The organism is Nocardia wallacei (assembly GCF_029869545.1).
Taxonomy (GTDB): domain Bacteria; phylum Actinomycetota; class Actinomycetes; order Mycobacteriales; family Mycobacteriaceae; genus Nocardia; species Nocardia wallacei_A.
In genome coordinates, this window is record NZ_JARWQD010000217.1 from 1 (window position 1) to 48,912 (window position 48,912).

Below are 48,912 nucleotides of genomic sequence, written 5' to 3' on the forward strand. Positions count from 1 at the left end.
GAAGCCTGCAATGGCAATGGCAATCAACCAGATCCGTGCCATGGCTGAGCCTTTCTCTGCACGGCCGGGGCCGACGGACGTGTTGGTGAATCGCGATGGTGTGGTGGCTGGGCGTGGACTGCGGGGGCCGGCCCTTCGCCGAAAAACCCGTGGCCGAGGGGGGCTATGTCGAAATCGTTCTTGTGGCCGCCCGGGGGGCGGGGGGGCGCTCGGGCGCCGCCGACTGGAGCGCCGAGCGCCGCGAGCAGTTCGCCAACGACCTGGACGATCCGCAGTTGATCGCGGTCACCGCGGCCTCGAATCGTGCCAAGGGTGACCAGGATCCGGCGCAGTGGCTGCCGCCCAACACCGCCTACCGCTGCACCTATGCGCGGATGTGGGTGGCGGTGAAATCGACATGGGCCCTCACGCTGCAGCAGTCGGAGAAGGACGCCGTCGCCGAGGCGCTGCGGAGCTGCTGAGGGCAGTCAGTCCGCGCCCGGCGAACTGGACACCAGCGGGCGGGCCTCGGGTTCGGTCGCGGGCACCGCCCGCGTGCTCTTGCCGACGGTATTCAGGTGCCCCAGCGCCTGCGCGTAGGAATCCAGCAGCCCGGTCTCGGCGTAGGGCAGCCCGCGCTCGGCGCAGAACTGCACCACCAGCGGTTGCGCCCGGCGCAGCGAGGGCCGCGGCATCGCGGGGAACAGATGATGCTCGATCTGATAGTTCAGCCCGCCCAGCGCGGCATCGACGAACCGGCCGCCGCGCACATTGCGGGAGGTGAGCACCTGGCGGCGCAGGAAGTCGGTGGACTCCGCGGCCGTCAGCACCGCCATCCCCTTGTGGTTGGGAGCGAACGTGCAGCCCATGTACAGCCCGAACAGACCCTGGTGCAGCAGGACGAAGGCGACGGCGGGAACCGGCGGCAGCACGGCGAACACCAAGGCCAGGTACCCGATCCCGTGCGCTGCCAGCAGCGCCGCCTCCCACCGGCGATGCCGAATATCCCAGCGCGCCACGCCCTTCACGCTCGCGCCGTGCAGGCTCCAGCCCTCCAGCAGCAGCATCGGGAAGAACAGCCACGCCTGATACCGGAATATCAAGCGCCGCAGGCCCTGTCCGCGCCGCGCGCGCTCGCCGGAGTGCGCCAGCACCCCCATGATGTCCGGGTCCTCCCCCTCGGTGTTGGGGTGGGCGTGGTGGCGATTGTGATTGCTGGTCCACCAGCCGATGCTGACCCCGATGCCGAGGTTCCCGGCGATCAGCCCGTACAGGTGGTTGGCCCACCGGGTGCGGAAGATCTGCCGATGCCCGGCGTCGTGACCGAGGAACGCGAGCTGCGCGAACACCGCGGCCTGCCACGCGGCGACCCCGATCTGCCACCACGAGTCGCCGACGAGGGCGAACGCCACCCATCCGGCCACCCACGCCACCGCCGTGATCGCGCTCTTCCAGGCGTAGTACCGCACCCGCCGGTCCAGCAGCCCGGCCTGGCGCACCCGGCGCAACAGCACCGCGTACTCACTGCCCCGCACCGGGTCCGAACTGGTGGGCGGGCGAGCCACCCACGCAGGCTCCGGCGATCCGGCTCGCAAAGCCACCGAGCCGGATAGGTTGTCGATCGTCACGCACGGCCTACCATTCTGCCCCGGTTGTCGTGTTCGAGGCTCACACTTCCGCACACCCGCAGCCATTCTGCGGCATCGGGCGCGCGGCACTGTCGGCGGCCGCACGATCGCGGCCCGCAGTCAGACTCCAGGGTGCCGCGAGGACATATCCGCCGAGTGAACGCGGATGTGGATCGGCGACACATCTGCGTGACGATCCGTGCACGACGGTCCGCCGCGGCCCCGAGAAACCCCTAGTACCACGGTATTACGGCCGAACAGCTCCACAGCGGGGTGTGGATCGGCACCGGCGATTCCTACCGTGCGAGGCATGCTCACCAACGAATCCGAGTTCTCCGCCTCGCCCGGGAGCCGACCCACCCGACCGCTGTGGCTGCGCGGGCTGGCCGGGGCCGTGGCCGCGGTCGCCACCGTCAGCTTTCTCGGTGCCGCCGTCGCGGCCGCGGCACCCGGTGCCGATACCGAATGCCTCTGGGCCGGAACCGGTTACGCGAATTCGGCCACGGTCGTCGCGGGCGGTTCCGCCTTCACCTGCGTGACCGATCGCGGCACACCGCACTGGATTCGGGGCGCGGCGGTCGGCACCCCGAGCACGGTCGCGAATCCGGGCGCGGCCATGCCACCGGCGGGCGTGTTCAGCGTCGGCGCGGTGCAACCGGGGACCGAATACACCGACTCCTGTGTCGGCACCCTGCTCGTCGACGGCAGCGAACACCGGTATCAGGTGGTCGAGGCGTCGGGCACGCTGTTCTGGAAGGCGGCGGGCCCGATCTCCGAGTGGGCATTCGACCCCGGCACCGGCCCGGTGCCGACCACCCGCTCGGCGAGCCTGTGCCCGGAGGACCCGGTGCTGTGGCCACAGAACTGAGCGCCGGTGACCAGGGTCACAATGCGCATCCGCTGCTCGCGGCATAAATTCGGATATTAGCGAAATGCCGAAGGAAGGTGAGTGTGCTCGACGAGTGCAAGGCGCTGGCGAACGAGACGCGGCTGCGCATCCTGGAGTGGCTGAAGGAACCGGCCGCGAACTTCCCCGGATGTGACGGCGAGACGGCGGAGTTCGGCGTCTGCGTCGGGCTCATTCAGCGCAAGGCCGGGACGTCGGCCTCGACGGTGTCGGCGCATCTGGCGATCCTGCAGCGGGCCGGATTCCTGACCGCCACCCGCCGCGGGCAGTGGACCTACTACCGCCGCGACGACGCCCGCATCCGCGCCTTCACCGAGCACCTGCACCGCACTCTGTGACCACGAAAGGCAGCGTCGAATGCCGCTAGCACTGTCCATCCTCGACCTCGCGTCGATCGCACCGGGCGCCTCGGCGCGCGACAGCTTCGACAACAGCGTCGCCCTGGCCCGCGCCGCCGAACGCAGCGGTTACCGGCGCGTCTGGTACGCCGAGCACCACAACATGGGCTCCATCGCCTCGAGCGCCACGAGTGTGCTGATCGGACATGTCGCGGCACAGACCGAAACCATCCGGCTCGGCTCCGGCGGCATCATGCTGCCCAATCATTCGCCGCTGGTGATCGCCGAGCAGTTCGGCACGCTGGAGACGCTGTACCCGGGGCGCATCGACCTCGGGCTGGGCCGGGCGCCGGGCAGCGATCAGAAGACGATGCTCGCCCTGCGGCGCAATCCGAGCTCCGCGGACAGCTTCCCGCAGGACGTGCTCGAACTGCAGGGCTATCTCACCGGGCATTCGCGGGTGCCCGGAGTGCAGGCCGTTCCGCGCGCGGAAGGCGTTGTGCCGCTGTACATTCTGGGGTCTTCGCTGTTCGGCGCCCAGCTCGCCGCGCAGCTCGGCCTGCCGTACGCGTTCGCCTCCCACTTCGCCCCCGACGCGCTGCACCAGGCCGTGGCCACCTACCGCGAGCACTTCCGGCCGTCGGATCAGCTCGCCGAGCCGTACGTGATGGCCGGTGTCAACGTGTTCGCCGCCGACGACCACGACGCCGCGGCCGAGCAGAAGACGGTCGCCTACCGGGCCCGGGCGCGGATGATGATCAAGCGCGGCGCGGCGGATGCCCGCTTCACCGACGAGGAGATCGACGCGTTCCTGGCCTCCCCCAACGGCGCCCAGCTCACCGCGATGACCCGCTACACCGCCGTGGGTACCCCCGCCGAGATCCGTACGTACCTCGACGATTTCGCCGCCGCCATCGACGCCGACGAGCTCATCCTCGCCCACCACGCCCACCGGATCGAGGACCGGGTGCGGTCGGTCGAGCTGACCGGGAGTGTCATGGGCGCCCTGGAAACGGCACGGCCCCACTGATATTCGGGCGTCGGGTCATTCCCCGGCGGGCTCGCGGCGCGGGCCGATCAGCGCGACCGCGGTGTCGATGATCGTGGTGATGTCGCCGCCCGCCTCGACGGTGGAGGCGATCAGTTCGCGGTAGCCGCCGTGGAGGGTCGTCGCCGTCTGCCGCGACGGCGGGTGCAGGTCGGCGGATTGGAATTCCGGTGTCGCCGTGAGGTTCCGGATCAGGGTGACGAATGCCTCCCCGGTGTCGCGATGCAGCTGCCGGGCATCCTCGCCGAGGGCGGGGATGTCGCGGATCCAGGCCAGCGTGATCGAGGTGTCGCGCTGGGAGGCGCCGATCCATGCCTCGATCGCCTGGCGCACCTGGGTGCGCCACGACGCCGCCCGGTGAACGCCGAGCCGTGGCGCTCGCGCAGGCGCCGCCACGCGCGGGTCCGTCCGGTCAGTATCTCCAACGCCTGCACGATGCCCGGCGTGCTCGGTCCGTCGGGCAGGTTCACGGGGGTCATGGGCCGCCTCGAGGGTCACCCGGAATCCGGTTCGGCTTAGGCTGATGCCGTGCAGGTGGTCATGGTCGTGGGAATCGTCGTCGTGGTATGCCTTGTCGCCCTGGCGATTTGCGGGCTGCACTGGTATCTGTGGCGGCGGCTCGTGCGGGATACGACGGCGCGCGGCTCGGCCGCCCGCTACCTCGGCACCGCGGTGCTGGTCGCGGGTCCCGTGCTGCTGATCGGTGCGTTCGTCGCCGAACGGGCCGGGCTGGCGTTCCTGCTCATCCAGCTCATCGCCTGGCCGGGATACATGTGGGGCGCGCTGCTGGTGTACCTCGTGCTGTGGCTGCTGGCGGCCGAGCCGGTCCGCCCGCTGCTGCGATGGTGGCTGTCCCGCGGGGACGACGCCGCCGAACGGGCCGAGCCGACGCCGGTCGCCGCGAACGCTGTGCCGGGGCCGTCCGCGCCAGCCGAGCCGCCCGCGCCGGTTTCGCGGCGGCTGTTCGTATCCCGGGTGGTGGGTGGGGCGGCGGGGCTGGCGGCGGTGACCACGGTCGGTTACGGCACCTATGGCGTGCTGGCCGGTCCGCGGGTGAAGCGACTGGCGGTGCCGCTGGCGAATCTGCCGCGCGCCGCGCACGGCTACCGGATCGCGGTGGTCAGCGATATTCATCTCGGCCCGATTCTGGGCCGCGGATTCGCCGAGCGGGTGGTCGAGACGATCAACGGCACGCAGCCGGATCTCATCGCGGTGGTGGGCGATCTGGTCGACGGCAGCGTCGAACACCTGCGCTCGGCGGTCGAACCGCTGTCGCGGCTGCGGGCGCGGCACGGCGCCTATTTCGTCACCGGCAATCACGAGTACTTCTCCGGCGCCGAGCAGTGGATCGACCACGTCCAGGAGCTCGGACTGCGCCTGCTGGCCAACAGCCGCACCGAACTCCCGCATTTCGATCTGGCAGGCGTCAACGATGTGCAGGGCGAACGCATCGGGCAGGGACCGGATTTCGCCGCCGCGCTCGCCGATCGCGATCTCGCGCGCACCGCGGTGCTGCTGGCGCATCAGCCGGTACAGATCCACGATGCCGTCGAATACGGCGTCGACCTGCAGCTGTCCGGGCACACCCACGGCGGCCAGATCTGGCCCGGGAATCTCGTTGCGGGACTCGCCAATCCGACGGTCGCGGGCCTGGAACGCTACGGCGACACGCAGCTGTATGTCACCCGCGGCGCGGGTGCCTGGGGACCCCCGGTCCGCGTCGGCGCTCCCTCCGATATCACCGTGATCGAGCTGGCGTCGGCCCGGGCATGACGAGGTTCACAGCGGCGAGCCGTCGGCGGCGGCGGTGATGATGTCGCTGGTGCGGTCGGGGCGAACCGCGTTGACGCACAGGCGGTCCCAGATCGCATGGTAGGTGTCGAGGTCGCTGGGCCGGTCCAGGAATCGCGCATCGGTGGCGTGATGGATGTGCACGATATCGCCCAGATCGGCGTCGGCGAGCCGCAGCAGGACGAAGGGAATGGTGCTGATGAGCGGGCCGCAGGCGTGGTCAGGCATGATCTGCACGGTGATGTTCGGCCGTTGGGCGGCGCCGGCGAGATGGTTGAGCTGATCGCGCCAGACCTGATGGCCGCCAGGTTGGCGGCGTAGCGCCGCCTGTTCGATCACCACCCATAATCGGGGCGGGTTGCGGCGGTCCAGTATTTCCTGACGCCGCCGGAGCAGGTCGACCTGCTGCTGGACATCATCGGCCGGGCGCGCGAGGGCGAGCGCCTCCCGCGCGTAGGCGGGCGTCTGGAGCAGGTCCGGAATCACGCCGGGCGCGTAACAGCGCAGCAGTGAGCACGAATCCTCGAGCGCGAGGTAGGTATCCATCCACAGCGGCGCGGCCTCGGCCTGCGGGTGACGGCCCCGGCTGGCGTCGGCGTGGCGCAGTTTCCGCAGGCGAGAGGCCAGGGCTCGCTGCTGCCTCGCCGAATCGTCCAGCGGCCCCGCACCGTCCGCGGCGGAGGCCGAGCCTTCGATCATCGATCGCCCCCTATCGCCCTCGTTCGTCCTGCTTTCCGAGTCTGCCACAGACCCCTGCCCGGCGCCGGACCACAGTCGGCCGGTCGCGGCGCGCCGGCAGTTACCGCGTGACAGGCGCATGGAGCGTGTGCAGGACCCAGTGACCCCTGCCGTTGGCCTTGGCGTAGTACAGGCTGGTGTCCGCGGCGTCGAGCAGCGACTCCGGTCTGGCACCGGCGACGGGGGTGACGACCGCACCGATGCTGGCGGAGATCTGCAGCCGGTGCCCGTCGGCGGTGATCGGTTCCGTCAGCGACGATTTCAGTCGATCCACCATGGCGGTGACGTGATCGGTGCTGGCCGGTGGCGGGATGAGGGCGACGAACTCGTCGCCACCGATGCGGGCGACGAGACAATCGTGGTCGCGCACGCTGTGGTTCAGGCGGGCGGCGACCGCGGCGAGAACCTGATCGCCGACGCCGTGGCCGTAGTGGTCGTTGACGTGCTTGAACCGATCGAGGTCGGCGAAGCACAGGCCGATGCGGTCGGTGGTGGCGGCGGTGGCGATCACCTCGTCGATCCGGTCGAGCAGGTGGCGGCGGTTGGGTAGCCCGGTGAGCGGATCGTGGCGGGCCTGGTGCCGCAGCTTCTCCTGGAGCCGGTGCCGCTCGGTGACGTCCTCCCCGAGGGCGAGCAGGTAGTCCGGTTGCCCGCCGGTGCCCTTGACGTAGGTGATCGTGAACGACGCCCAGCCGACACTGCTGTCGGCGCGTAGTAGCCGCCGCTCGATCCTGACGGTGCCCTCCTGCGCGGGCACGAGCTTGTCGTAGACGAGCTGGCGAATTTCGGCCTGATCGTCGGGATGGGCGAAATCGTAGACCGAGATTCCGCGCAGCTGCTCCATCGGAACACCGATCATGTCGGCGAGATGAGGATTGGCCTCCAGCAGCACACCGTCGATATCGCCGACCGCGATCGCGATGGCCGCGTTGTCGAACACGATCCGGAACCGCTGGTCGACGTCGCGGCGGACCCGATCGAGGATCCGAGTGTCCGACTGCACCCGCGACTGATGCCCCAGGCCGATCGCCACCAGCAGTGACGCCAGTCGCCGCGCGGCGTCGGGATGGCCGACGTCGTCGGCCAGACCGTGCAGGACCTGCGCCGACACGATCGGCACCGTCGGGTCGGTCAGCTGCGCCCGGGCCAGCGCCTCGCCCACCCGGATGCCGACGTCGGCATCGAACGGCTCGGCGGTCAGCCCCGCCAGCAGATCGCCGATCAGCTCGGACAGCAGCGCCCGCCGATCGTGCGCGCCGACGGTCTCGGCCAGGGCCCGGTCCCACGTCGACGCGAGCGCCAGGTACTCGGGTTCGTCCACCACAACCCCCTCGATGGTCCGCACCGCCCGGGTCGACCCCTCGTCCAGGGCGGCGTCATTGTCATCCCACGGTAGACGCATGTTCCGAAAAGCTATCGCACGGAATCTTTTCCGGGGATGGGAACAGTCAGCTCGGCAGGTTTTCAGTGAAGATCGACAACCCTTTGTACCGCTGGGTTGTGTGCTGCCACACCCAGGTCGCCTGCACGCAGCGTTCCAGGTCGTCGACGTGCGCGACCACCGACTCGGCCAGCGCCGCGTCCGGGAGTGTCGCGCAACGGCGGATCAGTGCCGCCCGGGTCCGGTGGAACCGGCCCAGCCGATCGCGCACGATCTGCGCGGCCCGGTCGATGGCGTCGGCGAGGGTGGCCCCGGGGCTGTTCAACAGGCGGATCGGGATCAGGTTGAAGTCGGCCCGGTCGGCGATGCATTCCTTCTCGAAGGAGAACATGTCGTTCATCAACGCGCCGAGTTCGGCGGTCGACAGCCGCAGCTGATGCAGCTGCTGGGCCAGCCCGGCGGCCCCGAGCCGATCCCACGGCAGATAGTCGTCGCGGGCGAACTCGCACAGCGCGATGGCCGGATACATGCCCGACACGTGGACCCGCAGGGCGATGTAGTCCTCGACGCCCAGCAGCCCGTCGCGGGCGCGCGCGTTCTGGTCCCGGATCGCCGGGCGGAGATGATCGATCGTCGCCGTCAGAAACCGATCGAACCAGGCCTCGTCGGCATCCTTGCGCAGCATCGTGAGCAGTTCGGCCGTCGCCGCTTCCACGGGAGTGAGATGCTCCGCCGCGTACTGCGTGTCGAGCAGCACGCATAATCGATCCACCAGGTCACGGGCCTGCTGCTGCTCGAGCGCGGACAGGTGGCCGAACTTCTCCCGGCCGACGCGATCGTTGAGCCAGAACAGGATCGCGTTGAAGATCCCGATGATCGTCATCCGCTCGGCGGTGATCGTATTGGGATGCAGATACGGGGTCATGCTGTTGTAGTGGTCGCCGCCGGGCTCCAGCCAGATGTCGTACCGGCGGCAGAAGCGCTCCGTCTCCGCGCGGGCCTGTGCCCCGAAACGGTTGGGCCGGAAGCTCCGGCAATAGTCGGCGATATCACCGTCCGACGTGCTGAACAGGCTGCGCAACGACCACCGCCTCCCGTCCCGCAACAACGATTCGTACTCTTCATGCATTGCTGCGAGGCCGACCTCGACCTCCGGCGTATACCGCTGCACCACAACAACTCTCCCGATCTCCGTCCCTCGCGCGTATCGGCGGACCGGATCGTTCCGACGTCCGCGGAGGATCGATTGTCGAATGGTAATCGACGCCGGTGATCATCTGTGCCCGCGAAACCCGCCCCTGTCGGGAGGACCGGCCGGTACCTCCATGGGCACCGACGCCGGGACCCCTCCCGGAGGTGCCGTCCGACACTGGCCATCCCCCCGCAGACGCATTTCGGAAAGGGTTCGGGATGGAGCAACCGGTGTCCGCCGCCTCCTCGGCCGATCGGTGGGCGATCGCGCTCGGCAACGCGTCGCTGCTCGGCATCGGGTATCTGCTGGCCGGGCGCCGCACCGCGGCCGTCGGGTCGGGATTCGTGACCGCCCTGCTCGTCGTCTTTCTCGCCGGAGCCGCGCGATCGGTGTGGGCGGAGGTCGTGGTGCTGCTGTGGTGGGTGACCGTCGTCACACACGGCTGGCTGCTCGCCGCGCGCCGCCCGGCCCCGTCCGCGCGGGTGTGGCGGCAGCGGATCATCGCGCTGGCCGCCGCGATTCCCGTGCTCGCCGCGGTCGTGCTGCTGCGTGTGGACGCCGCACGGGTCGGCACCCAGCTCGCGCGGGCGCGGGAGGCGGGCGACTGTGCGGCGGTGGCCGCGGGCGCCGACCGGGTCCACGCCGGTCACCGCCTGGCCGACGCCCCGCTGACGGACACCGTCGACCGGTCGGTCCGGGCGTGTGCCGATCTCGGGCCGCCGCCGCAGTTCTATGTGAGTTCGTCGGATGCCGACGTCCGCGCCGCGTTCGAGCCGTTGCTGAACCCGCGCTGATCGGCCCGGCGCACGAGAAACTCCACCGTGGCCTCGAATGCCTCGTCCACCCGGGCGCGGTCGCCGGTCGTGATCAGGTCCAGCTGCAGCCCCCGAACCTGGGCGAGGATGAACGTCGCTGTCTGCGACCGGGTTTCGGACGGCCAGTCGAATCGCGCGAGTTCGCGTTCGATCACCGTCAGCCAGTCCACGACCAGCCGCGACACCATGTGGTCGGGGGTGCGCGCGGCGGTGGCGACCAGCTCGAACAGCACCAGGAACTGACGCTGTTCGCGCGGTTGGCACAGATGCCGCCAGGTGGCGCGCAACAGGTCCGCGGGTGAGTCGGCGGCGCGCAGTTCCGCGCCGAGCACGTGCTGTTCGAAATCGGCGCGGATGTGCTCGAGCACCTCCGTGACCAGCGCCTCCTTGGTCGCGAAGTGCCGGATCAGGGTGGCGTGGCTGACGCCGAGCGCCCGGGCCACCGGACGCAGCGACAGATCGCGCACGCCGTTGTCGAGGACGTACTCGGTCGCGGCGGCGAGCAGTTCCGGGCGCCGGTGCTGGAACCGCAGCGCGCGGCCGTCCAGCTTGGTCTCACCCCTCCGCTCGGTCATCGCAGGAGCATAACGGGTCGTCACGACGCGGAAATGCGACTCGTTCCGAGCGGTTGCGTAACCGAGTGGTACGGCTATCCTCGGAGGCGGCCGGGTGTCCCGCGACGAGGAGCGACGATGAGGTACGACGAATACCGCGGGTACGACGCGGTCGGTCTGGCGGAGCTGGTCGCCCGGGGTGACGTGCACCCGACGCAGCTGCTGCGGCTCGCGCTGGACCGCTGCGCGAAGGTCGATCCGGCGCTCAACGCGGTGAGCCTGCTGATGGAGCGGGCCGGGGAGGACCTCGCCCGCCGTCCCGAACTCGGCGGCCCCTTCGCGGGCGTGCCGTTCCTGCTCAAGGACCTGGGCCAGGACTACGCCGGATACCCGACCTCCGGCGGCACCGGGCCGCTGCGCTCGATCCGCGCGACCCGCCACAGCACGGTCGTGCAGCGCTGGCTCGACGCCGGTCTGGTGATCTTCGGCAAGACCACCACCCCCGAATTCGGCAGCAAGGCGATCACCGAGACCAAGACCTTCGGGGCGACGCGCAATCCGTGGGACACCACCCGCACCCCGGGCGGCTCGTCGGGTGGTTCGGCCGCGGCCGTCGCCGCGGGCATCGTCCCCATGGCCGGGGCCAGCGACGGCGGCGGCTCCATTCGCATCCCCGCCGCCTGCACCGGCCTGTTCGGCCTGAAACCCGGGCGCGGCCTGGTCCCCAGCGGTCCCGATGTCGGCGATCCGCTCTTCGGCGCGGCCACGCCGGGCGTGCTGTCGCGCAGCGTCCGCGACACCGCGGCCATGCTGGATATCCTCGGCCGCCCCGATCCCGGTGCGCCCTACGCGGTGCCGCGTCCCGATCGCCCCTTCCGCGACGCCGTCACCGAACCGCCGCGCCGGCTGCGGATCGGTTTCACCAGCGATTCCCCGCAGGGCACGGCGGTCGATCCCGAGGCGGTCCGCGCGGTCGAGGATGCCGCCGCCCTGCTCGAATCCCTCGGCCACACAGCCGAACCCGCCACCCTGGGCATCGACGGCCGCCGACTGGCACTGGACTTCATGACCGTCTGGACCGCGGCGGCCGCGGCGGAACTGGACCGGACCTGCCGCCTGACCCGGTCGTCGCCCACGGATTTCGATATCGACACCCAGGTGCTGGCGGCGGTGGGCCGCGCGGTCCCGGCGCCCGAACTCGTTCTCGCCCATGCCCGATGGAACGACTACACCCGGGCGCTGGCGGAGTTCCACAGCACCTACGACCTCCTGCTCACCCCCACGCTCGCCGCGCCGCCGCTGCGCATCGGCCAGAACCGCACCCCCGCGCTGGCCGATACCGTGCTGCCGCCGTTCCTGCAGCTCGGCGCCGGAAAGGTGCTGGGCCGCACCGACTTCTACCGGAATCTGGTGACCGCCAACCTCTCCGCGGTCCCGTTCACGCAGCTGGCCAACATCACCGGCCGTCCCGCGATGAGCGTGCCGACGTACTGGACCGCCGCCGCGCTCCCCCTGGGTACCCAGTTCGTCGGCCCCTCCGGCAGCGAATACCTGCTGCTGCAGCTCGCGGCCGAAATCGAAACCGCCCGACCGTGGTTCGACCGGTGCCCGCCCGAATCCGGAATTCAGCAACCGATCGCGGCCGGGGTGGCGCAGAGCGTGTAGGCAGCCCGCAACCCGCACAGTCCGCCGCGCCGACCCCGGTTGGCAAACTTTCAGCATACGCTGTGGCACAATGGGCCGCACGGAGCCACCAGTGCACTCGAGCGACAGAGGGGCGGCATCGTGACCAGCAGCGGGTTTGCCTACACGGGGTGCTCCAACCTCGAAGCGATGGCCGAGGCCGTCAACTACAACAAATTCCTGGTCGACACCGTCGAGGAGCACATCACCTCGCCGGGCCTGCGGGTGCTCGACTTCGGCGCCGGGTCGGGAACCTACGCCGACCTGCTCGCCGCGCGGCACATAGTGCCCGAGTGCCTCGAACCGGATCCCACGCTGCGCACGGCGCTGCTGTCGAAGGGCTACCGGCTCGTGGACGAGACCGCATCCGCCGTCCCCGAACAGTACGAGGTCATCTACACGTTCAACGTCCTCGAGCACATCGAGAACGATCGGCAGGCGTCGCAGCGGCTGGCGTCGCTGCTGCGCCCGGGCGGCACGTTGATCGTCTACGTGCCCGCGCTCGAGGTGCTGTTCTCGGCCATGGACGTCAAGGTGGGACACTATCGGCGCTACCGCCGCGCCCAGCTCGAGCAGATGCTGCGCACGGCGGGTCTGGCGATCGCCGAATCGCGCTACTGCGACCCGATCGGCTTCTTCGCGACCCTGGCCTACAAGGTATTCGGCCGCGGCGACGGCACGATCAACCCCGCCGCCCTGAAGTTCTACGACCGCATGGTGTTCCCGCTGAGCAAGGCCCTGCAGTCGGTGACGAGCGGGCTCTTCGGCAAGAACGTCCTCATCGTCGCCACCAAGCCCTGAAAGGCTCTGCCGCGCTTTCCCCGCGGGCCCGCCGATGACGGATTTCCGGCGGCATTCGCCGGTTCGGTGGTCCCCGACCTGGGTACTCAGGAGATATGGACGCAAGGCCGCATCCTCCGAAGCTGGTTCTCGGGGTGGAGTCGGGAACCGCGGTCCTGGCCGTCCTCACCTGCGTGACATTCGCGGTCATCATCTTCGCGCTCACCGGATCCTTCCTCACCGCGGGCCTCGCCACCCTCGCCCTCACCGCCGCGATCCCCCTGACCTCGAGGATCCTCCCCTCCCACTCCGTGCCGTTCCGCTGAATCCACGGCGGCCGGAAATCCGCTGTTCCGCACTACTTCTCGCGCAACTCCGACACCTCGGCGACGACGTCCGCGAAGCGCGCCGCCATCGGGTTGACGGCCGACGCCGGGCGGGCCACGGCGATGCGCAGGGGCGCGATATCCACGATCGGCCGCCACGCGAGATCGGGGCGGCCGTGGTAGACGGCCATGGAGTGCGGGCTGATGCAGATCCCGGCGCCCGCGGCGACATGGTCGAGCATCTCCTCCACGTTGTCGTTGTGCGGACCCCAGATCGGTTCGGAACCGTCCGGGCGCGGGTTGACCGCCCACCAGTCGACCCATTCCCGGGGCGCGCGCCGAGTCCACAGCACCGCCTCCGCGCGCAGGTCCATGATGGCGACGCTGCCGCGTTCCGCCAGCGGGTGATCCACCGCCATGCCGACCCAGCGTTGTTCCACCGCAACGAGTTTCGTCCGCAAACCGGTCAGGTCGGCGGGCAGCCACAGAAACGCCACATCGACCAGTCCCTCCCGCAACGCGTCGGCCTCCCCGCCCCAATCCAGCCGCTTCGGCTCGATCGTCACCTCCGGGTGCAGGGCGGCGAAACGCGTGCGAGCGCGGGTGCCGAGCGGCCCGGCGCCGGTGGCCTCGAATCCGACACGCACGACCGCGGCCCGCGCGGCCGCCACGCCGCGAACCGTCCGCTCGCCCGCCTGCCAGTCGGCGAGCAGCCCGCGCGCGATCGGCACCAGCGACTCCCCGGCCGCGGTCAGCCGGACCTCGCGGCCGCTGCGGTCGAACAACCTTGTCTGCAAATCGGATTCGAGCTGCCGGATCTGGCGGCTCACCGTCGGCTGCGACACGTACAGGCTGTCCGCGGCCCGGCTGAAGCTGAGGTGGTCGGCCACCGCCACGAAATACCGCAACACACGGGTGTCGACGTCCACGCCCCGCCCTCCGACCTATACCGGGTAGTTATAGGTGCAAGTATTGGACCGCGACCCGCCCGCGTCCATACCGTCGGCACCATGACGCTGTTCACCGACCGCCCCGGTCTCACCCGTGCCGAGTTGCTGCGCGGGCTCGGTCTCGCCGCGGCCGTCGCGGCGACCGGATCGGCGCTCACCGCCGCGACGGCGCACGCGGATCCGCCGCATCCCAACGTGGCGCTGATCAACGACTACTACACCGCCTACGGCACAGGCGATCTCGATACTCTACGGCGGTTCTTCGCCGACGACATCCGCTGGACCATCCCCGGCCACCACCCGCTGTCGGGCGTCAAGAGCGGTGTCGACGAGGTGCTGGCGTTCTTCCGCGAACTCGGCAGGGCGGGATTCCGCGCCCAGCCGATCTGCCTGGCCGCCGACGGGGACTGGGTCATCGACCTGCACCGCGGCTGGAGCACCACCCCCGAGGGCCTGGACATCCTGTGGGCCTTGGCATTCCGCATCCGCGACGGCAAGATCGCCGAGGCCGTCAACTTCGCCGCCGACCAGCACGCCGCGGACGCCTACTTCTGGCGCGTCTACGCCCTCGCTCCCCTCCCCGGCCGCTTGCGGTAACCACTACCCCAGCAAGACATTCCGAGCCAGTTCTGCGGGCGTTCCCGCACTCGTATCGACCACCATGTCATAGGCGTACCCATGGTCGTGAACCGTGCCGAAATGCCCACGCGCCAACCCGATTACGCCGCCCCGCGCCAACTCCCGCTCCTCGGCCACCGCCAGCGGGCACACGACCCCGACCAGCCGCACGTCCAGCCCCGCCAGCGCCGCCATCCACATCGGCATCACCTCCGGCGCCAGCAACATCTCATCGATGACCAGATGATCACCGCCGTAGGCGAATTCGGCCGCCGCCGCACATGCCGACCGCAGCATCCGCAACCCGACCGGGCCATACCGAACGACCACCAGCGGATGCCCATCCGCATCCCGCCCACCACGGTCGTACCAGAATCCCTCCCGGCTCAGCGGCCCATCCCGCCCCCCACCCCAGTCCGGCGGCACCAAACCGAACAGGGTATCGATCCCCCAATAAACGAACGGCACATCACTTTCATCCTGAATGGCCCGAGCCAACGTCGTCTTCCCCGAACTCGACGTCCCATTCAGAAAAACCACCCGCCCATCACAAACCACCCATCCACACTATTCGCTCGCGATTCTGAACCGGACCTATCTGGATGGGGACAGGCGGATCAGCCCGGAGGAATTCCTGACGCTCGTCAGCTGACCCGCTCCTCGACGTCGAAACCCAACCGGACGTCGTGGTCGGTCTCGCCGCCGGTGATGGTGACCCGGCCGGTCACCGGCGGGTAGCCGCGCGCCACGACGGTGTACTCGCCCTCGGGCAGGTCGGGCACCGCGTAGCGGCCGTCCGCGTCGGTGCGGGCGGTGCCGACGGCCACACCGGACCGGTCGAGCACCGTGACCTGGGCGTCGTGGACGGAAATGCCGTCGGCGCGCACCGTTCCCGACAGCATCGCCATGGGTGCCAGCTCGACATCGAAATGTAAACGGCCACTGGCGGGTACGGTCAGCGTCGCCGCCGTCGGCCGGACCCCGGCGGCCACCGCCACGAGCGTGTAGGTCCCCGCGGGCACACCGTGGCAGGCGTACGCACCGTCCGCGGCCGACACGGCCGCACCGACCACCTCGCCGCGCAGGTCGGTCACCGTGACCGTGGCTCCGGCCACCGGTTCCCGCACGGCCGTGCGCACCACGCCCGACAGCTGGCCGGACCCCTGCACTGTGACGTCGATACGCTGTGCGTCGTCCGCGACGGTCACGTTCACCGCGGCCGGTTGATGCCCACCGGCCGAGACGATCAGGACATAGCTCCCCGGCGCGGGCGGTTCGATGGTGTAGCTTCCGTCGTCGCCGCCGGTCGCGCGCGAAACCTGGTGTCCGCGTGGGTCGATCAGCGTCAGCGCCGCATCCGGCACCGGATGCCCGTCCTCGCGATGAATCCGGCCGCCGATCGTCCGGCCGCTCACCGAGTCGAACTGCCCGTCCTCCACGTCCGAAATCCGATGTGCCCCATCGCTGTCCACGGCCCGGTGCCGACCGGCGGGTACCGGCTCCGATTCGGGGAGATCCGGCGGAGCAGGCTCAGCGACCCGCGCCGACTCCGACTCGACCGCCGACTCCCCGCGATCCGCCGCGGCATCGCGGGAGCGCTGCTGCAGCTCGCGCAGCTTCGTCCCCTCGACATCGATATCCGGCAGGATCCGGTCGAACCACCGCGGAATCCACCACGACGCCTTGCCCATGATCACCAGCAGCGCCGGAACCAGCACCATGCGCACGAGGAACGCGTCGATGGCGACACCGGCGGCCAGCGCGAAGCCCATGGACTTGGCGGTGGCGTCGGATTCCAGCAGGAAGGAGCCGAAGACCGAGATCATGATGATCGCCGCCGAGGTGACCACGCGGGCACCGTGGTGGTAACCCGAGATCATGGCGGCCTTCGGCGATTTGCCCTGCACGTACTCCTCGCGCATGCGGGTCACCAGGAACACCTGATAGTCCATGGCGAGGCCGAAGACCAAGCCGATCAACATGATCGGCAGGAAGCTGACGATCGGCTGCGGATCGGAGATCAGTCCGAGGGCGCCCTCCTGGAAGATCAGCACGGTGGCCCCGAAGGTCGCCGCCATCGACAGCAGGAAGCCCAGCGCCGCGGTGAACGGGACCAGAATGGACCGGAACACCAGGATCAGCAGCACGAACGCGGCACCGGCGACGATCGCCAGATACGGGAGGATCTTGCCCAGCAGCACATGGTCCATATCGGCGTAGATGGCCGTGGTGCCGGTGATGCCGTACTCGATGCCGAACTGCTGGGTCAGTCGGCCCTCGGCATCGCGCGCCGCGCGCACCAGATCCTTGGTGTCCTGATCGTTCGGGCCCGCCTTCGGGACACCCGTGAGCATCGCGCCGAGTCCGTTCTCGCTGAGCCGCGGCGCGGTCACGTAGTCCATCTCCGGGAACTCCGCCAGCCGGTCGCGCAGCGCGGTGACGGCCGCTTCGCGTTGTGCCGCAGGGACATTCGCCAGATCGGCGGCCACCATCAGCTTGCCGTTGCTGCCCTCGCCGAAGCCTTCGGTGCGGATGTCGTAGGCGTGGCGGACCGTGGAATCGGTCGGGAAGCTGTCCTCGCCCGGAAGGCCGAGCTGCAGTTTCAGCGCCGGGGCGGCCAGCACGGCCAATGCGGCGACGGCAAGGATCAGGGCGGCCCACGGCGCCTTGCCGATCAGGCGGGCCACCCGCATACCGTTGGTGACCGACGCGTTGTCCTCCGGGTCGTGCCGGGCGACCAGCGGCAGTTTCGGCTTGAACAGGAAGCGGCCGAACGCGCCGAGCAGCGCGGGCATCAGAGTGATGGCCGTCAGGACGGCGAACAGGGCAGCCATGGCGCCACCGAGACCCATGAAGGTCAGGAACTTCACGCCGACGATGCCCAGCGCGCTCAGCGCGATGATGACGGTGAGCCCGGCGAACACCACCGCCGACCCCGCGGTGCCGACCGCGGTTCCGGCGGCCTCCTCCGGGGAGTCGGCCACATTCAGTTCGTGCTTGTACCGCGAGACGATGAACAGCGCGTAATCGATCGACAGCGCGATACCGATCATCGACGCCAGGAATGTCGTGAAGCTCGGCACCTCGATGACCGCGGTCCCCAGCATGATCACCGCGGTGGCGGCGCCCAGGCCGACGATGGCGGTGATGATCGGGACGAACGCGGCCACGATGGCGCCGAAGGCGATCACCATGACCACCAGCGCGACCCCCATGCCGATCATTTCGGCCTGACCGCTGGGCTGCTCCTGCTGCTGCGCGATGGCACCGCCGAGTTCGACGGTCAGCCCCTGCTCGCGGGCCGGGCCCGCGACCTTGTAGGCGGCATCGCGCTCGGCGTCGCTGATGTCCATGGCCGACGCGATGTCGAACGGCACGGAGAGCACGGCGACGGTGGCGGGCGCCTGGGAATTCAGCACGTTGAGCGGGGCGCCGGAGCACACGGCCGGGTCGGCGGTCTTCAGGCAGCCCATCCGCTCGGTCACGTCGACCGGGTTCAGCAGCGTCGCAGCGTCCTTGTCCGCGACGAGCCGATGATTGTCTTCACCCGCCGACAGGGTCTTCAGGTCGGCGATCAACCTGTCGATGGCGGCGCGGTTGCCCGGGTCGGTCAGCTTCGTACCCTCGGGCGCCCGGATGACGTAGTCTCCGCCGACCGCATCGATGCCGAATTGCTCGGACATGCCCGGAAATTGCCTGTCCAGGATTTCGGTAGCGCGTTCCGAGGGCAGCGACGGCATGCTGAACTCGTCGCTCATCGGCTTGCTCAACGTGAAACCCGCACCGGATACCAGGACGAAGAGCACGAGCCAGACGGGCAGGACTATCCATTTGCGGCGGAAGGCGAGCTTCCCCCATCGGTACAGATAGACGGACACGAGTGTGGGTTCTCCTACGGGTAACCGGAATTGCGCTCTACCTACCGTGCGGCCGGTACCCTACCCAGTCGTAAGCGGAGGATCAACCTCGACTTCCCCGCATGACCGCGGGAACACCCAGCCGAGGGAGCGGCTCGCCCCCGCAACTCCTCCAAGGCCGCCAGGGCGGCGTCGCCGTCGGCCTCCAGCCAGCGGGCGTAGCCCTGCTCGAACGCGAGGACGCCGAGTTCCGCCGCGAGGTGGGCCGGTCGGCTGCGGCCGCACCGCGGGTGAGCAGCAGATCCGTCTGCCGAGTGATCGCGCCGGTGAGCGGAATCGGCGGCGACGGGTGCCGCGCGGCCACGGTCATATCCTCGGGCGCGTAGGAGTTGGGCACCCGGAATACGCGAAAGCCTTTGTCCGTGAGTGGTTGCAGAATCTCGTCTACCGTATGCCCCATGGCCGCAAGCCATTTCGGCGTAACCTCGACCAGAATCTCACAGTCCGAACGCAACCGGGGCACCAGGCGTGCCAACTGCGACAGCACCGTGCCTTCGGCACCCTCGACGTCGACCTTGATCATCCGAGCGTTCTCGAGATCGCCCGGACCCACGATCTCGGCCAGGGGCCGCCCCGCCGCGGCGAACTCCGCGACGGGATCATCCGGCGGAATCGTCGTCGTGGCCCCGTCGTTGCCGCGGCCGGGCACATACAGGCGCACCGGCCCGGGCTCGGCGGTCACGGCCGCCGCCACGATCCGAACGTTGGTGCGGCCGTTGAGGTTCAGATTGGCTCGCAGTTGCCCGAGCGCGGCCGGGGCGGGCTCCACGGCGACGACCGCGCCGTTCGGTCCCACCCGGTCCGCGGCGAGCACGCTGTACCAGCCACCGGCGGCGCCGATGTCGAGGAACCGGTCCCCCGGCCGCAGGCGCGCGGCCACCAGCGCCGACACGCTGCCCTCCCAGCAGCCGTGGAGGTAGATCGCGCGGGCTATGAAGTCGAGCGTCGTCGGAATGTGGAAGCGCCCGCCGTAGCGGGTACGCACGACCCGCCGCCGACGGGGACGCTGCCGCAGGGCGATATCGAGCCACTCGCGCACCAGCCGCTGCTCGATTATCGTCCCGGGGCCGTAGCGCACCCACCATCGCGCCGCGATCAGCAGCGGTGGCCACGGCGGCGGGGTGAGAACGGTGTGCTGCCAAGTCTTTTCGGGTGGCATTGCTTCGACGGTACGCGAAGGAATCGGGGGGAATCCTTAGACTGTCCTGTATGGCAGGACCCAAGGTTCGGAAATCGGTGGGATATCGGGAGCGGAATTCCACTGCCGACCGGGCGCTCGACATTCTGCAGCTGTTCTCCGAGGATCGGCTCGTCCTCAGTGGCGCGGAGATCTCGCAGCAGCTCGGCGTCGCCCGGTCGACGGCCTATCGGTATCTGCAGACGCTGGTCAGCACCGGATTCATGGAGGACGCGCCGGGCGGGTTCCGGCTGGGGCCGCGGATCTTCCAGCTCGCCCGGCTGGCCCGCGCGGGCATCGGCCTGTCCGAGATCTCGCTGCCGGTGATGCGCGAACTCGCCCGGCAGACCGGCGAGACGGCGCTGCTCACCCGGCGGTCGGGCCACGTCGTGGTGTGTCTCGAGCGGGTGGAGGCGAGCCGACCGGTGCGGCTGTCCTACGACCGCGGGCAGGTGCTGCCCATCAACGCGGGCGCGGCCGCCGAGGTCCTGCTCGCCTGGGCGTCGTCGGAGGAGATCGACGCGGTCCTCGCCGAGGCGCCGTTGCGGCGGTTCACCCCGAAGACCCTGGTCGATCCCCGGCGGTTGAACAAGCGCCTCGCGGAGATCCGCAAGGCCGGATTCGCGGTCTCCCGTTCCGAACTCGACGAGAACGTCGTCGGCGTGGCCGCGCCCATCCGCGACTCCACCGGGGCCGTGCGCGCGGCGGTGAGCATCGCGGCGCTGGCCGCGCGGCTCCCGGCCGAGGACACCCGGCGGGCCGCCGACCAGGTGTGCGCCGCGGCCGCGGAGATCGCCTCCCAGCTGTCGCTGATCGAATCCTGAACAGCACCCCACCCATGCCGTGAGGCACGGCACAGCATCCGCGCTTGCCATATACCCCCCAGGGGTATAACTTTCTGTTCGTCGGGACAACGAAGATCGGAAAGGCCACAACAATGACCACCCACACCACGCACGCAGGACACGAGACCCACACCACGCACGCAGGACATGGGGATCAGGACGCGCAGGCGGGACATGGGACCTACGACGCGCACGCAGCGCACGGGGCGCACGACGCGCAGGACGCCCGGACCGGAGACGGAACCCACGGGGCACACGGCGGTCACGCGGGACATGGGGCGCACGGCGCGCACGGCGGCGGGCTGCCGGGTGGGCTGCAGGTTACTCAGGACGGGTACACGTTGGAGTTGGCCGAGCGGATCGTGCGGCCGGGGGATATCGACTTCCGGTTCCGGATCCTCGGCCCGGACGATCGGCCCGTCACCGAGTACGACGGACTGCACGACCGGGATCTGCATCTGATCGTCGTGCAGCGGGAACTGACCGGGTTCTGGCACGTCCACCCCGAACTCGGCCCCGACGGCACCTGGGCCGTGCGGCTCACGCTGCCCGCCGCGGGCGCCTACCGGGTGTTCACCGACATCCAGCCCACCGCCCTCGGCCGAACCCTCACTCTCGGTGCGGATCTCGCCGTGGCGGGCGCCTACGATCCCCAGCCGACACCGGAGACGGCACGCACCGCGGTGATCGACGACTACGAGGTCACCCTCGACGGCGATCTGGTTCCCGGTGCGGGACAACTGCTCACGCTGACCGTCCGCAAGGACGGCGAGCCGGTCACCGATCTGCAGCCCTACCTCGCGGCCTACGGTCACCTGGTGGTGCTGCGCGCCGGCGACCTCGCCTACGTCCACGTGCACCCGAACGGCGAACCCGGCGACGGCGTGACCGCGCCCGGCCCGGAGATCACCTTCCACACCGCGGTCCCGGGCCCCGGAACCTACCGCCTGTTCCTGGATTTCAAGCACGACGACACGGTGCGCACCGCCGCGTTCACCCTCACCACCGGCAACTGAGACAAGCCCATGTGCGAATGCCGCTGTCCCAGCTCCCGCGCCCCTCCCCCACCCTCGGCAAGGAAGTATCTCCGATGCGCAACCCACCTATGTTGCCCGCTCTGTTCCGCCACCGCGACTACCTCCGTCTCTTCACCGCACAGGTGTCCGCACTGTTCGGCACCGGACTCACGACGGTCGCCCTGGGCCTGCTGGCCTACGAGCTGGCCGGGGCCGACGCCGCCGCGGTCCTCGGCACCGCCCTGACGATCAAGATGCTCGTCTACGTCACCGTCGCGCCGACCGTCGCCGCCTACGCCGACCGATTCCCCCGCCGCTCATTGCTGGTGGCGCTCAACGTGATTCGCGCGGCGATCGTCCTGCTGCTCCCGTTCATCGGCCAGGTGTGGCAGATCTACGTGCTGATCGCGATACTGCAGACCGCCTCGGCGGCCTACACCCCCACCTACCAGGCGATCATCCCGGATATCCTCCCCGACGAACGCGAGTACACCCGGGCCCTGTCCGCCGCGCAGCTGGCCGCGACCATGGAAACCCTGCTGAGCCCGATGCTGGCGGCGGCGGCACTGGCGGTGATCAGCTTCCACTGGCTGTTCGTCGGCACCGCGATCGGATTCGCGGTCTCGGCCGCCCTCGTCGTGGCGACGCGTGTCCCGAACGCGGTGCGAACCACGGGCGGCTCGTTCCGGGACCGAATCACGGTGGGAATGCGGATCTTTGCCGCGACACCACGCCTGCGCGGCCTGCTCGGCCTGAATCTGGTGGTGGCCGCCGCCGGATCGATGATCATGGTCAATACGGTCAACTACGTGCGTGACACGCTCGGCGGCTCCCAGTCCGAGGTCGCGATGTTGCTGGCCGCCAACGGATTCGGCACCATGCTCGTCGCGGTGGCGGTGCCCCGGCTGCTCGATCGCACCGGCGCCCGGCCCGTCATGCTGGCGGGTGCGGCCGCCCTGATCGCGGGGCTCGGCGCGGCCGTCGCGCTGTCGGCCGCGGCGGCGGGCGGCTGGCGCTGGGGCGCCGCACTGGGCGTGTGGGCGCTCGTCGGGGCGGGCACGGCGGCGGTGCTCACGCCGACCGGGCAGGTGCTGCGGCGCTCGTCGCACGCCGCCGACCGGCCCGCGCTGTTCGCCGCGCAGTTCTCCCTGTCGCACCTGGCGTGGCTGCTCACCTATCCGGTCGCCGGATGGCTGACCACCGCCGGCCTCACCGTCACCTGGTCGGCCCTGGCCGGGTTCGCGGGCGCGGGAATCCTTGTGGCACTGCGCATGTGGCCCCGTCACGATCCGCCGGAGCTGCCGCATCTGCACGAGGTCGGCCGCATCGCCCCGGCGCGGCTGGCCGACGCGGTCCGGGTGGACGAGCGTCATTATCGGCACAGCCACGTCTATGTGATCGACGCCGAGCACCGCCGCTGGCCGACGCGCTCGGAGCGTGTCGCGGCCTAGCGATCACCGCCCGTCCAGGGCCGTAGTTTCTCCGGATTCCGGATCACCCAGATGCGGGTGATCCGGCCTTCGGCGATATCGAAGGCATAGACCGAGATGACGGCGCCGTCCACCTCGGCGACCAGGCCCGGCTGCCCGTTCACCGTGCGCTCCAGCAGGGTCACCCCGGTCGTGCGGCGGCCGATTTCCACCCACGCGAGGGCGATCTGCTCGCCGCCGGTGATCGGCTCGAGGAAGGCCAGCACCTTGCCGCCGCCGTCGGCCGTCGCGGTCGCCCGCGGATCCAGCAGGCCGATGAGGGCCTCGATATCCTGTGTCTCCCAAGCCTGTTTGAATTCCCGGACCACCTCGGCGCGCTCGGCGCCCGACGGGTCGCGCGGGGTGTCGATGCGGCGGCGGGCGCTGGAGGCGAGCTGGCGGCAGGCCGCGGGGGTGCGCCCGACGATCTCGGCGACCTCGGCGAAGGAGTAGCGGAACACGTCGTGCAGGACGAACGACACCCGCTCGGCCGGGGTCATGGAATCCAAGACGACGAGGAACGCCATGCTGATCGACTCGTCGAGGGTGACCCGGTCGGCCGGATCGGCGGGGATCGGACCGCCGAGCCAGTCGGACCGTCCGGGCACCGGCTCCGGAATCCATTCGCCCACATAGCTTTCCCGCCGGGCGCGCGCCGAGCCGAGCAGATCGAGGCAGATCCGGCTGGTGACCGTCGTCAGCCACGCGCCGGGCACCGCCACCTCCCGCCGCCGCGACTCCGACAGCGCGTACCAGCGCGCGTACGCCTCCTGGACCACGTCTTCGGCCTCGGCCAGCGAGCCGAGCAGCCGGTAGGCGAGGTTGATCAGCTGGCGGCGTTCGCCGGTCACCGCGGCCTGCTGCGGGTCGGTCATGGTCGGCTCCTCCGGTCCGTGTGTGCTCACCGAAACCGACGAATCAGCGACCCGTTTCGTGAGGCCTGACATTCCGGACGGCTGCGTCGTCGGAAGGTCGTAGCAGGTTCAGCCAAGCAGGAGTTTCGACAATGACCAAAATCGGCATCATCCTCGGTAGCACCCGGCCCAACCGCAGGGGTCCGCAGATCGCCCGGTGGGTGCTGGATTCGGCCTCGCGGCGCGGCGATGCGGAGTTCGATCTGATCGATCTGCGCGACCATCCACTACCGCATCTGGACGAGCCGATGCCCCCGATGTTCGGCCCGTCGGAGCATGCGCACACCCGCGCCTGGGCCGAGCGGATCGCCCCGTTCGACGGATTCGTGATCGTGACCCCGGAATACAACGGCGGCGCCCCCGGCGTGCTGAAGAACGCCCTCGACCACCTGTTCGCGCAGTGGAGTAACAAGGCGGTCGGGTTCGTGTCCTACGGCGCGGGCGGCGGCGCCCGCGCGGTGGTGCAGCTGCGCACGGTCTGCAGCACGCTCGGCATGGCCGCGGTGGGCTACCAGGTCGCGATCTCCGTGCTCACCGATTTCGAGAACAACACCACCTTCACACCGCGCGACCATCACGCGGCCGCCCTGGGCACAACGCTGGATCAGGTCCTGGCCTGGAGCACGGCGCTGGCGCCGCTGCGGGCGGGCGCCGACACCACTCTCGTCAATTCCTGAGGAGCCGGATCATGACCACTGCCACCGATATCGAGCTGCGCCGCCACATCGACAAGCTCACCGAGGCGTTGCGCGCCAAGGATCTCGACGCGCTGCGGCAGCTCTACGCCGACGACGTCATCTCGTTCGACGTCGAACCGCCGCTACAGCACGTCGGACTGGCGGCCAAGCTCGCGAACTGGGCGAAGGTGTTCCAGTTCTTCGAGACCGTGACCTACGACGTCCGCGACCTGAGCTTCACCGCGGAGGGGAGCGTGGCATTCGGGCACGCCTTCGGACGGCTGCGCGGCACGCTGAAAGACGGTGCGCCCGTGGGCGGTATGTGGGTCCGGGCCACCTTCGGGATGCGCAAGGTCGACGGCTCCTGGCTGATCGCGCACGACCAGGTCTCGGTGCCCTTCGACGTCGCCACCGGCACCAGCGTCACCGACCTCGAGCCGGACGGCTAGCCCACGCCACCGCCGATGTGCCGCCCGATCACGCTTCGAGCAGCACGCTCACTCGGCGCAGCACGTCCACCTGGGCGGGGTTGTAGAGGTCGGCGACGGCCTTGCCGAAGGTCCGCTGGGCGAACGATTCGCCCCGCGGGGCATCGGCGGACATCGTGCGCAGGCCCGGATGCTCCCGGTACAGCGACCGCACGAAGGGAACCAGGCGCGCGGCCAACTCGGCGCGGGTCCGCTCGTCGGCGTCGGCGGGCAGCTCATCGAAATCCGCACCGGCGGGATCGACGACGGGATTCTTCAAAAGATCGGCGTAGGCGGCCATTCCGGCCGGGCCGAGGACCCTGCTCATCACGGTGACGAACGAGCGATCCGCCTCCGACATCGGCGTACCGGGCGCGGGCACCAACTCCGGCGGCAGATCGATCGGGGTCGGCGCGGACCGGCCCAGGATGACACCGAGCTCCATCCTCGCCCGCTGCAGCCGTTCGATCGTCGCCGCCAGCTCGGCGTCGAGGGCACGCAACGCCTCCTCCGGATGATGGTCCGCATCGCCCATCTCCGCGATCTGGGACAGCGAGAACCCCAGATCCACCAGCCGCTTGATACGCAGCAACCGGACCAGATGAGCCACACCGTACTGCTTGTAACCATTGGAGCGACGCTCCGGCTCCTCGAGCAACCCGACCTCGTGATAATGCCGCACCGCCCGCAAACTGGTACCCGCGAGCTCGGCGATCTCACGCGTACTCCAAGCCATAACCACTCCGTTCGGTTGCGGACGCCTCACCTGCCTCCATTCGAAACTATGCCGCAACGGCATGGTCAACCGCGACGATGCCCGCACCGGCGGTGTGATCGAGGTGTAAGCGCCGGGTAAGCGCGATCCCCCACGATGGAGCCAGGCAAGGTTCCGGCGCCGGATACTCGGCGCGGCGAATCATGAGGAGGGGAATCTTGGGCGAGACAACGTGGGGGAAGATCGCGGAGTTGGCATCGAACGGCCGCATAAAGATCGACGACAAGGTCGCGCTCGACTGCGCCAAGAAGTGCGCCGACATGGCGGGAATCATATTGGGGGTGCAGCAGCGCGTTTTCGACATCGATCAGCTGAAGGCGTTCTCACCGTTGAACTCGGGCGCCGAACTGGCAGACCGGATGTCGAAGCGAGGAAGCCTGCTTCGTGATCGAATGGACAGTCATTACGAGATTCTGTCCGAAATGATGATGGCATTCGTCGAGGCAGGCAAAACCTATGCCGAAGCCGACGGTGGTGCGGCAGGAGGATTCGACAACCTGACCGCGCCCCAGAAGGCGACCGACGTCTTCAAGGAGTGGGGATACTCCGACGCGCACAGCCGACCCCCGGAGCCTGTGGCGAACGGGTCGATCTCCAAAGCCGGTGCCGCGATCCAGGATGTGGCCTCCGCCGCATCCGGGGCCTCGAAGGTCGGGGACGAATACGACGTCTTCGGGAAATCGAGCGACGTCAGCGAGACCGAAGCGCTCGGTTCCGCGTACAGCAAAGCCAGTCCGGGGCAATCGTTTCCACCGGGAGACAGCAATATCGGCTATCTCGAGCGGCGCGTGAACAAAATCGAGTCCGGATCCCACTTGGGTATGGCGGAACTCCAGAACATGCGCCAAGAAATGAACCCCTCGGCCGTGCAGTACGCCGCCGAGGTATGGGGATTTCTCGGCTCCCACCTGGCCACGGCATTCGGTGAATTCGGTGAACAGCTCACCGACTGCATCGACAAGGAACCGCGGTGGGAGGGCAGCGCGGCGAACAAGGCGGTGAGCGCCACCGAGGCGTACGTCGCAGACGCCGGGCGGCTGACGGATCAGATGCAGGCGATGGCCGCGAACCTGTCCTACACGGCGTGGTGGCTGGATGTCACATGGACGAAGATGCCTGACCCCTCGCAGTGCTACGCGGACGAGGACGAGGTCCTCTACGACGCCCGCAACGCGGTCGACGTAATCTACGGTCCCGGCATCGCGAGTTCCGACGGCGCCATCCCGGAGCTGAAGAAACCGACGACTCCGATCGCCGGGTCCATCGACCTCGAGGGCAACGACAAGAAGAACGACGGCGAAAACGGCGGCGGCCCGGGAATTCCCGGGGGCTACCCGGGAGGCACCGGCCCCGGGTACACACCGATGACACCAGCCGGGTCCCACGGCCCCCGCCCGCCCGACGGCGGTACCACAAAACCCGAATCCGCTGGAAGCGCCGGAGATCCGCTCGGGCAGCTCGCGGGCCTGGCCCAGAACGCTGCCCGTGGCGCGGGGGACGCCGCCGATCCCGCGACGGCACGGGAACCCGCAGGCGCCGCTCCTGCTCGTGCCGGGGCCGCGGGCGGGCCGAGGATGACCCCGGCCTCCGCCCTGTCGGGTCGTAGCGGGAAGGGAGCCGGTGGAGCACCGAACGGGAGCGGCGCACCGCAGGCTCTGGCCGCCGACCGCATGTCGAAACTCTTTCCGCGAGCGGGCATTCCGGGATCCGCCGCTACGCCGGTCGCCACCCCGGGCGGGGCGCCGCCCGCGCCGATGGGCGGCGGGGCGATGCCGCCCGGCGCGGGCGCGGGGGCGGGCCAGCGGCCGGGCGACCACAAACGCCCGGACTACCTCGACGCCAAATCCCATCTGCTGGAAGCATTCGGCGAGGCGCCCCATTCGGTGCGCCCGGTCCTCGAGGAACAGCAGTGAAGCGGACCTGGAATTTCTCCGATATCGAATTCGTGGTCCTCTGGGAGGAGATGCGCGACCGCGTGCTGCCACGGCCCTTCGTCTTCACCAGCCGCATCCCGTACCGCGACGACTATCTGCGGGAGAAGCTGAGGGTTCGCGAGCGACTGCATCACGAACTGGGCCGTAGCTGTGACGACCTCCTCGAATCCGTTGCCCGCCCGGACATCCGGATCATCGTCAACGGCCGCGGCGGTCGGGATCCACGCGATCCGGAGGAGCGGATCCGGGTGCTCGGGGTCCGCCGGGGCGGCGCCGCGTATGTGATGCGGCAGTTGCCGGGCGAAACAGTGTGGCACAGCGGCGGTTTCACCGCCGTCGAGCACGATGCCCTGTCCCTGGCCGACGCGGTCGTGGCCGCCCTGCCGAAGGCCGACGCGGGCGAACACGGCGAGATCGTGCTCGCCTCTCAGGTCGCGGCGCGCGATGATATGGATTACTCGTTCGGCCGGTCGTTCGTCGAGGACAGGTCCGACGAGTGGGTCCGGCCCCGCTCACACACCTTCCTCGGCGCGGCCACGCAGCGCATCGGGGAGATCGAAATATCCCAGGGCCGTTCGAAATTCGGCCCCCGCGGCGTCACCCGGCGCACGTTCGGCTGGCGGGATCTGGAGGACGACGGGCGCTACCTGATCACGGCGGACACCCCGCCCATCGCGAAACCGGCCGACGCGTCGCAGGCGACCGGCATGATCAACGGAGCGATCGCCGACATCGTCCGGGCGATCAGGGAGGAACGCGGCTGAAGCCCCGGAAACAGGGGCGCTGACAAACCCCGATTCCCACTGCTATAGCTAGGACATCCAACTCTGTCCGGCTGCCACCCGGGCAGGCCGGGGAGGTAATGTCCGATGCGATTCGCGGTGCTCGGTCCGATCGAGGTTCATCGTGACGGCGAGGTGGTGGAGGTATCGGGGGCGCTGCGGCAGGGCCTGCTGGCGATGCTGCTGTCCCGGGCCAACCGGTCCGTTCCTACCGACCGGCTGCTCACCACCCTCTGGGGTGCCGACGGAGCCGACGACGGCGGCCCGCGACGGCTGCAGGTGCTGGTGCATCGGCTGCGTTCGGTCCTGGACGATCCCGATCGGTTGTCCTTCGGCCCGGGCGGATATCGGCTCCGCGTCCACCCCGGGGAGCTCGATGCCGAGAGATTCTGCGACGACCTCGATCGGGCCCGTGAGCTGGCCCCGCACGACCCGGCCGCGAGCGCGGAACTGATCCGGCGGACGCTGCGACTGTGGCGCGGCACCCCGTACCACGATGTCGACCTGCCCGATATCGCGGCCGAGAGCCGCAGGCTGTCCGAGCGTCGGCTGGTCGCGCTGGAAGCGCTGTACGACACCGAACTTCGGCGCGGACGGCACGGCGAGGTCATCGCCGAGCTGGCCGACCTCGCCGAGCGGCATCCCCTGCGCGAACGGGTGCACTGGCTGCTGATGGCCGCGCTCCACGGCGCCGGACGCCAGGCCGAGGCCCTGGCCGCATTCCGCAGCGCCCGCACCACGCTCGCGAACGAACTCGGTCTCGACCCCGGGCCGGAGTTGCGGGCACTGGAGAGCGCGATTCTCGCGGGTGAGCCGATACCGTCGGGCACGGCCGCCGCACCCCGCGTCGCGCCGTCTCAACTTCCGTGCCCCGGAACGCATTTCGTCGGCCGCGAGGAGGAATTCGCCTGCCTGGACCGGCTTCGCGCCGAAGGTTCCCAGTCGGCACCGGCCGTCGTGCTCACCGGGATGGCGGGTGTAGGTAAGACGGCACTGGTGGTGCGGTGGGCGCACCGGGCCGCGGCGCAGTTCCCGGACGGTCAGCTGTTCATCGATCTGCGCGGCTACGGTCCGGACGACCCCGTGACGGCGGAATACGCGCTGGTGGTCTTCCTTCGATCGCTCGGCGTCGACGGCTCGGTCGTTCCGCCGGATCCGGCGGAACGCGCCGCGCTGTTTCGCACCGTGGTCGCGCACCGGCGTCTGCTGATCATCCTCGACAATGCCTCGAGCGTCGACCAGGTGCGCCCGCTGCTGCCCGGCGCGGCCGACTGCTTCGTGCTGGTCACCAGCCGGGATACGTTGCCGGGCTTGTCTTCTCGCGAGGGCGCGATCCGGCTCGAGCTGCCGTCGCTGACCGCGGCCGAATCCCGGCGGCTGCTCGGCCGGGTACTCGGCGCCGATCGCCACGACGAGCCGGAGGCCACCGCGGAGCTGATCGCACGCTGCGCCGGATTGCCGCTGGCCCTGCGTATCGCCGCCGAGCGGGTCCGGGCACAGCCTGGTCACCGGATCGGCGATCTCCTCGACGATCTCACCACCCAGGGCACAATGCTCGACCACCTCGACACCGACCAGGATCCGCGGGCATCCCTCCGGGCGGTCTTCGGCGCGTCGTATCGTCGTCTCGAACCGGCGGTCGCCCGGACGTTCCGGATGCTCGGGCTGCATCCGGGGCGCGACTTCGACCTGTACGGGGCGGCGGCCCTGGCGGGTATCGCCGATATCCGTACCACGCAGCAACATCTGCGAATCCTGGTGCGCGCCAGCATTCTCGACGAGAAGATCGGCAGGCGCTATCGCTTCCACGACCTGCTGTGGGCATACGCGACCGAACTCTGCGAGGCCGAGGAGACCCCGCGGGACCGAGCCGCCGCGCTCACTCGCCTGTTCGACTACTACGTGCGCATGGCATCCGCGGCGGCCGAGCTGATCGATCCGTTCGACTCCGGCCCGGGCACCGACCCGGCCCCGCTCGGCACGCCGATGCCCGCGCTGTCCGGCTACACCGGCGCCCTCGACTGGCTCCGGACCGAGCACGCCAACCTGATCCGCGCAGCGGTGGTCGCGGCCGAGCAGCACCTGGGCACCTACGCCACCGAGCTGTCCACCTCGCTGTGCGGCTACCTCGATATCGGCTGGTACCTCGACTGCGCGTGGGCGGTCCACACCAGGGCCGTCGCGAGCGCCGCGCACCGCGGGGACCCGTGCGCGCGGGCGACCGCACTGCGTCAGCTCGGTCTGGTGAAAACCAGACTGGGCCTGCCGATCGCCGACGCGGTCGGCGATCTCGAGGCGGCGCTGGATCTGCATGCCGATACCGACGACCCACTGGTCCGGGCCGCCGACCTGGCGACGCTCGGGATGCTGCGCGGCCTGGAGGGGCGGCTCGATCAGGCGATCGAGGACCTGCGACAGGCAGTCGACCATTATCGTCGCTGCGGCCGGGCCACGCTCGCCTATCGGCCGCTGATCCATCTCGGCTTCCTGCTCCGGCAGCGCGGGCGGCTGGAATCGGCGGCCGAATGCCTGTGCGCGGCATTGTCCATCGCCGAGGACCGCGACCTGGCGTCCGGGCGGGCGCACGCGCTGTGCGGTCTGTCCGGAATCTACCGGGACGCACGCCGATTCGATGACGCCATCGAGCACGGCCACCGCGCGGTCGCCGAGGCCCGGGCGATCGGGCTGACGTTCCTGGAGGGCTTCGCCACCAATCGCCTCGGCACCGTCTACCGCGAATTCGGCGACTACGAACAGGCTCTGCGCCAGCACAAGGAAGCGGCCGCCCACTTCCGGGCCACCTACAACCGCAACCTGGAGGCGATGGCGCTCAACAGCGCTGGCGCCGTGCATGTCGCGGCGCGATCGTATCGCGAGGCGATCGGTTCACACACCGAGGCATTGGCCGTCGCGCTGCCCGACTCGTATCAGCAAGCCGCCGCGTACGAGGGCCTGGCCGCCGCCTTCCAGGGGGTCGGCGACCACGAATCGGCCGCGCGTCATCGGCAGCGGGCCCTCGATGTGGAGCAGGCCGTGCGCGATTCGGGGACCACGATGCTGCGAACGCAACTCGAACCGTAATCGCGCCCACGGATTCTCTGCCGCGCGCAGTCCGGTCGCTGCGGAATAGCTTCCACCGGAACGGCGTTGCGCAAAGTCATGACGTTTCCCGCACCGATCGGAATCGCGATCGCCCCGCACGCCGGCGCCGTCAATGCCGTTCAGGATGTCATCGCCCAGGCCCGCACCGCACAGCAGGCCGGAATCGGCCGGGTCTGGTTCGGTCAGCGCTTCGACTACGACTCCCTCTCGCTGGCGGCCGTCGTGGGCTCGGCGGTCCCGGGGCTGGCCGTCGGGACCTCGGTGGTGCCGATCAACCCGCGCCACCCGCTCGTGGTGGCCAGCCAGGCCCAGACCGCCCATGCCGCCGCCGACCGTCGGTTCACCCTCGGGCTCGGCCTGGGTGCGCCGACCCTCGAACAGCCCGCGTTCGGGGTCGGCAGCGACCGTCCGGTCCGGCGGCTGCGGGAGTACCTCACCGTGCTGCGGTCCGTATTCACCACCGGCACAGTCGATTTCACCGGAGACACGCTCACGGCGGTGACCCCGATGCCCGCCGCGGTGGCCGGGGGTGACAATCCCGATATCGTGGTGGCCGCCATGGGGCCGCAGGCGCTGGCGGCGGCGGGTGAACTCGCCGACGGCATCGTCCCGTTCCTCGCCGGTCCGCGCACCCTCGGCGACTACATCGTGCCGCGGCTCACCGCCGCGGCCGACGCGGCGGGTCGCCCGCGCCCGCGCGTGATCGCGGGCGTCGCGGCGGTGGTGACCACCGAGCCGGAACGGGTCCGCGCGCAGGCGGCCGAGCAGATGGCCTTCTACGACACCATCCCGTCCTACCGCGCGGTACTGGACCGCGAGGGCGTCGCGTCCGCCGCGGACCTCGCGGTCATCGGCACCGAGGCGGAGGTCGAGGACCGGCTACGGGAATATGTCGACGCCGGAGCCACCGAATTGCTGGTCACCCAAACGGATTTGGGCGGAACCGAGGCCCAGCTCGACACCTGGCGATTCCTCGGCGCGGCCACCGCGTGAGCGATCGGCACCGACGACGACGCGGGTGAGCGCGCGGGCGCTCACCCGCTCGGCCGGTCGAAGGCCGCGCCGACCTCGGTCACGGTCCGGGTGATCACCTCGTCGAAGCGCAGGTCGAAACCGTCGGCGGCCCGCGGTTGCCGCCGGAGCTCGCCGGTCTGGTGGATCAGGTCGAGGATCTGCTGCTGCCGATCGATCAGCCGCTGGTCCAGATGCGGAAAGACGTTGCCGTCCAGGGCATTCAGAATCCGGGTGGCATCCTCGGCGCTCACCTTCTGGTTCTCCATGTAGTACCGGCGCGCCCACTCCTGCGGATGGGTGTTCGCCCAGTGGAACGACCGGATGAAGGCCGCCACGAACGCGCGCACCGCGGCCGCCTTCGCCGGATCCCGCACCACCGCCCGCCGCGCGTACAGGTATCCCAGCCCCGGATAGATGCCCGCGGTCTCCGCGTCCGGCAGCACCGTCGCGCCGGGCGTGCGGAAGAAGCGGGTGAGCCGCGGCTCGTCCAGCGGCGCGACATCCACCTGGCCGGTGCGGACGGCGTCGTTGAAGTCGGCCAGCGGCAACCGGACCGCTTCCACATCGCCGAGTGTCAGCCCGGCCTTGGACAGGGCCCGCAGCACCGCGGCCTGCTGGGCGGTGCCCGGAGCGTAGGCGACCTTCCGGCCCCGCAGATCGGCCAGCGTCCGGACCGGACGTCCCGGTGCCACAGCGAGTTCGAATGCCGTGCTGCTGTACTGCCAGGCCGCGACGATCGGCACGTCCCGCCCGTCGGTCAGCGCGTGAAACGACACACCCACCGGGGCGATATCGGCGGCCTCCGCGCGAAACGCCTCCAGCACCGCGGGGCCGCCGATGAAGTCGGCGAACCTCACCTCGAACGGCAGTCGCTCCAGTTCCCCGGAGGCACGCAGCGCCGACTGCAGCAGCTCCTGCTGGTCCGCGACGACCAGCTGCGTCCCCGGCGGCACCGCGGTCGGCAGCGGAGCGTCCGCGACCGGACCTTCCGACGCGTCCGGGGAGTCCAACCCTGCGCGACATGAACATGGGGAATCTATGCTCGACTCGCCGGAACCGGAGACTGCGCGGAACGGCCCTGCGGGCGTGGCAGCCCGAAGTGGTCGCGCAGGGTGGTGCCGGTGTATTCGGTGCGGAAGAGGTTGCGGCGCTGGAGGATCGGGACGACCGTCGCGGCGAAGACCTCGAGTCCGCCGGGGTAGTAGGGCGGCATGATGTTGAAGCCGTCGGCGGCCCCGGTGCGAAACCAGTCCTCGATGGTGTCGGCGACCTGCTCGGGGGTCCCGGCGAAGACGCGGTGGCCGCGCGCGCCCGCCAACCGGTGCAGCAGGCCGCGCAGGGTGGGGCGGTCGCGGCGCACGATCCCGGCGACGACCTGTCGCCGGCTGGCGGCGTTGTCGGTGACATCGCCCGCGTCGGCGAACAATTCGGCCGGGACCGGTTCGTCGAGCGGCAGGTGCCGCAGCTTCTCCCCCGCGATGTTCTCGAGCTGGCCCAGCCCGTACTCGGGAACGGTGAGCTCGTTGAATTCGCGCTCCAGGCGTTGCGCCGCGGCCTCGGTGTCCCCGATGAAGGGGCTGATTCCGGGCAGGATCTTCACGTGGTCGGGGTCGCGGCCGAACTCCCGGACCCGGCGCTTGATGTCGGCGTAGAACGACTGGGCGTCCTCCCGGCGCTGATGGGCGGTGAATATGGCCTCGGCGTAGCGTGCGGCGAAGGCACGCCCGTCGTTGGAGGCACCGGCCTGGACCAGCACCGGGTAGCCCTGCCGGGTGCGGGCGGAGCTGAACGGCCCACGCACGCGCAGATATTCGCCCTCGAAGTCGATGCGGTGGATCTTGTCCGGGTCGGCGTAGCGGCCCGCCGCGCGGTCGAACAGGATCGCGTCGTCCTCCCAGCTGTCCCACAGCGCCACCACCGCGGCCACGAATTCCCGTGCGCGCGCGTAGCGTTCGGCGTGCGCGGGGTGCCGGTCCAGCCCGAAATTGGCGGCGGCGAGGTCGGTGCCGGTGGTGACGATATTCCAGCCCGCGCGACCGCCGGAGATGTGGTCGAGCGAGGAGAACAGCCGCGCCAGATTGTAGGGCTCGTAGTAGGTGGTGGACGCCGTCGCGATCAGCCCCAGATGCGTTGTGGCGGAGGCGATCGCGGTCAGCAGCGTGATCGGTTCCAGGCCGGGTGCGGCGTTGTAGCGGATGTCGGTGCGCAGCGCCGGGCCGTCGGCGAAGAACACCGCGTCCAGCTTCGCGGCCTCGGCGGTGCGGCCGATCTCCTGGTAGTAGGTGACGTCGTAGATGCGATCGGCCCGGCTGTCGGGGTGCCGCCACGCGGCCTCGTGGTGACCCGCGGGATAGATGAATGCGTTGAGGTTCAGCTGCCGGTCGCTCATACCGCCACACCCGTCTCGGCCAATTCCGTACCGTCCTTTCGGTTGTCACCGATCACGCCGAGGCTCGCCAGCAATGCCTCGCGATGTGCCGCGAAATCCTCGGTGCCGTGCCGCCGGGGCCGCGGCAGGTCGATCCGCCGGTCCACGGCGATGCGCCCGTCGTCGAGTACCAGCACCCGGTCGGCCAGCAGCACCGCCTCGTCGACGTCGTGGGTCACCAGCAGCACGGCGGGCGTGTGCCGGGCGCAGAGGTCCTGCAGCAGCGTGTGCATGCGGATGCGGGTGAGCGCGTCCAGCGCGCCGAACGGTTCGTCGGCCAGCAGCAGCGCCGGTTCCCGCACGAGCGAGCGGGCCAGCGCCACCCGCTGCTGCTCACCGCCGGAAAGCTCCTTCGGCCAGGCTCTTTCGCGTCCGGCCAGGCCCACCTCGGCCAGTGCGGCCTGGCCGCGGGCCCGCGCCCCGCCGCCGCGCAGGCCGAGAATCACGTTGTCCAGCACCCGCATCCACGGCAGCAGCCGAGAATCCTGGAAGACCACCGCGCGTTCGGCGGGCACGTCCAGGTCGCCGGAGCCCGCGACGCCGTCGTCGAGTTCGGCCAGCGCCCGCAGGAGGGTGCTCTTGCCCGAGCCGCTGCGGCCCAGCAGCGCCACGAACTCCCCGCGCGCGATCTCGATGTCGATGTCGCGCAACACGATCCGAGCACCGAAGCGGCGGCTCAGCTGTCGCGTGCGCACGACCGTCAGTCCGCCAGTGTCTGCCGCCATGTCAGCGCCCTCCGTTCCACCACTCGCACCGCGAGATCGCCGAACAGCCCCAGCAGGCCGTAGACGACGAGCCCGACGACGATGACGTCGATCTGCCCGTAGGTGCGGGCCTGTGTCATCAGGTAGCCGATCCCGCTGGTGGCGTTGACCTGCTCCACGACCACCAGCGCGATCCACGAGATCGTCACCGCCAGCCGCAGACCGGTGAAGAATCCCGGCAGCGCGGCGGGCAGCGCGATGCGCCGGATGAACTCCCACCGCGAAAGTTCCACCGTGCGAGCGAGTTCCACGTATCGGGCGTCGATGCTGCGCAGGTGCGCGTGCGTGTTGATGTACACCGGGATCAGCACGCTGGTCACGATGACCAGGATCTTCATCTGCTCGCCGATGCCGAACCACACGATGAACAGCGGGATCAGCGCCAAGGTGGGAATGGACCGTTTGATCTGGATGGGCCCGTCCACCAGGGCCTCCCCGATCCGGCTCAGGCCCGCGATCAGGGCCAGCACCACACCGGCCGCCACACCGAGCGCCAGCCCGATCGCGGCCCGTCGCACCGAGGTCAGCAGGTTCGACTGCAGGCGCCCGTCGGCCAGCAGATCCCCCGCGGTCTCGGCCACCGTCCACGGCGCGGGCAGCGTCTCGGGATCCGGTGCGCCCGTGGCCGATCCGAGTATCCAGGCGCCGACCAGCAGCACCGGGCCGAGGGCGATGCCGAACGGGATCGGTTTTCCCGGGCCCAGTTTCGGCCGATTCACGCGGCGCGTCGAGGCCACGGTGGCGGCACGGCGCCGCAGGACGCCGAGGTCGATGACGGCCATCAGTTGGCTCCCGTGCCGAACGAGGCGCCGATCTCGGTCACCGTCCGCGTGACGACCTCGTCGAAGCGCAGGTCGAAACCATCCGCGGCGCGGACCTTCCTCGGCAGTTCCCCGGCCGAGTCGATGATGTCGACGGTGCTCTGCTGACGGTCCACGAGCTGCTGGTTCAGATGCGGAAACGTATACACACCGAGGGAATCGACGATGCGTTTCGCGTCCTCGGCGCTGACCTTCTGACTGTCGACGTAGTACCTGCGAGCCCATTCGTCCCGGTGCTGATTCGACCAGTGCTGGGCCCGGATGAGCGCGCCGACCAGGGCCCGGACCGCCGCCGCCCGCGCCGGATCCCGCACGACCGCGCGCCGCGCGTACACGTACGACAGTCCGGTCGAGATTCCGGACAACTCCGCGTCCGGGATCAGCGATGTTCCCGCGGTCCGCAGCAGCCGCGTCACATTCGGCTCGATCAAGGGCGCCACATCCACCTGGCCGGTGCGGGTGGCGTCGAGGAATTCGCTCAGCTGCAAGCGGACCAGCTGCACATCCGATGTCGTCAACCCGGCCTTCGCCACCGCGCGCAGCACCGCCGCCTGCTGCGCGGTGCCCTCGGCGTACGCGATCCTCCTGCCCTTCAGATCCGCCAGCCTGGTAATCGAAATCCCCGGGGCCACACCGAATTTCAGCGACAGCGGATCGGTCTGGTACGCGGAGACGATCGGCACGTCCTGCCCCGCGGCCAAGGCGTGGATCGGCGGCACATCACCGACCTGCGCCACATCCGCCGCGCCCGCGCGGAACGCCTCGAGGATGGCCGGGCCGCCCACGAAGTTGGCGAATTCCACGGTGAACGGCAGCCGCTCCAGCTCGCCGGAGGCCCGCAGCCAGGTCTGCACCCGCTCCTGCTGGTCGGCGACAACGAGTTTCGTACCGGGCGGGATCTCGGTCGGAAGCGGACCGGTCGCCGCCGGTCCCGCGGCCTGGTCATTGTTCGCGCACCCCGTGAGAGCCGCGACCACAACCGTAGCGAGCAGGAGCGCGACCATCCGGCCGAACCGGATCCGGGTACTGCGCGGATGAGTCATGCGGGCATTGAATCAGGATCAAACGGACACGAAAACGGTTAGTAGACCACCTGATTTCAATCCCGGCCCGTGAGATGCCAGCGCGCCACCGCCGGAGCGGAGCATGGGTCGCCTTACCGTCGGTGGGGACATCTTCTGAATCAGCAATCTGGTATATCCCAGGGCCACACACCAGGCATAGAGTCGACATAAGTGAGCGGCGATTCTTGTTCTGTGGTAGAACTCCCCAGGCACAACGAAGGGGAATCTTCATGGAGCCAACGGCAAAGCAGCGCGCGGCACTCGGCATCATCTGCGACACGTTCGCCCCCGGTGACGGGCTGGCGCTGCCCTCGGCGACCGAAATCGGCGCCGTCGACACCGTCTTGCGGATGCTCGCCCGCAATCCGAGCGAGGCCGAGAAGAAGCAACTGGCGACACTGTTGAACCTGTGGGACTCCCGGTTGTTCGGGCTGCTCACCGGCAGCGGTCTGCGGCGCTTCTCCGAGCTGTCGCAGGCCGAACGCGAACAGGCACTGCTCCGGCTCGGAGATTCCCGGCTCGCGGCCAAACGCACGCTGTTCCAGGCGCTCAAGTCGGCCGCGCTGCTCGCCTACAACGTCACCCCCGGGCCGACCGGAAGCAACCCGCTGTGGAAGCAGATGGGCTACCCCGCTCCGCCCGGCCCGCTGCAGAACGCGCCGCAGCCCGCGCTCGCGCCCCTGCGCCCGACCGAACCCACCACGCTGTCCTGCGACGTCGTGGTCGTCGGTTCCGGTGCGGGCGGTGGCACCGCAGCCGCGGTGCTCGCCGAATCCGGCCTGGATGTCGTCGTCCTGGAACGCGGCGACTACTTCGACGACGCCGATTTCGGCACCGGCGAACTGGAGGGGCTGCTGCGGCTGTATGCCCCCGGGCCACAGGCCACCGCCGAAGGACAGTTCACCCTCGCCGCGGGCACCTGCCTGGGCGGCGGCACGGTCGTCAACTGGAGCACGTCGCTACCCACCCCCGCCGACGTCCGCGCCGAATGGGCCGCCCTGGGCGTACCTCAGTTCGGCACAACCGAATTCGACGATGCGCTCGGCGCCGTGCAGCAGCGGCTCGGGGTGAACAGCGGCCGCTCCCCGCTCTCGGCGCGCGACGCCATTCTCGAACGCGGCGCCACCGCGCTGGGCTGGGAGGTCGATTCCCTGCCGCGCAACGTCTCCGACGCGTGCGATGCCGGAGTGGACTGCGGCAGCTGTGGTTACGGGTGCCGCCGCGGCGCCAAGCAGTCGGTGACCAAAACCTGGCTCGCCGACGCCGCCGCCCGCGGCGCACGACTGGTGGTCGACGCGAACGTCCGGACGGTCGAGGTGAAAAACGGCCGCGCGCAGGGCGTTACGGCACTCACCAGCGCCGGAGTCCGGATCGAGGTGCGGGCCCGGGCGGTCGTCGCCGCGGCCGGATCGATCCAGACCCCGGCGCTGCTGAAGCGATCGGGGCTGCGCAACGACAACATCGGCCGTTACCTGCGCCTGCACCCGGCCGCCGCGGTCTACGGTGTCTTCGACGAGCAGGTCCGGCCGTGGGAGGGCGGGATGCAGGCCCGCATCTGCCGGCACCACAGGGATCTGGACGGCGACGGGTACGGCGTCATCTACGAGACCGGACCCGTGCAGCCCGGCTTGGCGGTCGGTTTCATGAACTGGCGCGGCGCCGCGGAGCATCGCGCCACCCTGCTCGATCTCGCGCACACCGGCGTGGTCGGCGTCATCACCCGCGACCGCGACCACGGCACCGTCACGGTCGACCGCAGCGGTGAACCGGTCGTGAAGTACCGGCTCTCGGCCCACGACCGGGGACACCTGCGGACCGGAATCGGCGGCGCCGCACAGATTCTCGAGGCCGCGGGCGCCCGCCGCATCTTCTCCGGACACCAGGCCGGGGCCATGTACGAACCCGGTCGCCGTGGTTCGCACGCCGACTTCGTCGCCGCGGGCGACGCTGCCGGATACGGCCCCGGCCAATGTTCGATGGCGGCGCTGCACATCATGGGTTCGGCCCGCATGGGCGGCTCTCCCGATATCTCCGCCACCAATCCGGACGGCGCCACCTGGGAGGTGCCCAACCTCGTCGTCGCCGACGCCTCCTGCTTCCCCACCTCCTCCGGCGTCAACCCGATGGTGTCGATCGAGGCGATCGCCTACATGAACGCCAAACGTCTTATCGCCCAGTTGGTCTGACCGACAGCTCGGTCTCCGGAAATAGGCAGTTCGATCTGTGAACAATCGCTCGTTCCTTCGCACGGTATCCGCACCGCTCCGGTGGAAGCCCGGTAACGTCCGCGGCCGGTTGAGTGTGCGGACCCGCCTGCTCGTCATCGTCCTGATCTCCAGCGTCACGCTGCTGGCGATCGGCGTCGGGGCGGCCGCGTACCTGGTGAACACCGGCCGGAAGGCCGAGCGGTGGGCCGAATTGGCAAGCAGCACCACGACTCCGGCCATCTTGATGGTGACCGCCTTCGAGGAGGAACGCCGGTTGTCGCTGCTGCACATGGCGGGCGACGCCGCGGCCACCGGCGGCCTGGCCACCGCCCGGTTGCGCTCGAACGAGGCGCTCGCCGAGGTGATGGCGAAAGGCGATGCGGCACGGGAGATGAACCCCGACGGGTCCGCATCCGATATCGAGGGCTACAACAAGCTGTTCAACGCGGTCCCCGTGCTGCGCGGGCAGATCGACGCGCAACAGGTACCACCGGACCAGGTCTTCGGGTTCTTCAGCCAGGTCATCGAGACCATCATCGCCGCGTCGATGCTGGCCGCCCGGGTGGCTCCGGACGCCGGGATCGCCATCGAATTGGGCTATGGCGTCGAACCGTTGCGCGCCGCCGAGGCCCTGTCGAAGGCGGACACGCTCGGTTCGGTGGCGTTGATCCTCGGCGAACTACCACCGGAACGATGGACCGAATTCAACCGTCACGTCGGCGAATTCCGCGGCGAGGTGCAGTATTCCGGCACTGTGCTGAAGGGCCACCGGCTCGCCCAGCTGAACGCGATCACCAATAGTCCCGCCTGGCAGCAGGTGCGGGCGATGCAGGACGCCATCGCGCTGCGCGGCCCGGTCCCCACGGAGGCGGGCGGCTCCGGTAGCTCCGGAACCCGAACCGCCCGTTCGTCTTCCGAGCCGGAGCCGCTGCCCGCATCCGTCTCGGACTGGCAGGGCTCCTCGGCGCAGGTAGGTTCGGCGCTGCTGAAGCTGTGGGAGGACCAGAGCAACGACGCCCACGTCACCGCCCGCGCTCAGGGCGACGACACCGCCACCAAATCGGTGCTGGGCGGCCTCGCCGTGCTGCTGATCACGGTGCTGGCATTCCTTGCCGCGCTGGTCCTCGCCAACCGCTTCATCCGGCGCATGCGGCGGCTGCGCGCCGACACCCTGGACATGGCCGACAACCGGCTGCCCGACCTCATGCGACGGCTCGGCGACGGTGAGCGCATCGACACCGGCGCCGAGGTCTCCCACCTCGACTTCGGCACGGACGAACTCGGGCAGGTGGCCGACGCGTTCAACCGGGCACACGTCGCGGCCGTCTCCGCCGCGGTCGCCGAATCGACCACGCGAACCGGCGCGAACGCGGTCTTCCTCAATATCGCCCACCGCAGCCAGGTCGTGGTCCACCGCCAGCTCGCGCTGCTCGATCAGGCCGAACGCAAGGAAGAGGATCCCGGCCAACTCGAGCTGCTGTTCCAGCTGGACCATCTGGCAACGCGCGCCCGCCGCAACGCCGAGAACCTGATCATCCTCGGCGGCGAGCAGCCCGGGCGGCGGTGGCGCAAGCCGGTGCCGCTGGTCGAACTGGTGCGCGGCGCGGTCGCGGAAAGCCTGGACTACACCAGGATTCAGCTCGGCCGCATGCCCGAGGCCGCGATCGCGAGCAATGCCGTCGCCGACACCATCCACCTGCTCGCCGAGCTGATGGACAACGCCACCGCGTACTCACCACCCGAATCCCGTGTCGAGGTCTCGGGAACCGTGGTGGGCAAGGGCGTCGCCGTCGAGGTCACCGATCAGGGGCTCGGAATGCCGCAGACGGAGATCGCCGAACGCAATGCGTTGCTGGCCGACCCGCCGGACTTCAGCGTCGCGGCACTGTCCAGCGACACCAGGCTCGGGCTGTTCGTCGTCGCGAAACTGGCGACCCGCCACGGGATCTCGGTACGGCTCGGTGAATCCGACTACGGCGGCGTGCGGGCGATCGTCCTGATCCCCTCGGCGATCATCGAATCGGAGCCCGCCGACGTCCGCTCGGCTCCCCGCCAGGTACAGGCCGCGCCCGCGATCGCGCCGCCCGCCCTCGGCGGGAGAGACCACTCCGCCGCACCCGTCGCCCCGGACCACGACACAGCAGACCGTCCCGCCGCGCCCGTACCCGCACAGCAGCGATCGGCGTGGTTCACCCCGGCCTCGGAAATGCGCGACCGCCCGGTATCGCGGGACGGCCAGGCGCCCGGTGACGGTCGTCCCCCGCTCCCCCGCAGGCGGCGGCATACCGGTCCCGTCTCGCAGGCGACGCCGACCGTCAGCGCGCCGCGGCGGCAGCGCAGCTCCGCCGAGGCCCGCGATCTGATGAGCGCCATCCAGAACGGCACCCGGCAGGGCAGGCAGGTGCGCACCGAATTCGACTCGACCACAACAGAACTCACCCGACGAGAAGGCGATGATGACCACTTCCGACCGCACTAGCCTCGGCTGGCTCCTCGACGACATGGTCCGGGCACTGACCGGAGTCAGGTACGCGGTGGTGCTGTCCACCGACGGTCTGCTGCTCGGTCATTCCGCGGAACTGGACCGGTCGGGCGCCGAGCGATTCTGTGCCATGGCTTCGGCACTGCACAGCCTGGCGCGCAGTGCCGGGCATCATTTCGACGCCGGCGGCGTCTGCCAGACCGTGGTGGAACTCGACCGCGCCATTCTCTTCATCACGGCCGCCGGAGACAATGCCTGCCTTGCCCTGCTGACGACGGAGGACGCCAACATGGGCATGGTTGCCTACGAGATGAACCAGACGGTACAGCGGGTGGGAGTGCACCTTGCCGTCGATCCGCGCCCATACCAGTCGGATTCGAGAACCTATGAGTCACCGGCATGAATCCTGGTTCGAGGACGAAGCGGGCCCGCTGGTCCGCCTCTACGCGGTCACGCGCGGCCGCGGCGGCGGCGCACGGCCCGAACTGAATCTGCTCACGCTGGTCGTGGACGCCGAAACCGGCCCCCTGCGGCGCACCGAACCCGAGTACGCCGCCATCGTCCGGCTGTGCCGCACGGCCCAGTCGATCGCCGAGGTGTCCGCACAGCTCCATCTGCCCCTGACGGTGACGAAGATCCTCGTCGGCGATCTGATCGACGACGGCAGGCTCATCTTCCGTTCGCCCCCTCCCACCGATAGCGGTGCCCCCGATATCGGCCTACTGCAAGCGGTTTTGAATGGCATACGAGCACTCTGACCCCGGCCGGGCCACCAGCGGCGCGGCGCTGGCCGCATCGGTGAAGATCGTGATCGCCGGTGGATTCGGCGTCGGCAAGACGACTCTCGTCTCGGCGATCAGCGAGATCGACCCGCTGCACACCGAGGAATTGATCACCGAGCTGAGCACCGGCGTCGACGATATCTCCGGTGTGGAGGAGAAGACCACGACGACGGTGGCGCTGGATTTCGGTCGTGTCACCATCGACGCGGATCTGATCCTGTACCTGTTCGGCACGCCCGGGCAGGACCGTTTCTGGTTCCTCTGGGACGAACTCGCCCTCGGGGCGCTCGGCGCGGTCGTGCTCGCCGACACCCGCCGCCTGGACGGTTCGTTCGCCGCCATCGACTTCTTCGAACGCCGCGGCCTGCCCTTCGTCATCGGCGTGAACTGCTTCGACGGCGCACCCCGCTACACCCCGGACGAGGTACGAGACGCCCTGGACCTGGATCCGGGCGTCCCGATCCGGCTGTGCGACGCCCGCAGCCGCGAATCCGGCCAGCAGATTCTGATCGCCCTGGTGGAGTACCTCATCGCCCGCGCCGAGGCGGTCGCCGACGCGTAACGCCTGCCGCATGTGCCTCACATCGTGAGCCGTGCCCGGATTCGCGCCAGCGCGTCGTGCACATACCCCTTCACGGTCCCGGTAGACACCCCCATGATGCGGGCGGTCTCGGAATAGGAGTTGCCGTGGAATGCCCGCAGCACCACAGCTTCTCGCTCCCGCGGCGGCAGGGTGCAGAGGGCGGCGAGAAGGGTGTGACGCAGCGCGACCATGTCGTCGATGCACGGCTGCGTGCAGGCGGCGAGCGATACCGCCCGATCAGCGTCGTAGGTGACGCATCGCCGGCGAGTGTCGGCCGAGCGGCGCCAGGAGTCACGCACGAGATTGGTGGCCGCGGCCCACAGGTACGCGCGCAGCTTGGCGGCCTCGTCGATGTCCGGCTTGGCCCTGTATACGCGCAGGAGCGCCGTCTGCACGATGTCCTCGGCGTCGGCCCGGCTGCCGACCTGTCGTGTCACGGACTCGAGCAGGGTGTCGTGTGTCGAATCCATGACCTGGACCAGCAACTCGTCGAATGACGGCACGGCGGCTGTCTTCATCTCGGTGGCCTGCGGCCGAGCGCTGTGTGCGCATTGGTACTCAAGGTCTTTCGATCCGTTCTGTAGGCATGCTCGGGGGCCACCCGGCCCAATGAGCCGCGGTGGCGCTGTGGTCGATCTCGGGGAAGGCGAAGCGCCCGGCGTCGGGGCCGGACAGGGGAAGGTGCTCGAGAAAGCGACGTGCTCGCCGCACAGACTGCGGACCGAGCGTGACGGTGCGGACCTGTATCGGCACCGCAACCCAGGCCGTCAGAAGGCCTTTACCCGCGCCAGTATGGCGCAGATCCCGATTCCGGGCAACATGTGAGCGAAGCCGTCCACCGCTCGCGGGGCAACCAGGCGCAATGCGGCGCTGGTGGTTTCGTGAGCGCCTGTGCGGGATCGCGACTTCAGTGAGCGGGCGTGATCGCCGTAGTGGGCACTAGGGCGCGAGTCCGACGGCGGCCTCCAGGTCTTCGAGGCCAGCCAGGTGCCCGGCGAGCTCGGTGCGTTCGGCTGCGGTGAGGTGGACGGCGCGGGCGTGGGTGAGCGCCGCGACCGCGGCGGTGGTGTCGCCGGTGCGGAGGGCGAGTTCGGCGCGGTAGGCCAACGCCTCGACCAGTTCGGTGGCCGGTGCGCGATCCTGCTCCCGGGCCAGGGTGGCGTCCAGGATCTTGGCCGCCTGCTGATTGTCGCCCTTGGAATCGCCGAGCACGACGGCGTTCTCCAGCGCCCTGGCCAGCTTGCCGGCCGCGGGCGCGTCGGCGCCGGCACCCGGAGCCGCGAAGATCCGGATCCAGTTCCCGCCGGGGTCGACGACCGTGAACCCGGAGTAGTTGTCGGCGTTCTTGCGTTTGCGCGGGCGGGTCATCCGCGGGATCCCGGAGACCAGGAGCTTGCCGTGGACCGCGCGCATGCCCGCGGCGAACGCCTCGAACAGCTGCCCGGTATCGGGCACGAGGACAACACAACTGCCGTAGGAGTCCTCGGGCCTGAAGTCCGGCAGGCCGAAGAACTGCAGCTGGAAGTCCTCCCGCCGCAGGCCCACGCACGGGTACGGGCGGCGCTGATAGTAGGTCTGGCTGAAGCCGAGCATGGTGTAGAACTCGACGATCTCGTCGATGGATCCGCACGGAAGCAGCGGGACGGTTATCTCGTGGGCCATGACGCCATACTAGCCAAATTTGGTTACGCGCGGTGCTGCTGCGCGATATGACGGGTCGCGTAAGCGCCTGCCGCGGGGTTATCCCCCATCAAGGATGTGAGGCAGGCCCGCGCGATAGCGGGCCAGGTCGGCGTTCTTGAACGCCTCCACCTCCGGCGGCCGGTAGCCGTCTAACAGTGCCACCCGATGCTCGTTCGACCCCGCTTCATCGAGCAGCGCGTTCACCGCGTGGCGGGCGGCTTCGCTGGCGGTCTCCATCGAGGCGAAGTCGATATTCCTCGGCGCCCGCACATAGTCCGACGCCAGGAACAGGTTCGGGATCGCGGTCTCGGCCGTGGGCCGGTTGTGCCACGAGCCGACGGTATTGAGGAAGAACGGCTCGTCGTTGCGGGTCTGCGGGGTGCCCGGATCGACAATGGAATGCGCGAGGAAATACGACTCGATCAGGTCGTCGGTGAGCACCGTGGTGCCGGTGCTGTTGAGATGCACCTTCATTTGCGCCCACGTTTCGTCCGCGATCTGCTGGGGGGTGCAGTCTTTGGCGGGTTTGCCGTACAGCGTGCCGGGTGTATCGGTCCAGTCCGATATCACTACGGAGAAGGACTCCCGCTGCGCGCCACTCCCCCACGTCGACGCGAAATCCTCACGCCAGAACTGTGATTGGGAGATCGATACCAGTTTCCAGGGCGAGTCGATATAGGCGATATGCCCGGCGATACCGGGCAGTTCCCTGGTGAGATAGAACTGGATGCCCGCCGACCAGGTCGTCTGCAACTGCGCCAGTTTCCCGAGCCCGGGGTCCGCGGCCAGCAGATCCGGCGCGGCAAGGATCGGCTGGGCGCGCTCGAGCGGCACGGCGAGAACGAACCAGTCCGCGGTGACCGTCTCCGAGCCACGCGGGCCACTGATGCGCGCGGCGGCGATGCGGTTGTCCTCGACGGCGAGGCCGGTGATCTCGGCGGGTATCCGGAACTCGACACCCAGGCCGCGCAGGTACCGCTCCCACGGGTCTATCCACGCGTCGTTGGTGGGCGCGTTCATGATTCGGTTCAGCGGTCCGTCGCTGCCGGGGTAGCCGAGCTCGGAGTAGAACAGTGCCTCGAGGCCCGAGCCGACGGTGCGCGCGCTGCCGATCTCGGCCTTCAATGCCTCGATGATCTGTGACTGCGCCGCGTAAAGCCGTTGGTAGTCCGGCGATTTGGATCCGGCGCGCAGGTAGTCCCACCAGGTGACGAACTCCCACTGTCCGAAGCGGCGTTCGTCGCAGCTGGTGAAATACATCAGCATCCGGTCGGCGAGATACGCCTGCTCGTGCGGCGGGATGTCGCCCAGGATCTGCAGGGATCCGAGGATCGCGTGCCGGAACCCGTCGAGGTCGGCGAACGTGTTGGAGATTCCTGCGGGCACGCCGAGGCCGAATCGGCCCCCGTCACGAGCCAGCATCACGTAATCGACCACCGTGAGGTTGTCGAACACACCTCGTGGGTTGCCCGGAAACGGGATGCGGCGCAAGGTATCCGGCAGGTGTCGATAGAACCCGAAGTAGCCGCGATGACCATGCTCACCGGGAAGGTCGCGGCGACCGGCCTGCCCGGTGCCGGGCACGGGCGTGCTGATCGCCTTACCCCCCAGCGCTTTTCGCTCGTACACCGTGACGGCGAAGCCCCGCTCGGCGAGCTCGTGCGCGACCGTGAGACCGGCCACACCGCCGCCGAGCACAGCCACGGTCTGCCTCCCGTCACCCGGCCGGGCACCCGCCGACGGCGCGCCGAGCACGCCCAGCCCTGCCGCACCGCCCGCCGCCTGCAGAAACGAGCGGCGGCCGATCCGGCCCCGACCGACGATCGATCCGGGCGCAGCCGACGACCATGAGGGTTTCGTGGACATGTTCCTGCCGTCTCCTAGCGTTCGAGCACGATGGCGACCCGCCACGAATCCTTTTGGTCCGAACCCGGATCCCACAAGAATGATCATTAACTTAAACACACATATACCGCGCACAACCAAGCATCGCAAGCGCAAGAGTCAGTGACTCGACATCCACTTCTGAGAGATAATCGCCAGCAATCGGGAGGCGAGGGACGAGGATGAACGAGCGATGATCGCCGACGAGGCCACAACTCGAGCCAGGCACGCACCACGGTGGGCAACCCACGGATAGTCGTGATGTCATCGATTTCGGGAGCTAGAGGTCGCCCCACGCACGCGTAACGGATCAACACATCTCGAATAGGCGTCAACCCGCGAGAACTATTGTGGTCCCAGCTGGTTTCGAACCAGCGACCTCTCGCGTGTGAGGCGAGCGCTCTCCCGCTGAGCTATGGGACCGGGGTTGCGAGGTGTTCGGAGCGGTTCTCGGTGCCGTTCCGAACGAGACGAAACCTTAACACGCATCACCCACGTCACACCAAATCGCCGCTCTACCTGGGTGTTCACTGGGCGGTCGCGTCGGCGGGACAGACGCCGGAATCAGACCGATCGACGGCTTCGGGAGCGCCGTCGGCGACGACTCGGCCCACCGTCGGCGATACGCACCCGGCCCCCTCCCCGACCTGCCGAACTACACCGCTGTTATTCCGATTCACCCACATCTACCAGCGGATTTGTTGCCAGCACGGAAGGTGGGCTAATGTTCTCTCTCGCAGCCGGAAGGAGCGCAAGAGCCTCCGGAGGCAGAATGCGGATGTAGCGCAGCTGGTAGCGCATCACCTTGCCAAGGTGAGGGTCGCGGGTTCGAATCCCGTCATCCGCTCGAAGGCCAACCCGGCCTTGGTTGGCGGTGTGGCCGAGTGGTGAGGCAACGGCCTGCAAAGCCGTGCACACGGGTTCGATTCCCGTCGCCGCCTCTAAGAGGCACCATGCGCGATTAGCTCAGCGGGAGAGCGCTTCCCTGACACGGAAGAGGTCACTGGTTCAATCCCAGTATCGCGCACCAAGCTAGGCCCAGGTCAGCCCCGGTATCCACCGGGGCTTTCTTGTATATGCCCACCGTATGCCCCACGAGCATCGTTGCTGAAGCGCCGTTCCGGACCAGATTCCGGCGCTGAGCGCGTCCCACGCGAGGAACTCACGCCGCCAGATCTACCCCCAGCACGCGGTGCAGGATCACCGCGCCCGAGTCTGTGACTCGGAGGGAGCGGCGGGGGCCGGGGCGCTCTACCCAGCCTGCCGATTCCAGGCGGGTCAGGAGGGGGGGGGCCGGGGGGGCGCGGGGGGGGTGGGGGGGGTGGGGGCCGGGGGCGCCGCAGCGCCGGGGGGGGGGGGGGGGGGGGGGGGGGGGGGGGGGGGGTAAGGCCCCGTAG

At 69.5% G+C, this 48,912-nt stretch carries 46 protein-coding genes, 4 tRNA genes and 1 pseudogene; 29 read left to right on the forward strand and 22 right to left on the reverse strand.

What is annotated here, in order from left to right:
* Nucleotides 1-95: 95 nt before the first annotated feature.
* Nucleotides 96-461, forward strand: a complete 366-nt coding sequence (locus tag QH290_RS18325; RefSeq protein WP_280384128.1) for a GmrSD restriction endonuclease domain-containing protein — start codon at nucleotides 96-98, stop codon at nucleotides 459-461.
* Nucleotides 462-467: 6 nt separating this feature from the next.
* Here QH290_RS18325 and QH290_RS18330 read toward each other — a convergent pair whose 3' ends face one another.
* Nucleotides 468-1,544 (reverse strand): fatty acid desaturase family protein, encoded by a 1,077-nt coding sequence (locus QH290_RS18330; protein ID WP_280384130.1) that lies wholly within the window; start codon nucleotides 1,542-1,544, stop codon nucleotides 468-470.
* Between the two features lie 373 nt (nucleotides 1,545-1,917).
* On the opposite strand from QH290_RS18330, the gene QH290_RS18335 reads away from it, so the two are divergent.
* From QH290_RS18335 to QH290_RS18345, 3 genes are all read left to right on the forward strand, one after another.
* Nucleotides 1,918-2,475, forward strand: coding sequence for a hypothetical protein (locus tag QH290_RS18335; RefSeq protein ID WP_280384132.1), 558 nt, complete (start codon nucleotides 1,918-1,920; stop codon nucleotides 2,473-2,475).
* An 83-nt stretch (nucleotides 2,476-2,558) separates the two neighbouring features.
* On the forward strand, nucleotides 2,559-2,852 hold the full coding sequence (locus QH290_RS18340; RefSeq protein WP_342213221.1) for an ArsR/SmtB family transcription factor: 294 nt from the start codon (nucleotides 2,559-2,561) through the stop codon (nucleotides 2,850-2,852).
* 19 nt (nucleotides 2,853-2,871) lie between these two features.
* The gene (locus QH290_RS18345) at nucleotides 2,872-3,882 is read left to right on the forward strand and encodes an LLM class flavin-dependent oxidoreductase (protein ID WP_280384134.1); all 1,011 of its coding nucleotides are present in this window, start codon (nucleotides 2,872-2,874) and stop codon (nucleotides 3,880-3,882) included.
* 15 nt (nucleotides 3,883-3,897) lie between these two features.
* On the opposite strand, the gene QH290_RS18350 is transcribed toward QH290_RS18345, so the two are convergent.
* The gene (locus QH290_RS18350; protein WP_280384136.1) at nucleotides 3,898-4,296 is read right to left on the reverse strand and encodes a hypothetical protein; all 399 of its coding nucleotides are present in this window, start codon (nucleotides 4,294-4,296) and stop codon (nucleotides 3,898-3,900) included.
* A 132-nt stretch (nucleotides 4,297-4,428) separates the two neighbouring features.
* Between QH290_RS18350 and QH290_RS18355 the strand changes: the two genes are divergently transcribed.
* Entirely contained in the window at nucleotides 4,429-5,673 is a 1,245-nt protein-coding gene (locus QH290_RS18355; RefSeq protein ID WP_342213746.1) for a metallophosphoesterase, read from the forward strand.
* Nucleotides 5,674-5,679: 6 nt separating this feature from the next.
* On the opposite strand, the gene QH290_RS18360 is transcribed toward QH290_RS18355, so the two are convergent.
* The 3 genes from QH290_RS18360 to QH290_RS18370 form a co-directional block, all read right to left on the reverse strand.
* On the reverse strand, nucleotides 5,680-6,390 hold the full coding sequence (locus QH290_RS18360) for a DUF5753 domain-containing protein (protein ID WP_280384138.1): 711 nt from the start codon (nucleotides 6,388-6,390) through the stop codon (nucleotides 5,680-5,682).
* A gap of 100 nt (nucleotides 6,391-6,490) precedes the next feature.
* Nucleotides 6,491-7,831 carry a diguanylate cyclase domain-containing protein gene (locus tag QH290_RS18365; protein WP_280264794.1) on the reverse strand — a complete coding sequence of 447 codons (1,341 nt, stop codon included), beginning with the start codon at nucleotides 7,829-7,831 and terminating at the stop codon, nucleotides 6,491-6,493.
* A 46-nt stretch (nucleotides 7,832-7,877) separates the two neighbouring features.
* Nucleotides 7,878-8,984 carry a terpene synthase family protein gene (locus QH290_RS18370; RefSeq protein WP_280384139.1) on the reverse strand — a complete coding sequence of 369 codons (1,107 nt, stop codon included), beginning with the start codon at nucleotides 8,982-8,984 and terminating at the stop codon, nucleotides 7,878-7,880.
* Between the two features lie 236 nt (nucleotides 8,985-9,220).
* Between QH290_RS18370 and QH290_RS18375 the strand changes: the two genes are divergently transcribed.
* Nucleotides 9,221-9,796: a hypothetical protein gene (locus QH290_RS18375; protein WP_280384141.1), complete on the forward strand. Its 576-nt coding sequence runs from the start codon at nucleotides 9,221-9,223 to the stop codon at nucleotides 9,794-9,796.
* Here QH290_RS18375 and QH290_RS18380 read toward each other — a convergent pair.
* The gene (locus QH290_RS18380) at nucleotides 9,733-10,392 is read right to left on the reverse strand and encodes a TetR/AcrR family transcriptional regulator (protein WP_280384144.1); all 660 of its coding nucleotides are present in this window, start codon (nucleotides 10,390-10,392) and stop codon (nucleotides 9,733-9,735) included. The two genes, QH290_RS18375 and QH290_RS18380, sit on opposite strands and share 64 nt — an antisense overlap.
* A gap of 117 nt (nucleotides 10,393-10,509) precedes the next feature.
* Here QH290_RS18380 and QH290_RS18385 point away from each other — a divergent pair, with 117 nt between their 5' ends.
* From QH290_RS18385 to QH290_RS18395, 3 genes are all read left to right on the forward strand, one after another.
* Nucleotides 10,510-12,036, forward strand: a complete 1,527-nt coding sequence (locus QH290_RS18385) for an amidase (RefSeq protein WP_280264798.1) — start codon at nucleotides 10,510-10,512, stop codon at nucleotides 12,034-12,036.
* Between the two features lie 120 nt (nucleotides 12,037-12,156).
* Nucleotides 12,157-12,855, forward strand: a complete 699-nt coding sequence (locus QH290_RS18390) for a class I SAM-dependent methyltransferase (protein WP_280264799.1) — start codon at nucleotides 12,157-12,159, stop codon at nucleotides 12,853-12,855.
* Nucleotides 12,856-12,950: 95 nt separating this feature from the next.
* The gene (locus QH290_RS18395; protein ID WP_280264800.1) at nucleotides 12,951-13,160 is read left to right on the forward strand and encodes a hypothetical protein; all 210 of its coding nucleotides are present in this window, start codon (nucleotides 12,951-12,953) and stop codon (nucleotides 13,158-13,160) included.
* Nucleotides 13,161-13,192: 32 nt separating this feature from the next.
* Here QH290_RS18395 and QH290_RS18400 read toward each other — a convergent pair whose 3' ends face one another.
* Nucleotides 13,193-14,089: a LysR family transcriptional regulator gene (locus tag QH290_RS18400; RefSeq protein ID WP_280264801.1), complete on the reverse strand. Its 897-nt coding sequence runs from the start codon at nucleotides 14,087-14,089 to the stop codon at nucleotides 13,193-13,195.
* Between the two features lie 81 nt (nucleotides 14,090-14,170).
* Between QH290_RS18400 and QH290_RS18405 the strand changes: the two genes are divergently transcribed.
* Nucleotides 14,171-14,707, forward strand: a complete 537-nt coding sequence (locus QH290_RS18405; protein WP_280264802.1) for a nuclear transport factor 2 family protein — start codon at nucleotides 14,171-14,173, stop codon at nucleotides 14,705-14,707.
* A 3-nt stretch (nucleotides 14,708-14,710) separates the two neighbouring features.
* Here QH290_RS18405 and QH290_RS18410 read toward each other — a convergent pair whose 3' ends face one another.
* A complete protein-coding gene (locus tag QH290_RS18410) occupies nucleotides 14,711-15,286 on the reverse strand; it encodes a chloramphenicol phosphotransferase CPT family protein (RefSeq protein ID WP_280384146.1) in 576 nt (191 codons plus the stop codon).
* Here QH290_RS18410 and QH290_RS18415 point away from each other — a divergent pair.
* Nucleotides 15,213-15,380, forward strand: a complete 168-nt coding sequence (locus QH290_RS18415; RefSeq protein ID WP_280384193.1) for a hypothetical protein — start codon at nucleotides 15,213-15,215, stop codon at nucleotides 15,378-15,380. The two genes, QH290_RS18410 and QH290_RS18415, sit on opposite strands and share 74 nt — an antisense overlap.
* On the opposite strand, the gene QH290_RS38145 is transcribed toward QH290_RS18415, so the two are convergent.
* The 3 genes and pseudogenes from QH290_RS38145 to QH290_RS18430 form a co-directional block, all read right to left on the reverse strand.
* Nucleotides 15,373-16,200 carry an MSCRAMM family protein gene (locus tag QH290_RS38145; protein WP_280384187.1) on the reverse strand — a complete coding sequence of 276 codons (828 nt, stop codon included), beginning with the start codon at nucleotides 16,198-16,200 and terminating at the stop codon, nucleotides 15,373-15,375. The genes QH290_RS18415 and QH290_RS38145 overlap by 8 nt on opposite strands.
* A gap of 105 nt (nucleotides 16,201-16,305) precedes the next feature.
* A pseudogene (locus tag QH290_RS18425) lies at nucleotides 16,306-18,606 on the reverse strand (MMPL family transporter); the annotation flags it as partial.
* Between the two features lie 82 nt (nucleotides 18,607-18,688).
* Nucleotides 18,689-19,804: an FkbM family methyltransferase gene (locus QH290_RS18430; protein WP_280384148.1), complete on the reverse strand. Its 1,116-nt coding sequence runs from the start codon at nucleotides 19,802-19,804 to the stop codon at nucleotides 18,689-18,691.
* Nucleotides 19,805-19,854: 50 nt separating this feature from the next.
* Between QH290_RS18430 and QH290_RS18435 the strand changes: the two genes are divergently transcribed.
* The 3 genes from QH290_RS18435 to QH290_RS18445 all read left to right on the forward strand — a co-directional run bounded on the left by QH290_RS18435 (nucleotide 19,855) and on the right by QH290_RS18445 (nucleotide 23,134).
* Nucleotides 19,855-20,646, forward strand: coding sequence for an IclR family transcriptional regulator (locus QH290_RS18435; protein WP_280384150.1), 792 nt, complete (start codon nucleotides 19,855-19,857; stop codon nucleotides 20,644-20,646).
* Between the two features lie 113 nt (nucleotides 20,647-20,759).
* Nucleotides 20,760-21,683, forward strand: coding sequence for a hypothetical protein (locus tag QH290_RS18440; RefSeq protein ID WP_280384153.1), 924 nt, complete (start codon nucleotides 20,760-20,762; stop codon nucleotides 21,681-21,683).
* A 74-nt stretch (nucleotides 21,684-21,757) separates the two neighbouring features.
* On the forward strand, nucleotides 21,758-23,134 hold the full coding sequence (locus QH290_RS18445) for an MFS transporter (protein ID WP_425303624.1): 1,377 nt from the start codon (nucleotides 21,758-21,760) through the stop codon (nucleotides 23,132-23,134).
* On the opposite strand, the gene sigJ is transcribed toward QH290_RS18445, so the two are convergent.
* A complete protein-coding gene (sigJ, locus tag QH290_RS18450; protein WP_280384155.1) occupies nucleotides 23,131-24,027 on the reverse strand; it encodes an RNA polymerase sigma factor SigJ in 897 nt (298 codons plus the stop codon). The two genes, QH290_RS18445 and sigJ, sit on opposite strands and share 4 nt — an antisense overlap.
* Nucleotides 24,028-24,158: 131 nt before the next feature.
* Here sigJ and QH290_RS18455 point away from each other — a divergent pair, with 131 nt between their 5' ends.
* Nucleotides 24,159-24,743, forward strand: coding sequence for an NADPH-dependent FMN reductase (locus QH290_RS18455; protein WP_280384156.1), 585 nt, complete (start codon nucleotides 24,159-24,161; stop codon nucleotides 24,741-24,743).
* An 11-nt stretch (nucleotides 24,744-24,754) separates the two neighbouring features.
* The gene (locus QH290_RS18460; protein ID WP_280264808.1) at nucleotides 24,755-25,192 is read left to right on the forward strand and encodes a YybH family protein; all 438 of its coding nucleotides are present in this window, start codon (nucleotides 24,755-24,757) and stop codon (nucleotides 25,190-25,192) included.
* Nucleotides 25,193-25,220: 28 nt separating this feature from the next.
* Here QH290_RS18460 and QH290_RS18465 read toward each other — a convergent pair whose 3' ends face one another.
* Nucleotides 25,221-25,946 (reverse strand): helix-turn-helix domain-containing protein, encoded by a 726-nt coding sequence (locus QH290_RS18465; protein ID WP_280384158.1) that lies wholly within the window; start codon nucleotides 25,944-25,946, stop codon nucleotides 25,221-25,223.
* 197 nt (nucleotides 25,947-26,143) lie between these two features.
* Between QH290_RS18465 and QH290_RS18470 the strand changes: the two genes are divergently transcribed.
* The 4 genes from QH290_RS18470 to QH290_RS18485 all read left to right on the forward strand — a co-directional run bounded on the left by QH290_RS18470 (nucleotide 26,144) and on the right by QH290_RS18485 (nucleotide 32,796).
* Complete coding sequence (locus tag QH290_RS18470) at nucleotides 26,144-27,898, forward strand: PPE domain-containing protein (protein WP_280384160.1); 1,755 nt, start codon at nucleotides 26,144-26,146, stop codon at nucleotides 27,896-27,898.
* Nucleotides 27,895-28,683 carry an ESX secretion-associated protein EspG gene (locus QH290_RS18475; RefSeq protein WP_280262232.1) on the forward strand — a complete coding sequence of 263 codons (789 nt, stop codon included), beginning with the start codon at nucleotides 27,895-27,897 and terminating at the stop codon, nucleotides 28,681-28,683. Before QH290_RS18470 ends, QH290_RS18475 begins: the two co-directional genes overlap by 4 nt.
* A 105-nt stretch (nucleotides 28,684-28,788) precedes the next feature.
* Nucleotides 28,789-31,782 carry an AfsR/SARP family transcriptional regulator gene (locus tag QH290_RS18480; protein WP_280384162.1) on the forward strand — a complete coding sequence of 998 codons (2,994 nt, stop codon included), beginning with the start codon at nucleotides 28,789-28,791 and terminating at the stop codon, nucleotides 31,780-31,782.
* A 78-nt stretch (nucleotides 31,783-31,860) separates the two neighbouring features.
* Entirely contained in the window at nucleotides 31,861-32,796 is a 936-nt protein-coding gene (locus tag QH290_RS18485; protein ID WP_280384164.1) for a TIGR03564 family F420-dependent LLM class oxidoreductase, read from the forward strand.
* A gap of 41 nt (nucleotides 32,797-32,837) precedes the next feature.
* Here QH290_RS18485 and QH290_RS18490 read toward each other — a convergent pair whose 3' ends face one another.
* The 5 genes from QH290_RS18490 to QH290_RS18510 are packed head-to-tail and all read right to left on the reverse strand — an operon-like array spanning nucleotide 32,838 to nucleotide 37,873.
* A complete protein-coding gene (locus tag QH290_RS18490) occupies nucleotides 32,838-33,827 on the reverse strand; it encodes an ABC transporter substrate-binding protein (RefSeq protein ID WP_280384166.1) in 990 nt (329 codons plus the stop codon).
* 26 nt (nucleotides 33,828-33,853) lie between these two features.
* On the reverse strand, nucleotides 33,854-35,206 hold the full coding sequence (locus QH290_RS18495; protein WP_280384168.1) for an LLM class flavin-dependent oxidoreductase: 1,353 nt from the start codon (nucleotides 35,204-35,206) through the stop codon (nucleotides 33,854-33,856).
* Entirely contained in the window at nucleotides 35,203-35,970 is a 768-nt protein-coding gene (locus tag QH290_RS18500) for an ABC transporter ATP-binding protein (protein WP_280384171.1), read from the reverse strand. Before QH290_RS18500 ends, QH290_RS18495 begins: the two co-directional genes overlap by 4 nt.
* Nucleotides 35,946-36,791 carry an ABC transporter permease gene (locus QH290_RS18505; RefSeq protein ID WP_280384173.1) on the reverse strand — a complete coding sequence of 282 codons (846 nt, stop codon included), beginning with the start codon at nucleotides 36,789-36,791 and terminating at the stop codon, nucleotides 35,946-35,948. Before QH290_RS18505 ends, QH290_RS18500 begins: the two co-directional genes overlap by 25 nt.
* Nucleotides 36,791-37,873 carry an ABC transporter substrate-binding protein gene (locus QH290_RS18510; RefSeq protein WP_280384175.1) on the reverse strand — a complete coding sequence of 361 codons (1,083 nt, stop codon included), beginning with the start codon at nucleotides 37,871-37,873 and terminating at the stop codon, nucleotides 36,791-36,793. Before QH290_RS18510 ends, QH290_RS18505 begins: the two co-directional genes overlap by 1 nt.
* A 251-nt stretch (nucleotides 37,874-38,124) precedes the next feature.
* On the opposite strand from QH290_RS18510, the gene QH290_RS18515 reads away from it, so the two are divergent.
* From QH290_RS18515 to QH290_RS18535, 5 genes are all read left to right on the forward strand, one after another.
* Nucleotides 38,125-40,080 (forward strand): FAD-dependent oxidoreductase, encoded by a 1,956-nt coding sequence (locus QH290_RS18515; RefSeq protein ID WP_280384177.1) that lies wholly within the window; start codon nucleotides 38,125-38,127, stop codon nucleotides 40,078-40,080.
* Between the two features lie 115 nt (nucleotides 40,081-40,195).
* A complete protein-coding gene (locus QH290_RS18520; RefSeq protein ID WP_280384191.1) occupies nucleotides 40,196-42,580 on the forward strand; it encodes a sensor histidine kinase in 2,385 nt (794 codons plus the stop codon).
* Nucleotides 42,558-42,986 carry a roadblock/LC7 domain-containing protein gene (locus QH290_RS18525; protein ID WP_280262262.1) on the forward strand — a complete coding sequence of 143 codons (429 nt, stop codon included), beginning with the start codon at nucleotides 42,558-42,560 and terminating at the stop codon, nucleotides 42,984-42,986. Before QH290_RS18520 ends, QH290_RS18525 begins: the two co-directional genes overlap by 23 nt.
* A complete protein-coding gene (locus QH290_RS18530) occupies nucleotides 42,970-43,341 on the forward strand; it encodes a DUF742 domain-containing protein (protein ID WP_280262249.1) in 372 nt (123 codons plus the stop codon). The genes QH290_RS18525 and QH290_RS18530 overlap by 17 nt, the downstream gene beginning before the upstream one ends.
* Nucleotides 43,322-43,927, forward strand: a complete 606-nt coding sequence (locus tag QH290_RS18535) for a GTP-binding protein (protein WP_280262250.1) — start codon at nucleotides 43,322-43,324, stop codon at nucleotides 43,925-43,927. The genes QH290_RS18530 and QH290_RS18535 overlap by 20 nt, the downstream gene beginning before the upstream one ends.
* Before the next feature lie 17 nt (nucleotides 43,928-43,944).
* Here QH290_RS18535 and QH290_RS18540 read toward each other — a convergent pair whose 3' ends face one another.
* Nucleotides 43,945-44,466: an RNA polymerase sigma factor gene (locus QH290_RS18540; protein ID WP_280384179.1), complete on the reverse strand. Its 522-nt coding sequence runs from the start codon at nucleotides 44,464-44,466 to the stop codon at nucleotides 43,945-43,947.
* A 109-nt stretch (nucleotides 44,467-44,575) separates the two neighbouring features.
* Between QH290_RS18540 and QH290_RS18545 the strand changes: the two genes are divergently transcribed.
* On the forward strand, nucleotides 44,576-44,773 hold the full coding sequence (locus tag QH290_RS18545) for a hypothetical protein (RefSeq protein WP_280384181.1): 198 nt from the start codon (nucleotides 44,576-44,578) through the stop codon (nucleotides 44,771-44,773).
* A gap of 114 nt (nucleotides 44,774-44,887) precedes the next feature.
* On the opposite strand, the gene QH290_RS18550 is transcribed toward QH290_RS18545, so the two are convergent.
* From QH290_RS18550 to QH290_RS18560, 3 genes are all read right to left on the reverse strand, one after another.
* Nucleotides 44,888-45,610 carry a VOC family protein gene (locus QH290_RS18550; RefSeq protein WP_280262255.1) on the reverse strand — a complete coding sequence of 241 codons (723 nt, stop codon included), beginning with the start codon at nucleotides 45,608-45,610 and terminating at the stop codon, nucleotides 44,888-44,890.
* Nucleotides 45,611-45,688: 78 nt separating this feature from the next.
* Nucleotides 45,689-47,497, reverse strand: coding sequence for a hydroxysqualene dehydroxylase (locus QH290_RS18555; RefSeq protein ID WP_280384183.1), 1,809 nt, complete (start codon nucleotides 47,495-47,497; stop codon nucleotides 45,689-45,691).
* A gap of 369 nt (nucleotides 47,498-47,866) precedes the next feature.
* Nucleotides 47,867-47,938 (reverse strand) — tRNA-Val (locus QH290_RS18560).
* A 351-nt stretch (nucleotides 47,939-48,289) separates the two neighbouring features.
* On the opposite strand from QH290_RS18560, the gene QH290_RS18565 reads away from it, so the two are divergent.
* The 3 genes from QH290_RS18565 (at nucleotide 48,290) to QH290_RS18575 (ending at nucleotide 48,545) form a co-directional block, all read left to right on the forward strand.
* Nucleotides 48,290-48,362 (forward strand) — tRNA-Gly (locus QH290_RS18565).
* A 23-nt stretch (nucleotides 48,363-48,385) separates the two neighbouring features.
* Nucleotides 48,386-48,456, forward strand: a tRNA-Cys gene (locus QH290_RS18570).
* A gap of 14 nt (nucleotides 48,457-48,470) precedes the next feature.
* Nucleotides 48,471-48,545 (forward strand) — tRNA-Val (locus tag QH290_RS18575).
* Nucleotides 48,546-48,912: the final 367 nt, after the last annotated feature.

Bases quoted from the DNA above. Each gene is read 5' to 3' on its own strand.
- QH290_RS18325 (WP_280384128.1), top strand. From the start codon at position 96: ATGGTGTGGTGGCTGGGCGTGGACTGCGGGGGCCGGCCCTTCGCCGAA.
- QH290_RS18335 (WP_280384132.1), top strand. From the start codon at position 1,918: ATGCTCACCAACGAATCCGAGTTCTCCGCCTCGCCCGGGAGCCGACCC.
- QH290_RS18345 (WP_280384134.1), top strand. From the start codon at position 2,872: ATGCCGCTAGCACTGTCCATCCTCGACCTCGCGTCGATCGCACCGGGC.
- QH290_RS18360 (WP_280384138.1), bottom strand. From the start codon at position 6,390: ATGATCGAAGGCTCGGCCTCCGCCGCGGACGGTGCGGGGCCGCTGGAC.
- QH290_RS18365 (WP_280264794.1), bottom strand. From the start codon at position 7,831: ATGCGTCTACCGTGGGATGACAATGACGCCGCCCTGGACGAGGGGTCG.
- QH290_RS18375 (WP_280384141.1), top strand. From the start codon at position 9,221: ATGGAGCAACCGGTGTCCGCCGCCTCCTCGGCCGATCGGTGGGCGATC.
- QH290_RS18380 (WP_280384144.1), bottom strand. From the start codon at position 10,392: ATGACCGAGCGGAGGGGTGAGACCAAGCTGGACGGCCGCGCGCTGCGG.
- QH290_RS18385 (WP_280264798.1), top strand. From the start codon at position 10,510: ATGAGGTACGACGAATACCGCGGGTACGACGCGGTCGGTCTGGCGGAG.
- QH290_RS18395 (WP_280264800.1), top strand. From the start codon at position 12,951: ATGGACGCAAGGCCGCATCCTCCGAAGCTGGTTCTCGGGGTGGAGTCG.
- QH290_RS18405 (WP_280264802.1), top strand. From the start codon at position 14,171: ATGACGCTGTTCACCGACCGCCCCGGTCTCACCCGTGCCGAGTTGCTG.
- QH290_RS18415 (WP_280384193.1), top strand. From the start codon at position 15,213: ATGGCCCGAGCCAACGTCGTCTTCCCCGAACTCGACGTCCCATTCAGA.
- QH290_RS18430 (WP_280384148.1), bottom strand. From the start codon at position 19,804: ATGCCACCCGAAAAGACTTGGCAGCACACCGTTCTCACCCCGCCGCCG.
- QH290_RS18435 (WP_280384150.1), top strand. From the start codon at position 19,855: ATGGCAGGACCCAAGGTTCGGAAATCGGTGGGATATCGGGAGCGGAAT.
- QH290_RS18440 (WP_280384153.1), top strand. From the start codon at position 20,760: ATGACCACCCACACCACGCACGCAGGACACGAGACCCACACCACGCAC.
- QH290_RS18445 (WP_425303624.1), top strand. From the start codon at position 21,758: ATGCGCAACCCACCTATGTTGCCCGCTCTGTTCCGCCACCGCGACTAC.
- sigJ (WP_280384155.1), bottom strand. From the start codon at position 24,027: ATGACCGACCCGCAGCAGGCCGCGGTGACCGGCGAACGCCGCCAGCTG.
- QH290_RS18455 (WP_280384156.1), top strand. From the start codon at position 24,159: ATGACCAAAATCGGCATCATCCTCGGTAGCACCCGGCCCAACCGCAGG.
- QH290_RS18460 (WP_280264808.1), top strand. From the start codon at position 24,755: ATGACCACTGCCACCGATATCGAGCTGCGCCGCCACATCGACAAGCTC.
- QH290_RS18465 (WP_280384158.1), bottom strand. From the start codon at position 25,946: ATGGCTTGGAGTACGCGTGAGATCGCCGAGCTCGCGGGTACCAGTTTG.
- QH290_RS18480 (WP_280384162.1), top strand. From the start codon at position 28,789: ATGCGATTCGCGGTGCTCGGTCCGATCGAGGTTCATCGTGACGGCGAG.
- QH290_RS18485 (WP_280384164.1), top strand. From the start codon at position 31,861: ATGACGTTTCCCGCACCGATCGGAATCGCGATCGCCCCGCACGCCGGC.
- QH290_RS18495 (WP_280384168.1), bottom strand. From the start codon at position 35,206: ATGAGCGACCGGCAGCTGAACCTCAACGCATTCATCTATCCCGCGGGT.
- QH290_RS18500 (WP_280384171.1), bottom strand. From the start codon at position 35,970: ATGGCGGCAGACACTGGCGGACTGACGGTCGTGCGCACGCGACAGCTG.
- QH290_RS18505 (WP_280384173.1), bottom strand. From the start codon at position 36,791: ATGGCCGTCATCGACCTCGGCGTCCTGCGGCGCCGTGCCGCCACCGTG.
- QH290_RS18510 (WP_280384175.1), bottom strand. From the start codon at position 37,873: ATGACTCATCCGCGCAGTACCCGGATCCGGTTCGGCCGGATGGTCGCG.
- QH290_RS18515 (WP_280384177.1), top strand. From the start codon at position 38,125: ATGGAGCCAACGGCAAAGCAGCGCGCGGCACTCGGCATCATCTGCGAC.
- QH290_RS18525 (WP_280262262.1), top strand. From the start codon at position 42,558: ATGACCACTTCCGACCGCACTAGCCTCGGCTGGCTCCTCGACGACATG.
- QH290_RS18530 (WP_280262249.1), top strand. From the start codon at position 42,970: ATGAGTCACCGGCATGAATCCTGGTTCGAGGACGAAGCGGGCCCGCTG.
- QH290_RS18535 (WP_280262250.1), top strand. From the start codon at position 43,322: ATGGCATACGAGCACTCTGACCCCGGCCGGGCCACCAGCGGCGCGGCG.
- QH290_RS18540 (WP_280384179.1), bottom strand. From the start codon at position 44,466: ATGAAGACAGCCGCCGTGCCGTCATTCGACGAGTTGCTGGTCCAGGTC.
- QH290_RS18550 (WP_280262255.1), bottom strand. From the start codon at position 45,610: ATGGCCCACGAGATAACCGTCCCGCTGCTTCCGTGCGGATCCATCGAC.
- QH290_RS18555 (WP_280384183.1), bottom strand. From the start codon at position 47,497: ATGTCCACGAAACCCTCATGGTCGTCGGCTGCGCCCGGATCGATCGTC.